Source organism: Listeria sp. ILCC792 (assembly GCF_900186135.1).
GTDB classification, from domain to species: Bacteria; Bacillota; Bacilli; order Lactobacillales; family Listeriaceae; genus Listeria; species Listeria goaensis.
In genome coordinates, this window is sequence record NZ_FYBO01000016.1 from 1 (window position 1) to 46269 (window position 46269).

General features: G+C 42.0%; 35 protein-coding genes and 5 pseudogenes. 30 read left to right on the top strand and 10 right to left on the bottom strand.

Going from position 1 to position 46269, the window contains the following annotated elements; genetic code table 11:
• The 4 genes and pseudogenes from CFS60_RS13110 to CFS60_RS13125 form a co-directional block, all read left to right on the top strand.
• Nucleotides 1-559 (top strand): annotated as a pseudogene (locus CFS60_RS13110) (HNH endonuclease); the annotation flags it as partial.
• Nucleotide 560: 1 nt separating this feature from the next.
• Nucleotides 561-1118 carry an SMI1/KNR4 family protein gene (locus CFS60_RS13115; protein ID WP_088810496.1) on the top strand — a complete coding sequence of 186 codons (558 nt, stop codon included), beginning with the start codon at nt 561-563 and terminating at the stop codon, nt 1116-1118.
• 565 nt (nt 1119-1683) lie between these two features.
• Nucleotides 1684-2085 (top strand): annotated as a pseudogene (locus tag CFS60_RS13880) (replication initiation factor domain-containing protein); the annotation flags it as partial.
• A gap of 63 nt (nt 2086-2148) precedes the next feature.
• Nucleotides 2149-2574, top strand: a complete 426-nt coding sequence (locus CFS60_RS13125) for a hypothetical protein (protein WP_088810495.1) — start codon at nt 2149-2151, stop codon at nt 2572-2574.
• Nucleotides 2575-2726: 152 nt separating this feature from the next.
• Here CFS60_RS13125 and CFS60_RS13130 read toward each other — a convergent pair whose 3' ends face one another.
• Nucleotides 2727-4973 carry a GH92 family glycosyl hydrolase gene (locus CFS60_RS13130; RefSeq protein WP_088839356.1) on the bottom strand — a complete coding sequence of 749 codons (2247 nt, stop codon included), beginning with the start codon at nt 4971-4973 and terminating at the stop codon, nt 2727-2729.
• Between the two features lie 14 nt (nt 4974-4987).
• Nucleotides 4988-6034 carry a substrate-binding domain-containing protein gene (locus CFS60_RS13135; RefSeq protein ID WP_088810493.1) on the bottom strand — a complete coding sequence of 349 codons (1047 nt, stop codon included), beginning with the start codon at nt 6032-6034 and terminating at the stop codon, nt 4988-4990.
• Between the two features lie 157 nt (nt 6035-6191).
• Here CFS60_RS13135 and CFS60_RS13140 point away from each other — a divergent pair, with 157 nt between their 5' ends.
• On the top strand, nt 6192-7481 hold the full coding sequence (locus tag CFS60_RS13140; protein WP_088839357.1) for a glycoside hydrolase family 125 protein: 1290 nt from the start codon (nt 6192-6194) through the stop codon (nt 7479-7481).
• 11 nt (nt 7482-7492) lie between these two features.
• Entirely contained in the window at nt 7493-10156 is a 2664-nt protein-coding gene (locus tag CFS60_RS13145) for an alpha-mannosidase (protein ID WP_088839358.1), read from the top strand.
• A 97-nt stretch (nt 10157-10253) separates the two neighbouring features.
• Here CFS60_RS13145 and CFS60_RS13150 read toward each other — a convergent pair whose 3' ends face one another.
• Nucleotides 10254-10529, bottom strand: a complete 276-nt coding sequence (locus CFS60_RS13150; protein ID WP_088839359.1) for a bacteriocin immunity protein — start codon at nt 10527-10529, stop codon at nt 10254-10256.
• A gap of 116 nt (nt 10530-10645) precedes the next feature.
• Between CFS60_RS13150 and CFS60_RS13155 the strand changes: the two genes are divergently transcribed.
• The 4 genes from CFS60_RS13155 to CFS60_RS13170 all read left to right on the top strand — a co-directional run bounded on the left by CFS60_RS13155 (nt 10646) and on the right by CFS60_RS13170 (nt 20760).
• Nucleotides 10646-11047 (top strand): Lrp/AsnC family transcriptional regulator, encoded by a 402-nt coding sequence (locus tag CFS60_RS13155; RefSeq protein WP_088810489.1) that lies wholly within the window; start codon nt 10646-10648, stop codon nt 11045-11047.
• Nucleotides 11048-11562: 515 nt separating this feature from the next.
• A complete protein-coding gene (gene rpoB, locus CFS60_RS13160) occupies nt 11563-15114 on the top strand; it encodes a DNA-directed RNA polymerase subunit beta (RefSeq protein WP_088810488.1) in 3552 nt (1183 codons plus the stop codon).
• Nucleotides 15115-15294: 180 nt separating this feature from the next.
• Complete coding sequence (rpoC, locus tag CFS60_RS13165) at nt 15295-18900, top strand: DNA-directed RNA polymerase subunit beta' (RefSeq protein WP_088810487.1); 3606 nt, start codon at nt 15295-15297, stop codon at nt 18898-18900.
• Nucleotides 18901-19182: 282 nt separating this feature from the next.
• The gene (locus tag CFS60_RS13170) at nt 19183-20760 is read left to right on the top strand and encodes a LapB repeat-containing protein (protein WP_088839360.1); all 1578 of its coding nucleotides are present in this window, start codon (nt 19183-19185) and stop codon (nt 20758-20760) included.
• 39 nt (nt 20761-20799) lie between these two features.
• Here the strand turns inward: CFS60_RS13170 and CFS60_RS13175 are convergent, their stop codons facing one another.
• Nucleotides 20800-22260: a glycoside hydrolase family 1 protein gene (locus CFS60_RS13175; protein WP_088810485.1), complete on the bottom strand. Its 1461-nt coding sequence runs from the start codon at nt 22258-22260 to the stop codon at nt 20800-20802.
• A 183-nt stretch (nt 22261-22443) separates the two neighbouring features.
• Between CFS60_RS13175 and CFS60_RS13180 the strand changes: the two genes are divergently transcribed.
• From CFS60_RS13180 to CFS60_RS13190, 3 genes are read left to right on the top strand one after another with little or no spacing between them, the layout of a single operon-like run.
• Nucleotides 22444-22971: a TetR/AcrR family transcriptional regulator gene (locus CFS60_RS13180; protein ID WP_088810484.1), complete on the top strand. Its 528-nt coding sequence runs from the start codon at nt 22444-22446 to the stop codon at nt 22969-22971.
• A 56-nt stretch (nt 22972-23027) separates the two neighbouring features.
• Nucleotides 23028-23441, top strand: coding sequence for a MarR family winged helix-turn-helix transcriptional regulator (locus CFS60_RS13185; RefSeq protein WP_088825813.1), 414 nt, complete (start codon nt 23028-23030; stop codon nt 23439-23441).
• A gap of 12 nt (nt 23442-23453) precedes the next feature.
• A complete protein-coding gene (locus CFS60_RS13190) occupies nt 23454-24413 on the top strand; it encodes a ring-cleaving dioxygenase (protein ID WP_088816087.1) in 960 nt (319 codons plus the stop codon).
• Between the two features lie 33 nt (nt 24414-24446).
• Here the strand turns inward: CFS60_RS13190 and CFS60_RS13195 are convergent, their stop codons facing one another.
• Nucleotides 24447-25301: a MurR/RpiR family transcriptional regulator gene (locus CFS60_RS13195; protein WP_088816086.1), complete on the bottom strand. Its 855-nt coding sequence runs from the start codon at nt 25299-25301 to the stop codon at nt 24447-24449.
• 160 nt (nt 25302-25461) lie between these two features.
• On the opposite strand from CFS60_RS13195, the gene CFS60_RS13200 reads away from it, so the two are divergent.
• A complete protein-coding gene (locus CFS60_RS13200) occupies nt 25462-26478 on the top strand; it encodes an oxidoreductase (RefSeq protein WP_088810480.1) in 1017 nt (338 codons plus the stop codon).
• Between the two features lies 1 nt (nt 26479).
• Nucleotides 26480-27469, top strand: a complete 990-nt coding sequence (locus tag CFS60_RS13205; protein WP_088810479.1) for a Gfo/Idh/MocA family protein — start codon at nt 26480-26482, stop codon at nt 27467-27469.
• Between the two features lie 38 nt (nt 27470-27507).
• Here CFS60_RS13205 and CFS60_RS13210 read toward each other — a convergent pair whose 3' ends face one another.
• Complete coding sequence (locus tag CFS60_RS13210; protein ID WP_088839361.1) at nt 27508-28644, bottom strand: ROK family transcriptional regulator; 1137 nt, start codon at nt 28642-28644, stop codon at nt 27508-27510.
• Nucleotides 28645-28784: 140 nt separating this feature from the next.
• Here CFS60_RS13210 and yicI point away from each other — a divergent pair, with 140 nt between their 5' ends.
• From yicI to CFS60_RS13240, 6 genes are all read left to right on the top strand, one after another.
• Nucleotides 28785-31046 carry an alpha-xylosidase gene (gene yicI / locus CFS60_RS13215; RefSeq protein WP_088839362.1) on the top strand — a complete coding sequence of 754 codons (2262 nt, stop codon included), beginning with the start codon at nt 28785-28787 and terminating at the stop codon, nt 31044-31046.
• A 27-nt stretch (nt 31047-31073) separates the two neighbouring features.
• Nucleotides 31074-32462 (top strand): glycoside-pentoside-hexuronide (GPH):cation symporter, encoded by a 1389-nt coding sequence (locus CFS60_RS13220; protein ID WP_088810476.1) that lies wholly within the window; start codon nt 31074-31076, stop codon nt 32460-32462.
• A gap of 11 nt (nt 32463-32473) precedes the next feature.
• Entirely contained in the window at nt 32474-33781 is a 1308-nt protein-coding gene (gene xylA / locus CFS60_RS13225; protein ID WP_088810475.1) for a xylose isomerase, read from the top strand.
• Nucleotides 33782-33792: 11 nt separating this feature from the next.
• On the top strand, nt 33793-35283 hold the full coding sequence (gene xylB, locus CFS60_RS13230) for a xylulokinase (protein ID WP_088839363.1): 1491 nt from the start codon (nt 33793-33795) through the stop codon (nt 35281-35283).
• A 93-nt stretch (nt 35284-35376) separates the two neighbouring features.
• Nucleotides 35377-36018, top strand: coding sequence for a histidine phosphatase family protein (locus CFS60_RS13235; RefSeq protein ID WP_088816081.1), 642 nt, complete (start codon nt 35377-35379; stop codon nt 36016-36018).
• Nucleotides 36019-36376: 358 nt separating this feature from the next.
• Nucleotides 36377-37897, top strand: a complete 1521-nt coding sequence (locus CFS60_RS13240; RefSeq protein WP_088839365.1) for a flavocytochrome c — start codon at nt 36377-36379, stop codon at nt 37895-37897.
• 77 nt (nt 37898-37974) lie between these two features.
• Here CFS60_RS13240 and CFS60_RS13245 read toward each other — a convergent pair whose 3' ends face one another.
• The 3 genes from CFS60_RS13245 to CFS60_RS13255 all read right to left on the bottom strand — a co-directional run bounded on the left by CFS60_RS13245 (nt 37975) and on the right by CFS60_RS13255 (nt 40741).
• Nucleotides 37975-39411, bottom strand: coding sequence for a glycoside hydrolase family 1 protein (locus CFS60_RS13245; protein ID WP_088810472.1), 1437 nt, complete (start codon nt 39409-39411; stop codon nt 37975-37977).
• A 148-nt stretch (nt 39412-39559) separates the two neighbouring features.
• Nucleotides 39560-40240 carry a hypothetical protein gene (locus CFS60_RS13250; RefSeq protein ID WP_088810471.1) on the bottom strand — a complete coding sequence of 227 codons (681 nt, stop codon included), beginning with the start codon at nt 40238-40240 and terminating at the stop codon, nt 39560-39562.
• A 90-nt stretch (nt 40241-40330) separates the two neighbouring features.
• Nucleotides 40331-40741 (bottom strand): helix-turn-helix domain-containing protein, encoded by a 411-nt coding sequence (locus CFS60_RS13255; protein WP_088810470.1) that lies wholly within the window; start codon nt 40739-40741, stop codon nt 40331-40333.
• Between the two features lie 178 nt (nt 40742-40919).
• On the opposite strand from CFS60_RS13255, the gene CFS60_RS13260 reads away from it, so the two are divergent.
• From CFS60_RS13260 to CFS60_RS13275, 6 genes and pseudogenes are all read left to right on the top strand, one after another.
• Nucleotides 40920-41240 carry a hypothetical protein gene (locus tag CFS60_RS13260; RefSeq protein ID WP_088810469.1) on the top strand — a complete coding sequence of 107 codons (321 nt, stop codon included), beginning with the start codon at nt 40920-40922 and terminating at the stop codon, nt 41238-41240.
• Nucleotides 41241-41254: 14 nt separating this feature from the next.
• On the top strand, nt 41255-41539 hold the full coding sequence (locus CFS60_RS13265) for a holin (RefSeq protein WP_088816079.1): 285 nt from the start codon (nt 41255-41257) through the stop codon (nt 41537-41539).
• Nucleotides 41536-42090: pseudogene (locus CFS60_RS14115) on the top strand (M15 family metallopeptidase); the annotation flags it as partial. The gene CFS60_RS13265 and the pseudogene CFS60_RS14115, both read left to right, overlap by 4 nt.
• A gap of 48 nt (nt 42091-42138) precedes the next feature.
• A pseudogene (locus CFS60_RS14170) lies at nt 42139-42306 on the top strand (hypothetical protein); the annotation flags it as partial.
• Between the two features lie 6 nt (nt 42307-42312).
• Nucleotides 42313-42534 (top strand): hypothetical protein, encoded by a 222-nt coding sequence (locus CFS60_RS14175; protein WP_369823205.1) that lies wholly within the window; start codon nt 42313-42315, stop codon nt 42532-42534.
• Between the two features lie 116 nt (nt 42535-42650).
• Nucleotides 42651-43085, top strand: coding sequence for a DUF805 domain-containing protein (locus CFS60_RS13275; RefSeq protein ID WP_088810466.1), 435 nt, complete (start codon nt 42651-42653; stop codon nt 43083-43085).
• Between the two features lie 53 nt (nt 43086-43138).
• On the opposite strand, the gene yidA is transcribed toward CFS60_RS13275, so the two are convergent.
• Nucleotides 43139-43951 carry a sugar-phosphatase gene (gene yidA, locus CFS60_RS13280; RefSeq protein ID WP_088816077.1) on the bottom strand — a complete coding sequence of 271 codons (813 nt, stop codon included), beginning with the start codon at nt 43949-43951 and terminating at the stop codon, nt 43139-43141.
• Nucleotides 43952-44065: 114 nt separating this feature from the next.
• On the opposite strand from yidA, the gene CFS60_RS13285 reads away from it, so the two are divergent.
• The 3 genes and pseudogenes from CFS60_RS13285 to CFS60_RS13295 form a co-directional block, all read left to right on the top strand.
• Nucleotides 44066-44566 carry an N-acetyltransferase gene (locus CFS60_RS13285; RefSeq protein ID WP_088810464.1) on the top strand — a complete coding sequence of 167 codons (501 nt, stop codon included), beginning with the start codon at nt 44066-44068 and terminating at the stop codon, nt 44564-44566.
• 13 nt (nt 44567-44579) lie between these two features.
• Nucleotides 44580-45341: a nucleotidyltransferase domain-containing protein gene (locus CFS60_RS13290; protein WP_205408904.1), complete on the top strand. Its 762-nt coding sequence runs from the start codon at nt 44580-44582 to the stop codon at nt 45339-45341.
• 215 nt (nt 45342-45556) lie between these two features.
• Nucleotides 45557-46269 (top strand): annotated as a pseudogene (locus tag CFS60_RS13295) (hypothetical protein); the annotation flags it as partial.

The following is a 46269-nucleotide window of genomic DNA, read 5'->3' on the forward strand; positions in this document are numbered from 1 at the left end:
CGCGGCAGGGAGCATCTTACAAGCTTCTGCGTATGTGGAGGACTGGGAAGGCCAACTAGCCGAATCCGGCATTATGTCGGCATTATCAGGCGTAGGCCTAGGCGCTGCGATAGCTCGTGGGAGTAAGGCGTATAAGGGTGGTAGTGGGGCTAAGACTAATACATCGCCTAAAACAAGGCTACCGAGAACTAATGGGAAATGGTCAGGCGAACCAGGAAATGGAAAATGGTTTTCAAATAAACCAGAGGTTGATAAGATTACTGGTGGAAAAGGTGTAGAATTTAAAAATGGTAGACCTGATTTTTCGCCTTGGTCAAAAGGTGATTTAAACTTTAAACCTGGTCAATTAAATGGTACGCCTGATGATTTTTCTCTTGTGTATGAAAAGATTCAACAGCAATATAAATTGCCCTCAAAGAATGCAGCTAAAAAAATGTTAAAAGACATTGGTGTTACACCTCACCATAAATCGCCAACTAAAATAGAATTGATTCCATCAGATTTACATGGTAATATACCACATATAGGTTCAGCAGCAGATATGAGAGGAGGATTTTAAAATGGATAATTTAAAAAATAAATTAGATGAAATTATTGATACTGAGATGAAGCAAAATCCTAAAGTATGGGGGATGGATTGTATTGAAGAAATTGAAAAAAAATATTCATTAGTTTTTCCCACTGACTATGCATTTTATTTGCAATATTATGGAAATGACTATATAAAAGATAACTATTTATTTACGCTCAGTGATTCTTTGGAAAAAATACTTAATCAGAATAGCTTTGAATTAGATTCTATTTTTGGTATTGATGATGATTTGAACAATTTGGAAAAAAAGATTTTATTTTATCAAGATATTATCCCGTCAAACCTATTTCCAATAGCAGATTTGCCAGGAGGAAATTTGGTTTGTATGGATAAAGAAAACCAGCAGATTTATTTCTGGATTCATGACGAGGTCGAGGATACGTATTTAGTAGCACGGAATTTCAGTGAATTTATTATGCAGTTTCAATTCGAACAAAAAGAACAAGTCAACTTGGATGATATAGAACTTAATTTAAGCAATGATTTGGACGATTTACTAAAGAAAGCCGCTGAGAAATATAGATGAAGGATTTAAGGTTTCTTGAAAAGTGTTAAAGTCAAATATGGCAAAAGAGCATTTCTTATTAAGAATTATAATTCTTGTAAGTTATGCTTTTTTATTTTGTAAGAAAGTTCAAGACTACACCAAGCCACTCCCAGCGTAAGTGTAAGCATGGGAAGTGGCTTGGATTGGAGCGTAAGCGACAATCCTTATAGGGCGCATGAGTAACACCGCCCTACACATACACAACAAGAAACAGGCTATTTTAAAGGCTTACCGCCTGTTTTTTTACTGCACAGTTTTATCAAAAAAATAGGCATAAATACATATATTTCATAAAGTTTCGCTTATTTTACGGAATTGAGGTCTTTGAAACTGTAGTAATGGTGTAAAAAGATTTGAAAACATTGCCAATTAGTTGTTTGTCATTCGTACTAATGGTAGAAAAAATAAAAATCTTTCTGAGATATGCAACAAATCGACCATTTCAAGTTAGATATGGTGTGAAAGACAAGGAGGACGCAAAAATGTTAAAAAAAGAATTAACTATCAAGATTGATTATTTAAGTATCATCTTCGATACGCTGAAGCTGACGAGCTGATACGTAAAGTATTAGGACTTCCCCTAGAATACTTCATGATACAAAAAGCAAAGGTCAAGCATAAAGATTATACAAACTTGTATCAGTTTGGCACAATCAAAGTGTATGGGGATAGACGGTTGAAAGACGGTACAGATGAAGCAGGTTGTTATCTTGTTTTGAGTGGACAATGGTGTGATGATTATTATAGCTTCTTACAGACCACAAAGCACACATACAGCGATTTCTTTCGTACGTGCTTACAATTAGCCGGAAAAGGTAATTTTCATCTTACAAGGCTTGATATAGCCATTGATGATAAAAATGATATCCCCTACTTTACCGTTGAACAGATAAAGCATAAATGCTTACGGGATGAATTTGTATCAAAAAGCAAAAGTATTTGTTAATCCGACAACAAAAGAAGTTGTGAGAATATGGCCCCAAAAATTTAAACAGTAAGGAGATTGAATGTGAAGGTAAAAAGAGTGTTACAACAAGAGTTAATGTGCGAAGTCACAGTTATTGATGAAATCAAGAATTTTGATATTATTACAGAAAAAATGGATGATGATTTTTATACTTTTCCATTAGGGACTAATATGATGATGTGGTTGAATCAGGATGGATTACTTGGAGAACTGGAGTGTATTTTCCCTGAACAAATAGATGAAGAAATAGTTTTAAACAATCAGAATGCCGTTGTAAAAGTTGGATTTCCTTTGGTAGAAATAGAGGAGGCTGTAACAGTTTCAAAAGCAAAAGTTTTTAGAAGTGAAGCATATTTCACTTTATACTTCTCTGAAATAAAAACGTATGATAAATGTATTATATCTAAAAATCTTTCATTCTATGTGAATAATGATGAGTTGATAGCCATAAAAGCTGTCATCTCATAATTAAATGGCAGCGTTTTGATTAACGGATAGTGTATCATGTCAGAAGAGATTGAGATAATCAGCTTGTAACAGATTAAACAATATTTTTAAACGCAAAAAAGAGAAACAAATCCTAGCGCAGGAAATGTTTCTCAGTTTTTATGCTTACATCGCTAACAAGTTTCCGAATGTGTAGTCGCAAGCTCTTGGGATTTTAAAATACTTTTTTGTGCCGACGAAATCGAAAACGGCAATTCTTCCTCTGAAATCTCACGTTCTTCTGGTACAAGGCCTAATGTGGTGGTTAGATTGCCGCCGCGGATTAGGTCGCTGTGGGTGATGAATTGCGATTTTAAGGGTTTATTGTCGCGCGTTCTGGCGGTGACGAATTGATGCGCAGGCGAATTGTTCGCCGTATCTAACGTTAGGGTTTTGCCGTTTGGCAGGTCAATGCGCACGTTTTCGAAAGCGGGAATTCCGAAGACGTATTCCCCTGAACCGGGTGTCACCGGATAGAAACCGAGCGTACTGAAAATGTACCAGCCGGACATGCTACCGTTGTCCTCGTCGCCAGGATAGCCGTTTATGCCCGCGTCATAAAATTGATTCACCGCTTGCTTGATTAGAACCTGCGTATAAGCAGGTTTTTTCGCGTAGGTGAACAAATAGGGTAAATGGAAACTAGGCTGGTTGGACAGCGCAATTTGACCGAAGTCAATCATCGCCATCTCGCTCATTTCGTGGATCTCGTAGCCGTAGCCATCTACATCGAATTTTGGTGGTGTGTTCGCGAGCTCGGTCAGCTTACGCAAAAATCCACCTTCGCCGTACGCTTCATTTAGGCCAGCAAAATCGTGGAAAACCGCGAAACTAGTCTGCCATGCGCTACCCTCGGCGTAGTCTTTCCCCCAAGAAAAAGGGTTGAAAGGGGTTTGGAAATTTCCGTTTTCGTCTTTGGCGCGCATAAAACCCGTCTTTGGGTCGAAAATATGCAGGTAGTTTTTCGAGCGTTCCTCGTATTCGGCTTCGAGCGCTGTGTTTCCTAGTGTCTTCGCGACGGCGGAAATGCAAAAATCGCTGTAGGCGTAGTCGAGTGTGTGGTTGACGCTTTCATGGTAGTTCAAGGGGACGTAGCCAAGACGGTTGTAGTCCAGTGCGCCGCGGCGACCGTAGTTTTCTTTGTCGGACTGCGTCGTGGCTGCTTTTAGCATCGCGTCTTGAAACTCGGGCATTAAATTTGTGCCGATGCCTTTTACAGCAGCGTCCGCGATGACCGCGTCAATGAGTGTGCCGGGCATGAGGCCGCGTTCGTCAGGCGACAGCCATTTTGGCAGATAGCCCGTTTCGCGGTAGCTATTTAAAAAGCCGCCAAGCATTTTTTCGTATTCATCTGGAATTAAAAGCGAATAAAGTGGGAACACCGTTTTGTAAGTATCCCAAAATCCATTATTCGTATATAATCTACCATTTGCAACGCGCCGTGCAGTCGTGTCATAATGAATCGCATTTTGATTTGCATCATATTCATAAAAGCGCTGCGGGAAAAGCGCCGTCCGGTAAAGGCAATGATAAAATGTGGCGACTTTCGCTTTATCTGAATCACTCACTTGAATCTTGCTCAAATAGGCGTTCCACTTCGCGGCCGCCCTCGTTTTGGTCGCCTCAAAATCATAATCCGCTTGCCGTTTTAAATTGAGACTCGCTTGTTCAGGGCTGATGAAGCTTGTCGCCAAACTGATTTCCACCGTTTTAGGTGCCGTATCGTCAAACCCAATTTGGAAAAATTGATTTTCTGCTTTTTGTGCCGCTTTTGAAATGATTTTTCCGTCTATAGGGAAGCCCGTGTTCGAAAAATCAAATGGGCGGTCAGCCGTCAAGACGAAGTGCATTTTGAATTCTGGATCCGCGCAGCCAGCAAAATTCTGCACGTAACCAAAAACGCGGTTTTGCCGTTCGTCCACCTCAATATAACTGATATTTTCAGCAGAAAAAAGCAAGCCGTGTTGTTCGTCTTTCGTATAAGAAAGGCGTATTTTCGCGCCGTAAGTGCTCGGTGTGAGTTCGCTCGTAATTTGATAGCGGAGTTGTTTGATTTTTAAATAATGCGGGCTGAAAACAGCTTCATTCGGCCGATAAGAGCTTTGGGCGAAATATAAGTCATAATTTGCCAACTTCCCAGAAATCGGGGTGAGCAAAAAGTGAGAAAAGTCGCCCATCCACGGGCTTGGTTGGTGTGTTAACCGAAAGCCTTGGAATGTGTGGTCGTTTGGATGGAAAAACCAACTTCCGTTATTGTTTGTCGTCTGCGGCACAAAATAATTCATTCCTCGTGGCACAGAAGTATAGGGAAGCGTATTTCCATTTGAATAACTGTGCTGATTATTTGTGCCATGCCTCGTGTCGATTTGTGTAACGTCCATAATTTCCTCCGATTCTAACGTGCCCCGCTTGACTCCCTTTCAATTAAAGAAACGGGAATGATTGCGTTTTCCACGTCTTTTTTTTGAATTTGTTTTTGCAAACTGATTGCGGCCGCGCGCCCCATCTCTTCAAAATTTTGTGAAATCGTCGTGAGCGAGGGCTCAACAAATTCCGCGGCTTGAATATTATCAAAGCCAATAACCGCCAAATCTTGAGGGATACGAATCCCCATTTTCTTCGCTTGCTTCATAAATTGAATAGCCATCAAGTCATTTTCCGCCACAATCGCCGTCACGCCGTCCGCGACAAACTTTTCCGCAATCCCAGCATACGCCTCTTCCGAGTGCACATTCGTTTCAAGCGCATGAAACGAAATCCCCGCCTCGAACAAAGCCCGCAAATAGCCCATGTAACGCTCGCGAACAGTGGAAGTTTCTTGGATCGTTCTACTGTTTAAAAAGGCGATTTTCGTGTGGCCTTTTGATAGGAGTAAATGAGCCGCCATATACCCGCCACTGAAATTGTCCGCCGTTACATACGGAAACGGGATACCCTCCATTTTTTTGTCGAGTAAAACAACCGGGAAACCTTGAAAGTGCAACTGATAAAGAATATCCAAGTTTGAGTTTCCTGTTTCCGGATAGTAAATCATCCCGTCGTATTGTTCAATCAACTGGAAAAAATGCGTTTGAGTTAGGAAACTTTCATCTTGAATGTGCACATGGTACCCTTTTTCCGCTAAATACGGCAGCATTAGAGCTGTAAAATTGCCAAGATCGTGTTGGCCAGGAAAAGGCAAAATAAAAAGGACTTGTTTCATGGAAGTAACCGCTTTTGAAATGGAACGCGCTTTGACAAAGGTACCCTTGCCGCGAATTCGCTCCACCAAACCTTTATTTTCCAGTTCAGATAAAGCACGCTTTGATGTAATGCGGCTCGTCTGATGTGAGGCGGCTAGGGCATGTTCTGTCGGCAATTGTGCGCCAACTTGCAACTCACCCGACATAATTTGACGTTCAAGCTGTTCGCTAATTTGCTGGTAAAGTGGTTTTTTAACCATTCAAATTGTCTCCTTTGATATATCATTTAATATACCTACTATACCAAATTTGCGATTTGAAAGAAAATAAAATGAAAAAACACTAGACAATTCATGGTAACATCATTATACTGTATTTAGTGTTAAAAAGATATATCAAATTTTAGGAGTGTTTTAAATGACATATCAAGAGGTTCCTGTTTCAGTAGAAAAGTTTATGAAAATAATTACGGAGAAATGCGGCGAAACACACGCTAACTGGGCGAAAAATTTCAATGCGTGCTTTGCCAATACATTACTCACAACCGTCAAGCGTTTGCCAGATGATACAACATTTTTACTTACTGGTGACATTCCAGCGATGTGGTTGCGTGATTCAACCGCACAAGTCAGACCGTATCTTGTACTTGCGAAAGAAGATCCAGAAATAAAAGCGATGATTTGTGGCTTAGTAGAGCGTCAAATGCAGTTCATCTGTTTAGATCCTTATGCAAACGCATTCAATGAGGAAGCAAATGGCGCAGGGCATCAAACGGATAATACAGAAATGAACCCGTGGATTTGGGAACGAAAATATGAAATTGATTCGCTTTGTTACCCCGTTCAACTTAGTTATTTACTTTATAAAGCAACGGGCGAAACGGAGCAATTTAATGAAACGTTCCATCAGGCGGTGAAGAACATTTTAACCGTGTGGGAAGTTGAACAAAAACATGAAGATTCTCCTTATACGTTTACGCGTGATACTTGGCGTATAGAGGATACGCTGCCAGAAGACGGGAAAGGGACAAAGGTTGGCTACACAGGGATGACTTGGTCAGGTTTTAGACCGAGCGATGATGCTTGTAAATTTGGCTATTTAGTGCCTTCGAATATGTTTGCGGTCGTCGTGCTTGGTTATTTGGAGGGAATTTACAGTGAGATTGCGGATGATGCATCGTTAGTGAAGCGAATTCAGGCGCTTCGCGGAGCAATTCAAGACGGAATTGAAACGTACGGGAAAACAAAATCACAAGCTGGCGAAACGATTTTTGCGTACGAGGTGGACGGTCGCGGCGGTGTGAGTGTGATGGACGATTCAAACGTGCCAAGCCTACTTTCGGCGCCGTACTTAGGTTATGTGTCGCCAAACGATGAAACATATCTCGCAACGAGAAAAGTGTTACTAAGTGAGGAAAACCCTTATTTTTATAAAGGAGAGTTTGCGAGAGGGATTGGCAGTTCGCATACGCCGCCCTATTACATTTGGCCAATTGCACTTGCGATGGAGGGCATGACGACCGATGACAAGTCGGAGAAGGAACGTATTTTGAACTTGCTTGTCGATTGCGACGGCGGGACGAATTTAATGCACGAAGGTTTTGATGTGAACAATCCGTTTGCCTATACGCGCGAATGGTTTTCTTGGGCCAATATGATGTTTTGTGAGCTTGTGATGGATTATTTTGATATTCGAGTCGAAAAATAGGAGGAGAAAACGTGAAAAAAGTTTATATTGTTTCGCATAGTCACTGGGATAGAGAATGGTATATTCCGTATGAAGCGCACCACATGCGGCTAATTGAATTGATGGACGACTTGCTCGAATTGTTTGAAACCGACCCGGAATTTGAAAGTTTCCATCTAGACGGGCAAACGATTATTTTAGACGACTATTTACAAGTGCGCCCAGAAAAAGAAGCGGCCGTTCGGAAAGCCATTGAAGCTGGCAAACTAAAAATTGGCCCGTTTTACATTTTGCAAGATGCCTTTTTAACGAGCAGCGAATCAAATGTGCGCAACATGCTAATTGGTATGCAAGAAAGTAAAAAATGGGGCACGCCCGTTAAGCTCGGCTACTTCCCCGACACGTTTGGAAACATGGGGCAAACGCCGCAATTGATGAAAGAAGCAAATTTGGACGTTGCCGCTTTTGGCCGAGGAGTCAAGCCGACTGGTTTTAATAATGTTGTAATTAATGACGAAAAATATTCCTCGCAGTTTTCGGAAATGTGGTGGGACGGGCCTGACGGTAGTCGCATTTTAGGCGTGCTGTTCGCCAACTGGTACAGCAACGGGAATGAAATCCCAACAGACAAAACGGCAGCGAAAGCGTTTTGGGAGCAAAAATTGCGCGATGCCGAACAATATGCCGCAACGGATCATTTGCTCATGATGAATGGCTGCGACCACCAACCAGTTCAAAAGGACATTACAGAAGCGATTCGCGTGGCCAATGAATTGTATCCGGATATTGAATTTATTCACGCTGGCTTTGATACGTATTTAAATGCACTAAAAGCAGACTTGCCTGCTGATATGAGCGTCATTGAAGGTGAACTTACAAGCCAAGAATCAGATGGTTGGTACACGCTCGCAAATACGGCATCATCGCGCGTCTACTTGAAACAGCAAAATACGGAAGTGAGCTGCCAGCTAGAAAATATCGCCGAACCGCTTGCAACAATGGCGTTCGCGGAAGGTTTCGCATATCCAACGGACAAACTCAACTATGCGTGGAAAACGCTCATGCAAAACCACCCGCATGATAGCATTTGCGGCTGTAGCGTAGATTCGGTTCACCGCGGAATGGTCACACGTTTTGAAACGGCAAATGAAGTCGGCAAATACGTGGCTAGTGAGGCAGCAGCGTTTCTCGCTAAAAAAATTGACACGAGTGCTTTTGACGCTGACGCGAAACCGTTCGTTGTTTGGAATACGACATCTTTCCAAAAGACGGGCTCCGTTACGATTGAACTCGAGTGGGAAAGAATGCTTTTTGCAGGCAATAAACACGATACGCTCTACGATAAACTTTCCAGTAAGCCTGTTCCTGAAGTTTCTGTTGTGGACATTCGCGGCAATCAAATTCCGTTTGAGCTTCTATCGCAAGAAGTACGATTTGGCTTCGATTTACCTAAAGATGCTTTTAGAGTCCCTTATATCGCGCGCTACATCACGGTCGAGCTATTCTTGGTCGACATGCCGGCGTATAGCCACGAGGTTTTCGGTCTTGTACAAAAAGCGCCGACTGCCGGTTCTGAAAATCTGGTGAAGGGCACGCATACGCTCGAAAATGCTACTGTCCGTGTTGATGTGAACGAAAACGGGCAGCTTACAATCACGCACAAGCCGACTGGTCGCATTCACGAAAACCTTCTTTCTTTTGAGGAAACGGGAGATATTGGGAACGAATATATTTTCTTTGAGCCGACCGGGGTTTCGCGCTACTACCCGCATGAAAGCCCAGCTGAAGTTCGGGTTATTCGAAATACGCCGAATGTAGGGGAAATTGAGATCCGCCATGAAATGCTTGTCCCTGAATCCGCGGACGAACTCCTTGACAAGGAACAAAAAATGGTGCTCGAATTTAAACTGCGCAAAGCTAAACGCTCCAAGAAAATGAAAAAAATGGTCATCACGACTCGTGTTGTTTTAGAGAAAAACAATTCGCTCGTGCAATTTGAAACGACCGTGAATAACGACATCAAAGATCACAGGTTGCGCGTTTTATTCCCAACAAGCTTTGAAACTAACGTCCATCAAGCAGACAGCATTTACGAAGTGGTGACGCGGCAAAACAAAATGCCAGAAACGTGGGAAAATCCGACGAATCCGAATCACCAACATGCCTTTGTGCACATGGAAGACGAAGCTGGCGGAATGACGATTGCGAACATGGGCTTAAATGAATACGAAGTGCTCGCAAATAACACCATCGCGCTCACGCTGTTCCGTTCTGTCGGCGAAATGGGTGACTGGGGCTACTTCCCAACGCCAGAAGCGCAGTGCCTCGGTGAACATGTTTTCCGCTATGGTCTCATGTTGCACGGCGACGGGGAGCGCGAAAAAACATTCCATCAAGCGAAACAATTCCAAGTGCCGTTTACCGCCGAACAAACCAATGTGCATCGTGGCGAAATCCCCGCTACAAAAGCATTCCTCAAAGCGAACAACGACGCTTTCCTAATGACCGCACTCAAAAAAGCCCAAACGGAAGACGCCATAATCCTCCGCGGCTACAACTTAAAAACATCTAAAGAGCCACTTGAAATTAAAGCAGGTGCGCGTAGCAGCTACCGTACGAACCTCCTTGAAGAAGGACAAAATCCGCTAACGAATGAACTAAAACCTGCAGAAATCGTGACTATAAAATTAATTTAAAACGCACATTAGAGGCTGGGAAATACTTCCCAGCCTTCAGTCTGATTGTGCGTGGTATGTTTTGCTTAAGTTTAGCGTTTATTAACGGCCTGTCAATTTACTTCGCTAATAAGCAAGCGTTAAGTTCTTTTAAAAGCGCTGAATTTTCTTTTGATAAGGAGATGCGGTGTACAATTAAGCAATTCGAAATGTCTAAAATTAACCTATTTAAAAAAAGTGAATCATTGTAGCATAAATCAATTTCGGAAATCCATTTTGTAAGAATATTTTTCAATTCAATGGTATTCTTTTCCACTAAATTTTGTGATAAAGCACGCACGATTGGTATGGCTGCACTCAATTGTTCTTTTGTAGTATAATATTGGTAATTCATCTGAAATCCTCCTATGTAGTTTTGCTATATTTAAGTATATAGAATATCCCCTAATAATTATATAGCCTCATGAAAAAATAAACGATGCAATGTTTTCATCGTGAAAGGACTTTAAAATGGATGAACTCGACCAAGAAATCATAAAGCTATTAAAAAAAGACGCGCAGTTAACAAATAAGGAAATTGGAAATGAAGTGCATCTAACAGGTCAAGCAGTTGGCAAACGAATATTGAATTTGAAAGATGCAGGCATCATAGGCAGTTACACCATAAAAGTTTATTACAGTAACAAACAGTTTATTCGCGTATTTATGGAAGATAATCGTTTTAAAGAGGTCGAACAAAAAATTATGGAATATGAGGAAATTGAAGAATTTTATAAAGTAAGCGGACATGCTTGCTTTATGGTAGTTGCGCATTTTGAACCAGAAAAGTTAAAAGTTTTTATTGAATCACTTTCGAAGTGGGCGCGTTGTAGTGTAGATTCAGTTGTCGGCGATCGACTTGAAAATAAGTAAAAAGCGATTAAATGTGAATCGCTTTTTTTGCTACGTCATACATCATCTGCGACTCTTGACAATGTACGCCAGATGTTGTATTATAGTTAAATGCCAAAAGAATCTATACTGTTTTTTGGTGCGCTCATTTTTATGTGAAAAGCTAGTGAAATGAAGCGTTTCCATTGTTTTGGTAGCATAATGGACATGGTCGTGGTTTTCAAGCAAATAGGTCAAATTTGATTTATTATGAAACTTTTTTTAAAAAAGTCTCTTTGCCGAATGAAATCCGCTTTCTTTTTGTCTAAAACAGCATAGAATTTTCTTTTAAAGTTCCATTCAAAGTTGTCCTTTTGCTGGTATTTAAGCCGGCTGAAAAGTGGCAGGAAGCTTTTGATGAACGGTATTTAAGCGAGTGATTTTTACACGTGTAAAAAAAGCTCTTAGCGTCTTAAATTCCGGGTGCGGGGGGTTCCACCATTTGTGCGAATGACAACCATTTTGAATGTGCTTATAAATTTTAAATAATTTGAGGGGTGAAGAGTTTGTCAGGACATGATGTACAATACGGCAGACACCGTAAACGTAGAAGTTTCGCTCGGATTAGTGAGGTATTAGAATTACCAAACTTAATCGAAATTCAAACAGCGTCTTACCAGTGGTTCTTAGATGAAGGACTCCGTGAGATGTTCCGCGATATTTCTCCAATTGAGGATTTCGCAGGCAACCTATCGCTAGAATTTATCGATTACGATTTAGGAGAGCCGAAATATTCGGTAGAAGAATCCAAAAATCGTGATGCAAACTACGCAGCACCCTTACGCGTTAAACTACGCCTAATCAACAAAGAAACAGGCGAAGTAAAAGACCAAGAAGTTTTCATGGGTGATTTCCCGCTGATGACAGAAATGGGAACATTTATCATCAACGGAGCAGAGCGTGTTATCGTTTCACAACTCGTTCGTTCCCCAGGTGTATACTTCAATGACAAACTAGACAAAAACGGTAAAAAAGGTTTCGGTTCAACCGTTATCCCAAACCGTGGCGCTTGGTTAGAATATGAAACAGACGCAAAAGACGTTGTGCACGTGCGTATCGACCGCACACGTAAATTGCCTGTTACCGTTTTACTCCGTGCACTCGGATTTGGTTCCGACCAAGAAATTTTAGATTTAATCGGAGATAACGACTATCTTCGCAACACCCTAGAAAAAGACAACACGGACAACGCAGATAAAGCGTTACTCGAAATTTACGAACGTTTACGTCCAGGAGAACCTCCTACTGTAGAAAACGCAAGAAGCTTACTAGTGTCTCGCTTTTTCGATCCTAAGCGTTACGATTTAGCTAGCGTTGGACGTTATAAAATCAACAAAAAACTACACCTTAAAAACCGGTTATTCAACCAAGTTTTAGCTGAAACGTTAGTGGACCCTGAAACAGGTGAGATTATCGCTTCAAAAGGCGACATTTTAGATCGCCGCAAACTAGATACGATTATTCCTAATCTTGAAAACGGCGTTGGCTTCCGTACACTGCGTCCAACTGATGGCGTATTAGAAGACAATGTAGTTGTTCAATCTATTAAAATTTATGCACCTGACGATGAAGAAAAAGAAATCAACATCATTGGAAATGCGTATATCGATGAAAATGTAAAACACATTACGCCATCTGATATCGTGTCTTCCATCAGTTATTTCTTCAACCTTCTGCACGGCGTTGGCGATACAGATGACATTGACCATTTAGGTAACCGCCGCCTACGTTCAGTCGGTGAACTGCTTCAAAACCAATTCCGTATCGGTTTATCCCGTATGGAACGTGTGGTTCGTGAACGTATGTCTATCCAAGATATGACAACCATCACACCACAACAATTAATTAACATTCGCCCAGTTGTCGCTTCTATTAAAGAATTCTTTGGTAGTTCACAATTGTCTCAATTCATGGATCAAACAAATCCACTTGGCGAACTTACGCATAAGCGCCGTCTATCTGCCTTAGGTCCCGGTGGTTTGACGCGTGAACGTGCCGGCTATGAAGTGCGTGACGTTCACTATTCTCATTACGGTCGTATGTGTCCAATTGAAACGCCAGAGGGACCAAACATCGGTTTGATTAACTCCCTTTCTTCTTATGCGAAAGTCAATCGCTTCGGGTTCATCGAAACACCATATCGTCGTGTTGACCCTGAAACGAACCAAGTAACCGACACAATCGATTATTTAACAGCAGATGAAGAGGATAACTACGTGGTTGCGCAAGCGAACTCCAAGTTAGACGAAAAAGGTGCATTTACGGAAGAAGAAGTTATGGCTCGATTCCGTTCTGAAAACCTTGCTGTGGATAAAGAACGCGTCGATTATATGGACGTATCGCCAAAACAAGTTGTGTCCGTCGCAACAGCTTGTATCCCGTTCCTAGAAAATGATGATAGTAACCGTGCCCTAATGGGTGCGAACATGCAGCGTCAAGCCGTTCCATTAATGCATCCGGAAGCACCGTTTGTTGGAACAGGTATGGAACACGTATCGGCAAAAGATTCCGGTGCAGCTGTAACCGCGAAACATGACGGTATCGTAGAACACGTTGAAGCACGCGAAATTTGGGTGCGCCGCGTATCTATGGTTGATGGCAAAGAAGTAACAGGTGGAATCGATAAATATACACTACGTAAATTTGTTCGTTCCAACCAAGGAACATGTTATAACCAACGTCCAAACGTTGCAGAAGGGGACCGCGTCGTTAAAGGCGAAATCCTCGGTAACGGTCCATCCATGGATTCAGGAGAGCTAGCACTAGGACGTAACGTTTTAGTAGCCTTCATGACATGGGACGGCTATAACTATGAGGATGCGATTATTATGAGCGAACGTCTTGTAAAAGACGACGTTTATACGTCCATTCACATCGAAGAATTCGAGTCCGAAGCACGTGATACGAAGCTTGGACCTGAAGAAATGACACGCGATATTCCAAACGTTGGTGAAGACGCACTTCGCGATCTTGACGAACGCGGTATTATTCGTGTCGGTGCTGAAGTAAAAGATAACGACCTTCTTGTAGGGAAAGTAACGCCAAAAGGTGTAACCGAACTTACGGCTGAAGAACGTTTATTACATGCTATTTTTGGTGAAAAAGCGCGTGAAGTTCGCGATACATCACTACGTGTACCTCACGGTGGTGGCGGTATCGTTCTCGATGTTAAAATCTTTACTCGTGAAGCCGGTGACGAATTACCACCAGGCGTAAACCAATTAGTGCGTGTATATATCGTACAAAAACGTAAAATTCACGAAGGCGATAAAATGGCCGGTCGTCATGGTAACAAAGGGGTTATCTCCCGTATCTTACCAGAAGAAGATATGCCATTTATGCCTGATGGAACACCCGTTGATATCATGCTTAACCCATTAGGGGTGCCATCTCGTATGAATATCGGGCAAGTGCTCGAACTTCATTTAGGTATGGCGGCTCGTAAACTCGGCATTCATGTTGCAACACCAGTATTTGATGGAGCAAATGAAGAAGACGTTTGGAGCACAGTGGAAGAAGCGGGAATGGCTCGCGATGCGAAAACTGTTCTTTATGATGGACGTACAGGTGAACCATTTGATAACCGTATCTCTGTCGGCGTTATGTATATGATTAAACTTGCTCACATGGTTGATGACAAATTGCATGCTCGTTCGACTGGACCATACTCACTTGTTACCCAACAACCACTTGGAGGTAAAGCTCAATTTGGTGGACAACGCTTTGGTGAGATGGAAGTTTGGGCTCTTGAAGCGTACGGTGCAGCCTATACGTTACAAGAAATTCTAACAATTAAATCAGATGATGTTGTTGGACGTGTGAAAACGTATGAAGCAATCGTGAAAGGCGAAAGCGTGCCGAAACCAGGCGTGCCGGAATCTTTCCGCGTATTAATCAAAGAGTTGCAAAGTTTAGGTATGGACGTCAAAATCCTATCTGCAGACGAGGAAGAAATCGAAATGCGTGATACCGATGACGACGACTTCTCCGGTCAAAACGATGCATTTAATATTGTGAAGCCTGAAGAGGCTACCGAGCAGGTTGACTAACCCGCCCGAAACAAAACTCCAAAATAAAAATAATTTTTCGATAAACTTAAACATGATGGACTTGTTAGCCGCAAGAAGCACTGAACGTAGTCGTGCTTTCTTGCGGGCCAAGTTATATGAAACGATATAATTTAAATCTAATAAGTGAAAAGTCATGACCAAAATTAGGAGGTTGGGCACTTGATAGATGTTAATAATTTTGAGTATATGAAAATCGGTCTAGCATCTCCAGATAAAATCCGTTCTTGGTCGCACGGTGAAGTTAAGAAACCTGAAACAATCAACTACCGTACGCTAAAACCAGAACGTGACGGACTGTTTTGTGAGCGTATTTTCGGACCAATGAAAGACTGGGAATGTTCGTGCGGAAAGTACAAACGTGTCCGCTATAAAGGTGTCGTTTGTGACCGTTGCGGGGTTGAAGTAACGAAATCCAAAGTTCGTCGCGAACGCATGGGACACATTGAACTTGCAGCGCCAGTTTCACACATTTGGTATTTTAAAGGCATTCCAAGCCGTATGGGTCTTGTGATGGATATGAGCCCGCGTGCGCTTGAAGAAGTTATCTACTTTGCGTCTTATGTAGTAACAGAGCCAGGCGACACACCGCTTGAGAAGAAACAACTTCTTTCTGAAAAAGAATATCGCGTTTATCGTGAAAAATATGGTCAAACCTTCCAAGCTGGAATGGGTGCCGAAGCAATTAAGAAAATTCTCTCAGACATCAATCTTGAAAAAGAAACAGATGAGCTGAAAGAAGAATTGAAAACCGCACAAGGTCAACGCCGTACGCGTGCAATTCGTCGCCTAGAAGTAATGGAAGCCTTCCGTAACTCTGGCAATAATCCAAGTTGGATGGTTCTTGATGTACTACCAGTTATTCCACCAGAACTTCGCCCAATGGTACAACTTGAAGGTGGCCGTTTTGCAACAAGTGATTTAAATGATTTGTACCGTCGTGTTATTAACCGGAACAACCGTTTGAAACGCTTGCTTGACTTAGGCGCACCAAACATCATCGTCCAAAATGAAAAACGGATGCTTCAAGAAGCAGTTGATGCGTTAATTGATAATGGTCGTCGTGGCCGTCCAGTGACTGGACCAGGTAACCGTCCATTAAAATCTTTATCGCACATGCTTAAAGGGAAACAAGGTCGTTTCCGTCAAAACTTACTCGGTAAACGTGTCGATTATTCCGGTCGTTCCGTTATCGTCGTAGGACCTAACCTTAAAATGTACCAATGTGGTCTTCCAAAAGAAATGGCACTTGAATTATTCAAACCTTTTGTGATGAAAGAACTCGTTGGACGAGGCCTTGCGCACAACATTAAGAGCGCTAAACGTAAAATTGAACGCATGGCGCCAGAAATCTGGGATGTCCTTGAAGAAGTTATTCGCGAACATCCAGTTCTACTAAACCGTGCCCCTACGCTCCACAGACTTGGTATCCAAGCGTTTGAACCGACTTTAGTTGAAGGTCGCGCGATTCGTTTGCATCCACTTGTTTGTACGGCGTATAATGCCGATTTCGATGGTGACCAAATGGCCGTCCACGTTCCACTTTCGGCAGAAGCACAAGCGGAAGCACGCATTTTAATGCTTGCCGCACAAAACATTTTGAATCCAAAAGATGGTAAACCAGTTGTTACACCTTCCCAAGATATGGTGCTAGGTAACTACTATCTGACACTTGAACGTGAAAATGCGGTTGGTGAAGGAACAATCTTTAAGGATATTAACGAAGCGCAACTTGCTTATCAAAATGGCTATGTTCACTTGCATTCTCGTATTGCCGTTTACGCAGGATCCATTCCAAATGAACGCTTTACAGAAGAGCAACGTAAGCAACTATTAATTACGACAGTCGGTAAATTGATTTTCAACACAATCTTACCAACATCGTTCCCTTATATTAACGAACCAACGAAATATAATTTAGAAATTGAAACGCCTACAAAATATTTTGTTGAGCCAACAACGGACGTTAAAGCGCATATCGCTAAGCAACCAATTGTTGACCCATTCAAGAAGAAAATTCTTGGAAATATCATTGCAGAAGTGTTCAAACGATTCCATATTACAGAAACATCTAAAATGCTTGACCGCATGAAAGACTTAGGTTTCAAAATTTCCACAAAAGCGGGTATCACAGTTGGTATTGCAGATATCTTAACGCTTACGGAAAAACATGAAATTCTAGAAACAGCACATGATATGGTTGAAAAAATCACGAAACAATTCCGTCGCGGTTTAATTACAGATGACGAGCGTTATGAGCGCGTTATCGGCGTTTGGAATGCTGCCAAAGACGAAATTCAAGGAAAACTAATTTTAAGCTTGGAACGTTTAAATCCAATCTTTATGATGCAAGATTCCGGAGCTCGTGGTAACATCTCGAACTTCACGCAACTTGCTGGTATGCGTGGTCTGATGGCTGATCCATCTGGACGTATCGTAGAACTTCCAATCACTTCAAACTTCCGTGAAGGGTTAACAGTCCTTGAATACTTTATCTCGACCCACGGAGCGCGTAAAGGTCTTACCGATACAGCCCTTAAAACGGCCGATTCTGGTTATCTTACTCGACGCCTTGTTGATGTGGCGCAAGATGTTATCATTCGTGAAGACGACTGTGGCACGGACCGCGGCTTAACAATTAAAGCGATTCGCGAAGGTACGGAGATTATTGAACCGCTAGAAGAACGTCTAGAAGGGCGCTATGCTCGTAAAACCGTGCGTCACCCTGAAACTGGCGAAGTTTTAGTTAAAGAAAATGATTTGATTACTGAACCGATTGCAGTAGCAATTGTTGAAGCGGGTATTGAAGAAGTATCGATTCGCTCGGCGTTTACATGTAATACAAAACATGGTGTATGTAAAAAATGTTATGGTAAAAACTTGGCTACTGGTACAGAAGTTGAAGTTGGTGAAGCAGTCGGTATTATCGCGGCACAATCTATCGGGGAACCTGGTACACAGCTTACAATGCGTACGTTCCATACTGGTGGGGTAGCCGGCGACGATATCACGCAAGGTCTTCCACGTATTCAAGAAATTTTTGAAGCACGTAATCCGAAAGGACAAGCAACCATCACAGAAGTGGCTGGGGAAGTTGTTTCTATCGAAGAGGGCCGTGACCGTGGACAAGAAATTACAATTCAAGGTGCGGACGACCGTCGTAGCTACACAGTTCCTTATACAGCACGTCTTCGTGTTCAAGAAGGTTCAATGGTAGACCGCGGGGAAGCACTTACGGAAGGTTCTATTGATCCGAAAGCGCTAATCCGTGTACGTGACGTTTTATCCGTTCAAGAATACTTGCTTGCTGAAGTACAAAAAGTTTACCGGATGCAAGGGGTAGAAATTGGCGATAAACACGTTGAAGTAATGGTTCGTCAAATGTTGCGTAAAATCCGCGTAATGGACACTGGGGATACGGATATCTTACCAGGTACATTAATGGATATTCATACGTTTACAGAAGCAAACCGTGAAGCTATTTTGAGTGGTAAACAACCGGCTACTGGTCGTCCAGTATTACTCGGAATTACGAAAGCTTCTCTTGAAACGGATTCCTTCTTATCTGCTGCATCATTCCAAGAAACAACACGTGTTCTTACTGATGCTGCGATTAAAGGAAAACGTGATGAACTTCTTGGTCTTAAAGAGAATGTTATTCTTGGTAAACTTGTACCAGCAGGAACAGGTATTCACCACTATCGCAAATTAAAACCAGAAGTTGTTGGTGCTGAAAAAGAAATAACAGAGGAACCAACTACTTTCTAAAAAATAAAACGGAAATCATTTTATGAAATGATTTCCGTTTTTATTTGTATGAAAGAAGCTATAATTGTCTTTTTTTGACACGTATATGATATTTTGTGTCTAAAATGTGTCTGAGGAAAGATAAGTATACATTTAAAAATGGCTTAAATAGGCGATTTAGACCATGTCAAGAATATTTTGTTAAAAAATAATCAAATAAATCCTGAATTTCACAAAATTTTCATTGAATACGACTAAGAAGAAAGGTATTCTTATGGTACTAACCATCAGGAGGTTTAATGAATGGCAGTGAAGCAAAAAGCATTAACTTTTATGTTAGTGACAACAATAATGGCAATACCTTTTGTACCAGTTACAGTTTTAGCAGAAGAACCAATTGTTACAGAACAAGGGACAGAGATAGTCCAAATTCCAGATTTACAGTTAAAAAAATATTTAAATACTCAATTAAGGCAGGCGCAAGATGCGGATATTACACAAGCGCAATTGAATACACTCCGTAGTGTTTCACTTTCAGGGGATACCTACACAAATTTATCAGGGCTTGAACATGCGAACAATTTGACGGCGCTGTCTTTGTCGAATACGTCCAACATTGCGGATCTTTCAACAGTGACGGCGATTCCTAGCTTGACAAATTTGACGATTTCGGGTGCTTTTCTTACGGACGATAAATTACCGGACTTAAATAATGTGACGAACCTCGAATCTGTTAGTTTGAGTAATACGTCAAATACAAACGCAGTTTTTTCGAAAATAAATAAAATGCCAAACGTCGCGAATTTATATGTGCAGAATAACTATAACATCACAGATATTTCGGCTCTTAAAAGTATGCCGAAATTGAAAGTATTATTTGTGCAATTCGATGGCATTCAAGATTTACAATGTATTTCTGAGTTTCCAGCATTAGAATCGCTCGCGGCAACGGGGCAAAATACAGGGCGTCTTGATGCTCATAATAAAATTAAAAGCTCAGTACTCAGCTATGATGAAGCCAATCAAACAGTGTTTATTCCATTTTCGATGATGGTAAATCGCTTTACGCATTTTAATGGCTATCAACCACCGTTTACAAAATCGACTGCATCAAATCAAACATTTTTAGCATTTAATGATACAAGAGTGGATAATAGCCGCCTTTCTATAAATGATGAAGGCATTACGGTTAACGCGATGACAAAAGAAGACTTCGATAACCTTTCAGAAATCGAATATAATGCATTTTATGATAATGCGGCCGGAAGTTATGCAACACCAACATTTTTACAAGGCTATAATGCTTCGTCTGGCACGTATGACCAATATTTTGACATTGAACATTTTATTACTTTGACAGCAGATGAAGCTTATGAATATGACCAAAATCAACAAGTGACAGAAGCGCAATTTTTGCAAGATGTTCATGCGACAACCGATGATGGTTCACCAGTGACGAGTAATTTTGCACAAGTTGTTGATTTAACAACACCGGGAGTTTACGAAGTGACATTGAATGCTGAAAATGAAGCAGGTCTAAAAGCAACGCCTGTTAAAGTTCAAGTTACCGTACGAGAAGTTGCACCCGCACCAGTTGACCCAACAAATCCAGAACAGCCTGTGACACCAGCAACGCCCATTACACCAACAGAGCCAGAGAAACCAGAAACATCAAAAGCTGGCGAAATGGTTGTACCAAAAGAGACAAATGAGCAACAAAATACCATCATCACACCAAAAACGAACACCGAAAAACCAACAAAAAGCACACATCTTCTGCCTAAAACGGGGGATACAAATGGACTGCTTTATGTGGCGTTAGGTGGCCTTCTAGTACTAGGTGGGTTCGCTTTGTTTCGCCGCAAGAGAATATCGAAATAAAAAAATGAGGTTGGATTAATTCCAACCTCATTTTGCGTTTTAATCTAAATCCTCGCCGTTTGTTGCGATGACTTTTTTATACCAATTGAAGGAGTCTTTTTTCGAGCGTTTTAATGTGCCGTTACCTTCATCATCTTGATCAACATAAATGAATCCATAACGTTTTGACATTTCGCTTGTCGAAGCGCTAATTAAATCAATTGGGCCCCAACTTGTGTAACCGATTAAATCAACGCCGTCTTTAATGGCTTCTTTCATTTGAACGATATGTTTGCGCAAATAATCAATGCGGTAATCGTCATGAATACTGCCGTCAGCTTCAACAGTATCATAGGCGCCAAGGCCATTTTCAACGATGAAAAGCGGTAAATTGTAACGCGAGTAAAGGTCGTTAAGCGTCCAGCGCAAACCTTTAGGATCAATTTGCCAGCCCCAGTCGGAAGTCTCCAAATATTCGTTCTTTACACCGCCCATAAAGTTGCCAGCAGTCCGGTCTCCTTCGGGTTTTACGGTCGCAGAAAGGGACATGTAGTAACTAAACGAGATAAAGTCAACTGTATGTTCTTTCAAAATCTCGTCGTCTCCTACTTCCTTTTTAATCAAAATATTGTTCTCTTTAAAGAAACGATTCATGAAAGTCGGATAAGTTCCGCGAGCGTGCACGTCTGTAAAGAAAAGGTTCATTTGATTTTCGTACTGCGCTTTTAGAACGTCATCTGGATTATTAGTTGCCGGATACGTCGCCATGCGCGCAAGCATGCAGCCCACTTGTGAACCAGGAATGATTTCGTGGCAAAGTTTCGTAGCAAGTGCGCTTGCGACAAACTGATGATGCGCCGCCTGATAAGAAAGTTCGAGAGGGTTTTCGGCATCTTCCACTAAAACGCCACCGCCAGTGTAAGGGCTAAGTGAAATAACGTTGATTTCGTTAAAAGTTAGCCAATATTTAACTTTATCTTTATAACGTTTGAAAACGGTTTCGGCATAGTTCGTAAAGAAACCAATCACACGGCGGTCAGCCCAGCCGTTATATTTCAGCGTCAAATTAAGCGGCGTTTCATAATGCGAAAGAGTCACGAGTGGCTCAATATCATACTTTTTCAGTTCATCAAATACCGCATCATAAAAAGCAAGCCCTTTTTCATTTGGCACCGCATCGTCACCATTTGGGAAAATTCGCGCCCAGTTCAGCGATAAACGGAAAGTCTTAAAGCCCATTTCCGCAAATAACGCAATATCTTCTTTATAATGATGGTAAAAATCGACTCCGTCGCGTTTTGGGAAGCGGGCATGCGTTTCGCCTGCTAAAATGGCATCAATTTCCTTTTTTGTCACATCTAATGAAAAATCATTGCCACGTTCTGATTTCGGTACAAATTTGACCATATCCGCAGTAGACAAGCCTTTGCCATCTAAATTGTATGCCCCTTCAACTTGGTTTGCAGCCGTTGCGCCGCCCCACAAAAAGTTTTTCGGAAAACCATTTTTTATTTCCGTCATATTTGTCGCTCCTTCAATCATTAATTTGTTTACATTTTTATCATACTTTCTGTAATGCATTACATGTCAAGCATGAAATTTGATTCGTCATGTTTAGCAATTTCAAGCCTAAAACGGGATTACAATTGCTAAAAAAGCAATTCTTCGTTAAAATTTAGGAAAGAAGTGAACGGAGGAGCAAAATTGAGTAGCAGAGATTTAATTATTAAGTCTGCCATCGAAGTAATTTCAGAAGCAGGTATTCAAAATTACAGTTTAGCCAAAGTCGCTAAAAACGCTGGTATAACAAAGGCCGCCATCTTTTATTACTTCAAAAATAAAGAGGAACTTACAAAATCACTCATCGCACATACAATTGATGCCTACAACAAAATACTCACAGAGGAATACGAAAAGCGCAAAAACGCGTCTAAATATCCTTTTACAGAAGCTTATATTGCAGGAAATCTGCGTCAATTAGAAGACGATGATTTAATCGGTCTACACGCAGCACTCCTAGCGTCTGTCATCACTCTAGACGTCGATAATGAAGACTGGAACGCCGTTTATGATGCCGATCACGAACGCCTCATTCCTGAAATCGGCCCAGAAAACGCCAATTTTGTTCGCTACACCATTGATGGTATGTGGCACACGCATATTTTAGGCATTAAACAAGCCGACACGCAAAAAGTCGCAAAAACGCTCCTTAAATTCGTAAGCAAGTCGTAAAACTTGCTTTTTATTAAGTTTAGTACTAAACTAAAAATAAAAGGAGGCGATTTGAGATGGTAAAAACTGACGACCGACTAGGCGTTGTCCTTTGGTTTCGCTTAAGTCGTTTTTATAATCGCAATATGAAGCTCACCAATCAAAATTTTAAAGAAGCAGGCCTTTCAACGGCCATGTTCGACTGCATTGCTCAAATCGGTCCAGAAGGCAAGATAACACAACAAGAGCTTGGCAAAAAACTCGTTGTGACGAAAGGAAATATTACACAGTTACTCGTAAAACTCGAAACGCAAAATTATGTGCAACGCGAAAAAGTCGGGCGTGAAAAATTCATCATGCTAACGAAAAAAGGTGTCGCCTGCTACAATGAACTGGTGCCAAAGCAAGAAGCTTTTCAACAAAATCAGTTCAGCAAATTAACGCGCGAAGAACAAAAACAGCTACTTGATTTACTGAAAAAATTAAATTAGGGGGCAAAAAACATGGAATTATTAGGCTTACATCATATTTCCATTTTCACTGAAAACGCAAGACGAAATTTTGATTTTTATACAAAAGTATTAGGAATGCGCCTTGTAAAGAAAACCGTCAACCAAGACGATCCTTATACGTATCATTTATACTATGCGGACGAGATTGGCAACCCCGGCACAACAGTCACTTTTTTTGAAGTCCCTAACATGGCTAAAAATCGACTAGGCCGCAATCAAATTTCCGCGATGAGTTTGCGCGTCCCAAATGATGCCGCACTTGAATACTGGCATAAACGACTTGACGAGTTTCAAATTTTTCATAGCACCGGCGAGGCGCAATTTGGGCGGCGGATTATTCGGCTGAAGGACGTAGACGGCCTGACAATCCATTTAGTTTCTGATGAGGGGAATTCAGGCACACCAGCAGGTCATCCGTGGAAAGATGGGCCGGTTCCAATCGAATACGCCATTTCTGGTCTTGGTCCCGTGCGCATTTCGGTTTTAAAGAAAGAAAAAACCGACGCGGTGCTAACTAAACTCCTTGGCTTTAAACATGCAGGAGCTTATGAAGAAAATGAAAAATTGCTTACTGTCTATCAAACGGGAGCTGGCGGCACTGGAGCTGAGGTTCATCTTGAGGCTAGACCCGATTTAGAACAACACAATTTAGGTGCCGGCGGAGTACATCATCTAGCTTTTCGCGTGAAAGACGATGCCGAAATGCTCGCCTGGGTGGAACGAATTGCTGATTCCGGTTATCCAAACTCCGGCTTTATTGACCGCTTTTATTTCCACTCGCTTTACTTCCGCGAATCAAACGGCATCCTTTTTGAACTGGCAACAGACGGCCCAGGCTTCAACACGAATTTCGAAGTGGAACACGGAACTTATGTGGAACTCCCACCAAAATTCGAAAGCCGTCGCGAAGAAATTGAAGCACACTTAACACCACTTGATACTGATAAATAAAAGAAGCTGGATTCATTCAGCTTCTTTTTTAAGTTAAACATCATTCTCCTGAAAGAACGCTTGGTTTTTTGCAAGATATGTTTTGTTTTCGTCGTAATCCATTTGATAAAGCGCTGCGAAGAATACATTTAAGACGTAGTCAAAGGCGATTTGTGAAGCGAAAGTAGAAATTTTGAGCGCCGTTTTATCCTCCGATTTCGGAATCGAAATGCAAATATCCGCGAGTCTACTAAGTTCGCTCGTAGTATGTGAGGTAAGCAAAATGATGGGCACAGCGCGTTCTTTTAAAAATTTCGCCGCCGCAAGATCAAGTTTTGATTTCGCGTCATAACTTACAAAAACCGCGCAATCGCGTTCCGTCATATTTGCCGTATGAACCGCCCATTCCGCGCGCTTCGTAGCCAAAAACGTATAGCGGTTAATTTTCCACAGCTTATTTTGAAAACTCTCCGCCCGAATTTGCGAATCGCCCACCGCAAATAAAAAAATTCGCTCTGCCCCGTGTAGCCGCCGCGCTGCCTTGGCAAGTTTCGCCTCATCAAGCAAGTGAAAACTTTCCGAAACAGTCTGCTGCGTGAGCTCCATAATCTCGCGACTAATCGTGGAAAGCGAGTCCCCCTCCTTAAACGGCGTGTTCGGGTCAACATCAGCAGGCGAAAACTCGCGACCTTGAATTTCCTTCACAAGCGCAATTTTAAATTCTTTAAACCCCGAAAGACCTAATTTTCGAGTAAAACGGATGATGGTGGCATGCGATGAAAACGTCCTTTTCGCCAGCTCTTGAATCGTCAGAAGTTCCATTTTATCGGTGTTTTTAAGAATAAATGTTGCAATTGTTTTTTCAGTCGCCGTAAAATTCGCCATGTTTTTCATATTCGTTAAAATCATAAAAAAGCTCCTTTCATGAACTTTTTGTGCAAAAAATAAGTTTTCCGCAATACATTTAGAACCATTTTTCCTAAATGAACTGGCGCAAACATAATTGGTAGCCTTTTTCGCCAAATACTTATAAGATAAAAGTATCAAAGTGAAACGAGGAGGATTTAGTATGCTTACAATTGGATATATCGGGAACGGAAAAAGCACCAACCGATACCATCTACCATTCGTATTAGAACGAAATAACATTCGCGTTAAAACCATTTACCGGAGAAATCCAAGTCATGATGCTTGGAAAAAATTTGATCATATTCATTATACAACGAATTTGGAAGAATTACTGTCTGATTCGGAAATTCAAATGATTGTGGTAGCCACAACTCAGGAGTCCCACTTTGAATTTGCGAAGCAAGTTTTGGAAGCTCAGAAACATGTTTTAGTCGAAAAGCCGTTTATGATGACGTCCGAAGAGGCCGAAGAAATTTTTCAACTAGCGAAGGCGAAAGGTCTAATTGCGCAGTGTTACCAAAATCGCCGTTTTGATTCCGACTTTTTAACGGTGCAGCGCGTCATTGAAAGTGGGAAACTGGGCGACTTGTTGGAAGTGGAAATGCATTATGACTATTTTAGACCAGAAGTGCCCGAGTCGACGCACAAGTTTGAGTTTTATAACAGCTACCTATACGGCCACGGTTGCCACACCATCGACCAAGTGCTATCTTATTTTGGAAAACCGGACAAAATCCATTATGACGTCCGGCAATTGCTCGGCGAAAACCGGATGAACGACTATTTCGATTTGGATTTTTACTACAACATCTTAAAAGTCTCCGTCAAATCGAGCTATTTCCGTTTGAAAGGGCGCCCTAGCTTTGTTGTTTACGGTAAAAAAGGTTCTTTTGTGAAGGAAACGAAAGACCGTCAAGAAGAGCATTTAAAACTGTTCTACATGCCTGAAAATCCAGATTTTGGCATTGATTTACCCGAACATTACGGAACGCTGACTTATATAGACGAAAGCGGCGATTACCACGAGGAAAAAGTAATTTCGGAAGTGGGCGATTATGGTCGCGTGTATGATGGGCTTTATGAAGCCATTGTGAACGGGAAGCCGAAACAAGTGAAGGACGAGGAAACGTTACTACAAATGCAAATTTTAGAAAAAGGAATAGAGGAGTGTAAATAACATGAAATTAGGCATTGTTGGATCAGGAATGATTGTTCATGACTTGCTACCTGTTTTTGCAGAACTTCCTAAGATTACGCTTGCGGCGATTTTCGGGCGGGAGAAAAGTCGTGCGAAGCTTGAAGGTTTGCAAAAAGAGTATGGCATTGACAAGGTGCATACGGATTTTGAAGCATTTCTAACGGATGATTCAATCGATACGGTTTATGTGGCGCTGCCCAATCATTTGCATTTTTCGTATGCGAAAATGGCGCTCACCCATGGCAAACACGTCATTTGTGAAAAGCCCTTCACATCGAACGCCAAAGAGCTACAAATTCTTGTTGATTTAGCCAAAGAAAAAGGTCTCTTCTTAATCGAAGCGATTACCAATCAATACATGAAGAATTTTTTGGAAATAAAAAAACGGGTGAGTAGCCTTGGCGAAATGAAAATTGTGGAAGCGAACTATTCACAGTACTCCTCGCGTTATGATGCTTTCAAAGAAGGAAACATTTTACCAGCGTTTAATCGAGAAATGTCTGGCGGAGCCTTGATGGACTTGAACATTTACAATGTCCATTTTGTTGTTGGCTTGTTCGGTGCACCAAAAGATGTCCATTATTACGCAAACATGGCGAAAGGGATTGATACGTCTGGCGTTCTAGTGATGGATTACGGTAATTTTAAGGCGGTTTGCATTGGCTCAAAAGATAGTAAGGCACCAATTTCAGCGAATGTTCAAGGCGACGCGGGAACGATTCATGTGAACGGCTCGGTAAGTGTTTGCGATTCTTTTGAATTTTTGCCAAACAGCGGCGAAGATGAGCATATTGATGTGAAGGATAGCGAACATCGCATGTACGACGAATTCGCAGCGTTCCAGCGTATCATTGATGAAAAAGATGCGGACGAAATGCTCCGCAAGCTTGTGCACAGCCAAATTGTGATGGACGTTGTGACGAAGGCGAAAGCTTCAGCGGGTCTGGTATTTACAGCAGATGAGGTGTAATAAAAAGCAGTTTCCTATTATTCAGGAAACTGCTTTTTTTATGAATCTAAGAAGCGCTTTATAACTAAATAGCCAGCACCGTATAAGATGGCTTCCTCGCCTAGGTGGGAGGCTTTTATTTTGATGTTTTTTGATGTGAATGAAGTGAGTTTGGCTTCGATTTGGTTGGTGAAATCGGGTATAAGTCGCGAAATTTCACTGTTTATAAAAACAACTTCTGGGTTGTAGAGCGCCGTCACGTTTTGGATGCCAATTGCTAAGTAGTGAATCATATTTTGTACGACGCGCACGGCCGTTGCATCTTTTTCCAAAAAAGCGCGGCATAAATCTACGACGAGTGCGTTTTCGTGTCCAGATAGTTCTTTATATGTGTCCAAAGTGTTTTTTTCGGAAGCGTAGCACTCCAAGCAGCCATTTGCGCCGCACGGGCATGAGCGGCCGTTTTCAGTCACAATAGTCATATGGCCGATTTCGCCAGCGTAGCCGTTTATGCCGGTATAAAGTTGATTGTCCAAAATAACGCCGCTTCCCACGCCAGAATGAATGCTGATGCTCACAAGGTTCGTGTAATTTTTTTCTTTTGTATGGTCAGAAACTGCTAATAGATTCGCTTCATTTTCCACATACACCGGGCAGGCAAATTGTTCGCCGAGTGTATTTTTGAAATCCAGAAAAGCCAAATCATATGCTGGTGTAAATTGAATTTGGTTGTCTAGTACAATTCCGTGAATCGCGATTAAAATTCCTACAACCCCAAATGGCGCTTTTGGCAAGCTGGAAAGAAATACATCAAGTTTTTCAGAAAGTTCCTGAATAATCGTGTCCCGCTTGATGGTCTTAAAAGGAAACAACTCCCGCTTATAGGCAGTGCCGTCTAAACGCTGCACCATCACGTCAATGTAGTTGTAGCCGATGTCAACGCTGACGGAAAAACCCGCTTTGGCATTAAGCTCAAGCATGATGGGCTTTCGGCCGCCTTGATTTGTACTTTCGCCAATGCCAACTTCATTAATAAGTTTTTGTGTCATCAATTTTTTTACGATATCAGAAATGGTTGCTTTATTTAAACCGATAGTCTCCGCAAGTTCGGCACGCGAAAGCGGCCCTTTTTGCGCAATTTTATTTAAGACGATTCGTTCGTTTGATTCTCTAATTCCTGCACGACTAGTAAACATTCGTTTCCCCCGCTTTCTCTTTTTATTTTAGCAAAAAGGCTTGACAAAAGAAACCGTATTCCTTTATATTATTGTTAGTTAGTTTATCATGCTAACAAACTTAAACTTTTGCAAACGTTTGATGAATGGGAGGAAAAGTCATGAAATTTACAGATGGGATTTGGCTCGTCAAAGAAGGTTACACAATTCACACGCCAAAAGAAATTTTTGATTACAAAATGAAAGCGGATTCAGTTGAGGTTTATGCGCCGTTTAAGAAAATTGAAACTCGTGGCGACACATTGAATTTAGGAATGATGACGGTCGGTTTAGAAACACCAAAAGAAGATATTCTCAAAATCACTTTAAAACATCATGATGGGGGACTAAAAAAAGGTCCGGAATTTCCAGTCAAGAAAAGCAAACGAGAGCTAGAAACAACGGATACGCAAGAAAAAATTGTCGTTCAATCTGGCGCCTTAAAAGCCGAGCTCGATAAAACGAGCTATAAAATTGCGTTTTTCGGAAATGATACGCTCCTTACAACATCTGATATAAACGGACAAGGTTACATTGAAACGGCGGACGGCAATTTTATGCGCGAAAGGTTGAACCTAGCAGTCGGCGAAAACATCTACGGTTTAGGCGAGCGGTTTACGAACTTTGTCAAAAATGGGCAGACGGTTGATATTTGGAATAAAGACGGCGGAACAAGCAGCGACCAGTCCTATAAAAACGTCCCTTTTTTCATAAGTAATAAAGGGTATGGCGTTTTTGTGAATCACCCGGAACACGTATCGTTTGAAATTGGGACAGAGCACGTGTCGAAAAATCAGTTTAGTGTGGCAGGCGAGACGCTTGAGTATTATGTGATTTACGGGCCGACAATGGCCGATATAGTCCAGAAATATACAGATTTGATGGGCAAACCAGCACTGCCGCCAGCATGGTCGTTCGGTTTGTGGCTCAGCACATCGTTTTGCACGGATTACGACGAGGAAACGGTCAATCGCTTCATAGATGGCATGAAAGAACGCGATATTCCACTTGAAGTGTTTCACTTTGATTGCTTCTGGATGAAAGACTTTGAATGGTGCAATTTCGAATGGGATAAGCGAGTGTTTCCGAATCCAGAAGCGATGTTAAAACGTTTGAAGGAAAAAGGGTTGAAAATTTGCGTCTGGATAAATCCTTATATTGCGCAAAAATCGGCTTTATTTGCGGAAGGGAAAGCGAACGACTATTTCATTAAACGTAAAGATGGTTCTGTTTGGCAGTGGGATTTATGGCAGGGCGGCCAGGCGGTGGTCGATTTTACGAACCCGGAAGCGAAAGCGTGGTACTTGTCGAAACTAGAAGCGCTCATGGATATGGGTGTGGACGCGTTTAAAACGGATTTTGGTGAGCGAATTCCAACTGACGTTACATACTTTGATGGATCTGATCCTGAAAAAATGCACAATTATTATGCGTATCAATATAACGAGGCGGTGTATGAGCTCTTAGAACGCAAGAAACCAGGCGAGGCTGTTGTGTTTGCAAGGTCAGCTACAGCGGGTAGTCAGAAATTTCCCGTTCATTGGGGCGGTGACTGCTTATCGACGTATGAATCCATGGCGGAATCGCTTCGAGGCGGCTTGTCCTTCATGCTATCTGGTTTTAGCTTCTGGAGTCATGATATCGGCGGCTTTGAAGAAGGCGCGACGCCAGATATTTACAAACGCTGGACGCAATTTGGACTTTTATCTTCTCATAGTCGCTATCACGGCAATGTCGAATACCGCGTTCCGTGGGTGTTTGATGATGAGGCGACGGAAGTAACGCGCAAATTTACGAAGCTAAAACTGCGTTTAATGCCGTACTTGTTCCGTCATGCGGTGTTGGCACATCAAACGGGCATTCCAATGATGCGCCCGATGGTGATGAGTTTTCCGAAGGATTTGACGGCGCAAACGTTGGATCGGCAATATATGCTCGGTGACGCGCTCTTAGTGGCCCCGATTTTCAATTCTGCGGGTAGAGGTGAATTTTACTTGCCGCAAGGGAAATGGACGAACATTTTAACCGAAAAAACATATGAAGGCGAAAAGTGGTACAGCGAAACGCACGATTATATGTCGTTTCCACTGCTTGCGAGAGAAAACAGTGTGATTGTGATGGGCAGAGAAGGTGAGCGCGCCGAGTACGATTACGTGGCGAACCCAGAAATCCACGTATACGGTTTTGACGGGGCGGACGTTTCTGTCACAGAGCCGATTTTTTCTAAAGCGGGTGAAGAAGTGGCGCGTGTCACGGTGAATAAACAAGCAGATGTTGTTTCTGTTGATGTAGAAAACATCGCACATTATTCTGTTGTTTGGCATAAGCCCGGTTCGGGTGATGTACTGCATTTTGAGGGAGCAAAAAATCTTCGTCTGAAGTAAAAAAATTAAAAAAGTGAGGGTAACGAAATGGAAGCAACTGAACGTATAAAAGAGGCAGCACCTCTGAAAGCAATGGTTCCATGGAAAGAAAGAATTAGTTATGGCTTAAGCGACACAGCATGTAATTTAGCATTTCAAGTTATCGGAACGTATTTAATGTTTTTCTATACGGATGTTTATGGCATTAGTGCGGCGGCAGTGGGAACGCTGTTTTTAGTCGCACGTGTCATTGACGCGTTTGACGGACCAATCATTGGGATTTTTATTGACCGAACACATACAAAATGGGGGAAAAGCAGGCCGTTTTTTTTATGGTTCTCCATTCCGTTTGGCTTGATGTGTGTGCTCACATTTACAACGCCAGACTTATCGGACGGCGGAAAAATTGTTTGGGCATATGTGACGTACATTTTAGTCGGCATTTTTTATTCATGTGTGAATTTGCCAATTACATCGATTTTGCCAAGTTTGACGAACAACCCGAAAGAGCGGACAGTGCTCGGAACTATTCGCCAATTTGGTGGCACGCTCGGGCAAATTATCGTAACCGTTTTCACCTTGCCAATTGTGGCGCTACTCGGTTCTGGCGACCAGCAAAAAGGCTTTTTCCTAACGATTTTGCTCTTTTCAATCGTCGCTGTTGTTTTACTTTTAAATACTTTCGTCAACACAAAAGAGCGCGTCACTAACGTTCAAAAAGTGGTGCGCGTCAAGGATAGCGTCAAAGCAATGAAGCGTAACTGGCCGTGGATGATTATGATTCTAATGAACTTCATTTACTGGATGGCGATGACGATGAAAAATCAAACGACGGTGTATTTCTTTAAATACAATCTCGGTCGTGAAGATTTAGTGCCCATCATTATGGCGCTCGCATTTGGATCGCTTCTGACATTATTATTTACACCTGCTGTCGCTGGACGAATTGGTAAGCGAAACACGATGGTGATGGGGCTAGCGCTTGCAATTGTTGGCCAAGTCATCATGGGTGTCGGGGCACACAATTTGAGTATCGCGATTATTATTGTTGGGGTTATCATTAATGCTTTTGGAACTGGTTTTATTTCCGGATTGTTATCCGTTATGCTTGCCGACACAGTTGATTACGGCGAATGGAAGAACGGTGTACGCGCCCAAGGGCTATTGACATCGGCTTCTAGCTTTGGGGCAAAATTTGGTATGGGTATCGGCGGTGCCTTGACGGCTGGAATTTTGGCGATGGGCGGTTATCAGGCGAACCAAGTTCAAACCGACGCATCCCTTCGTGCCATCGAATTTAATTTCGTTTGGATTCCAATTGTTGGCTTTGCCATTGCAGCTATCGCACTATTTTTCTACCGAGCTGACAAACAGGAAAAACAATATTTAGTAGAGTTAGAAGAACGAAATCGCGCGTTTAGAGAAAACGAAAAATAAAGGAGAAAATGATGACTTATTTTAAACAAATCGAAAAAATTAATTATGAAGGTGTAACTTCCGAAAATCCATTTGCATTTAGACATTACAATCCAGAAGAGGTTGTTTTAGGAAAAACGATGAAGGAGCATTTGCGCTTTGCAGTCGCTTACTGGCACACCATGACGCAAGACGGATCTGACCCGTTTGGTGCGGCAACGAATGTTCGCGATGTACACGGGGCAACGGAAATGGAGCTCGCGAGAAATCGGGTAGACATGTTTTTTGAGATTTTGGAGAAGCTAGGCGTGGAGTATTTTTGTTTCCATGATGTGGACATTGCGCCAGAAGGCAACTCCCTTCAAGAATTCATGCGCAATTTAGATGAAATCACGGATTTAATTCAGCAGAAAATGGCGCAGACGGGCATCAAATTGCTATGGAATACGGCAAATTTATTTACGCACCCGCGCTTTTTAAACGGAGCTGCTTCGACGAATAATGCGGACGTATACGCCGTCTCAGCCGCCCAAATTAAAAAAGGCCTCGATATTAGTAAAAAACTAGGCGGCAAAAATTACGTCTTTTGGGGCGGCCGTGAAGGCTATGAATCGCTTTTAAATACGGATATGGGATTTGAACAGGCGAACATGGCGCGGATGTATAAAATGGCGATTCGTTATGCGAAAGAAATCGGTCACGACGTACAATTTTTAATCGAGCCAAAACCAAAAGAACCAACGAAACACCAATACGATTTCGATGCGGCCACAACAATGGCTTTCTTACAAAAATACGGTCTCGAAAATGATTTTAAATTGAATTTAGAGGCGAACCATGCAACGCTTGCTGGCCACACGTTTGAACACGAATTAAATGTGGCGCGCACCTACAACGCGCTCGGATCGATTGATGCGAACCAAGGCGATCTGCTGCTCGGCTGGGATACCGACGAGTTCCCGACAAATGTGTATGACACAACGCTCACGATGTATGAAATCTTGCAAAACGGCGGAATCGCGCCAGGCGGCATTAATTTTGATGCCAAAGTTCGCCGCAGTTCATTTGCGATGGAAGACCTTCTGCTCGCACACATCGCTGGCATGGACACGTACGCACGGGGATTAAAAGCAGCAGCAAAACTTACAGAAGAGCGCTTTTTTGAAAAAATTAAGGAAGAACGATACGCAAGCTTCCGCGAAGGAATTGGCGCACGCATTTTGAAAGGCGAGGAAGACCTAGAAACGCTAACTGAATATGCGCTAGCAAATGAGGAAGTCAAAAACGCGTCAAGCCACATTGAATATGTGAAGTCACGCTTGAACGATTATTTAATTTAAAGGAGAAAAAAATGGGTTATGTGTTAGGTTTAGATTTAGGAACGAGCGCGTTAAAAGCGGTTTTGATGAGTGAAGCGGGCGAGCTCATTGCAGACGCCGCAAGCGATTACCCGCTAATTAGTGAGCGAAGGGGCTACAGCGAGCAAAATCCGGCTGAATGGGTGCGTGCCTTAAAGGTGGTATTTCAAGCGCTTCACGAGGCGGTGCCTGATTTAAAGGCGGAGCTTCTAGGCATTAGTTTTTCGGGGCAAATGCACAGTCTTGTTGTGATGGACAGCGAGATGGAAGTGGTGCGCCCGGCCATTTTGTGGAATGACGTCCGTACAACGGAGGCGTGTAAGTATATTCGGGAGAAGATGCCTGACATTAAATCGATTACGCGAAATGATGTGCTGGAAGGCTTCACGCTCCCTAAATTGGTCTGGCTTGCTCAAAATGAACCGAAAACATGGGATCAGGCGGCGCATTTTTGTTTGCCAAAAGACTATTTGGCCTACATTTTAACGGGCGAACTTTGCACCGATTACTCCGACGCAGCCGGCACACTGCTCCTTGACGTCCAAAAGAAAACCTATTCAGAGGAAATCTTAACCGCGTTTCAAATCCCAAGGCAAACGCTACCAAAACTCGTTTCATCAACGACTTGCATCGGAACGGTCACACCGGAACTCGCGCGGCAACTCGGGATTCAAACGAGCGCGAAAGTGTTCATGGGCGGAGCGGACAACGCAGTAGCTGCAATTGGTGCCGGCATCACAAAACCAGGTCTCGCACTGTCGAGCATTGGAACGAGTGGCGTCTTCCTAAGTTTCGAATCGGACATTTTGGAGGCCGACGCGTCACCGTTACATTTTTTTAACCATGTAGAAGAAGGGTCTTTTTATTCAATGGGCGTGACGCTTTCTGCGGGCAATAGTTTGAACTGGTTTAAGCGGGAATTCGCGCCAGACGAAGATTTTGACGCATTTTTTGAAGGGGCTAAGAAAATCCCAGTTGGTGCGGAAGGCTTGCTGTTTACGCCGTATATAAGCGGTGAGCGCACCCCGTACACGGATAGCGAGATTCGCGGTGCTTTTATTGGCATTGACGGCCAGCATACGCGCAGTCACTTCATGCGCGCGGTTATTGAGGGCATTACTTTTTCACTGCGTGATGCTTTTGAGCTGTTAAAACTGGCAGGACGTGATGCGGCGGAAATCGTTGCAGTTGGCGGAGGTGCCAAAAACCCGCTATGGCTTCAAATGCAAGCGGACATTTACAACCGAAATGTGCGAACGCTAACGAGTGAGCAAGGTCCGGGCCTTGGGGCCGCTATGATTGCCGCTACAGGGCTCGGGATTTATCCGGATTTAAATGCATGCGCGGAAACTTTTGTCACGTATCAAGGTCAATTATATACGCCAAATGCGCAAAATGTAGCAAAATATGAAAAAATCTATCTGATTTATCGCGAAATTTACAAGGCGACTAAATCGCTTTCAACAAGTCTAGCCAAGCTTTAAAGCCGAAAATGAGCGAAATTCGTCCTCTTTTAAAAAAATAGATGGAGTGGTACAATAATATCTATTAGTGTTTGAATTATAGGAGGAAATGAATTGGAACAAGGCAAATTGACAATTTATTTTGTAAGACACGGCAAAACAGAATGGAATTTAACTGGACAAATGCAAGGCTGGGGAGACTCCCCGCTTGTATCTGAAGGGAAAAATGGTGCGATTTTAGTCGGCGAGGCACTTCAAGATATTCCTTTTAAAGCAGCTTATGTGAGTCCAAGTAAACGTACACAAGATACAGCCAAATACATTTTAAGTGGAAAAAAAGTCCCGATTCACCTTACCGAAGAGTTTCGTGAGATGAGCTTTGGCTCATGGGAAGGCGTGCGTGTCAGCGAACTAGATGTTCAGTTTAAAGAAGCGCGTGAAGCGATGCTACATAGCCCAGCGACATTTGACGCAAGCGAAAATGGCGGCGAAACTTATTATGAGCTAGAAGAACGCGTTCAAAAAGGCATGCAAAAGCTTATTTCTGAACAAAAAAGCGGTCATATTCTCGTCGTTTCTCACGGCATGACGTTAACGCTCCTGATGTATCTTTTAGGAGGCGGAAAAATGTCAGACCACCGCGCAGAAGGCGAACGAATTTTAAATACAAGTATTAGTAAAGTCGAATATGAGAATGGCCAATTTAATATCGTACAACTTAATGACACCGCGCATTTAGACAAGGCGCGCGTATAATTTAATAAGAAAAGTTAATTTTCATGAAATCCCAGATGGGGAGAAATATCGTAAACTGTGCAAAGAGCAGATGAAATTAAAGCGAATTCTAAAATTGTTTTGTATAAGAAGCTTAATTTCGAGCCAAATGTATTTACGAAATAAAAGCCGCTATCCTAAAACAAGGATAGCGGCTTTTATTTTCGATGTGTTTAAACTTGGAATAAGTATATTCATACTAAAGATAGTTTCATTTTTGTTTTTTTGAGCACTTTTTTTGTGAATTCGCACACAAGGAGTTTATTTTATGTTATGCTTGTTCATGTGTTCACAAGGTAAGGGTATAAACGTGAAAAAGGGAAAAAACGGAGGTTTAACAATGAAAAAGAAATTATTAGCTACACTTATTTTTATCCTTTCTATCACACTCGTCCTAGCAGGGTGCGGGTCCAGTGATAAGTCAAACGAGAAAAGTAAGGCTAGTGAAAAAGAGGAAGCTACGGAAGCAAATTCAGGAGCATCTCAAGCGAGCTATACATCACTAGATAAACTGGAAGACCATTACGACATCATTATCATCGGTGCAGGTGGTGCAGGAATGTCCGCAGCACTTGAAGCAAAAGAAAAAGGCTTAAACCCAGTTATTTTCGAAAAAATGCCAGTTGCCGGAGGAAATACGTCCAAAGCATCGTCTGGTATGAATGCTTCAGAAACTAAATTTCAAAAAGAACAAGGGATTGAAGACAGTAACGACCTCTTTTATGAGGAAACTTTAGCAGGCGGACACGGAACGAATGATAAAGAAATGCTACGCTTCTTTGTAGATAACTCCGCCGACGCAATTGATTGGCTCGATTCAAAAGGAATTACGCTAAATAATATTACCATTACAGGCGGAATGAATGAAAAACGGACGCATCGTCCAGAAGACGGTTCCGCAGTAGGACAATATTTAGTAGATGGCCTGTTAGAAAATGTGAAAAAAGAAGAAATTCCAACGTTTGTCAATGCAAATGTAACGGAAATTACTGAAAAAGATGGCAAAGTAAACGGCGTGAAAGTCGTGTTCAATGATAAGACGAAGAAAAATATCACAGCAGACGCAGTTGTTGTTACTACCGGTGGATACGGTGCTAATGCTGAATTGATTGAAAAAGTTCGTCCAGATTTAAAAGGTTATGTTACAACGAACCAAGAAGGTAGTACTGGCGATGGTATCAAGATGATTGAGAAACTTGGCGGTACAATGGTTGATATGGATCAAATTCAAGTTCACCCAACGGTTCAACAAGAAAAATCGTATTTAATTGGGGAAGCAGTTCGTGGTGAAGGTGCCATCTTAGTTAATAGCGACGGCAAGCGTTTCACAAATGAACTAGACACACGAGATAAAGTGACTGCTGCTATTAATAAATTGCCAGAAAGAACGGCTTATTTAGTTTTTGATGCAGGCGTAACAGAACGTGTGAAGGCAATTAAGCAATATGAAGAAATGGGCTTTGTGAAAAAGGCGGATACGATTGAGGCTTTAGCTAAAGAAATTGATGTTCCAGCTACTGACTTGGAAGCAACATTAAATACATGGAACCAAAGTGTAGCTAGTAAAAAAGATGCTGAATTTGGTCGTACGACAGGTATGGATAATGATTTATCCAAAGCGCCATATTATGCGATTAAAATCGGTCCAGGCGTCCACTACACAATGGGCGGTGTGAAAATTAATACGAATACGGAAGTGCTAAATAAAGAGGGGCAACCAATTACCGGGTTATTCGCGGCTGGAGAAGTAGCTGGCGGCTTACACGGAGAAAATCGAATCGGCGGAAACTCGGTGGCGGAAATTATTATTTTCGGTCGCCAAGCCGGAATTAAATCAGCAGAATTTGTGAACGCACAATAAATTGAAATGCCCTTATCAAAAAAGTAGGATGGCCGAAGTGCCATCCTACTTTTTTTGATTGTCGTCATCAACTTTTATTATAATTCTTCACCATTTGTTTCAATCACTTTTTTATACCAGTAGAAGCTATCTTTCGGGATACGCGTCATCGGTGCATCGTCAGACACATCGCGGTCCACATAAACGAAACCATAGCGCTTTTGATAGCCGTTCAACCAGCTAAGCAAGTCCGTAAAGCTCCACGTGCAGTAGCCAAGCATATCCACGCCGTCGCTAATCGCATCACGAATCGCCGTCACATGACTCGCCAAATACTCGATGCGATATTCATCGTGAATTTGCCCGTCCTCCAGCTTATCAAATTCACCTAAACCATTTTCTGTGATTAAAATAGGAAGTTGATAGCGGCTGTTAATGCGGCGCAAGGCAATTTGTAAACCTTTCGGGTCAATAGTCCAGTCCCAATTTGTCGTTTTCACAAATGGATTAACCAGTTTTTTATAAACGCCTGGTACCCCTGTTTCCTTCGAAGTCCCTTTTTTACCCGTCGTATTCATTTCATTGCTCATGCCAACACCGTCAAGCGGGTTGTAAGCAACTGTTGCAGACTGATAATAATTGACGCCCATAAAATCAGGTTTGCCAGCGCGAAGCAATTCCATATCGCCATCTTCAATTGTAGGCGCAATGTCTTGTTCCACTAAATATTTCCATACTGCACTTGGATAGCGACCATATGCGTAAACGTCCATCCAAAAATAACTATTCAATTCTTCCGCATCATCGGCTGCTTGAACGTTTTTTGGATCCGTATCAATCGGATAGTGAGGCGTGTAGGCAAAACTTGGTCCGATTTTACCATCAGGAATAATTTCATGGAAAGCTTGAATCACACTAGCATTCGCCAAGTTTGCAATATGGTTAACAGCATACATCCGTTTTGAATCTGAAACTTTTGGCGGGTGAAGCGCCTGTCCGTAGCCCATTCCAACAAAAATATTTTGCTCGTTTAAAGAAACCCAATATTTAACACGGTCGCCGTAGCGCTTAAATAGCGTAATCGCATAATTAGTAAAATCACGAATGACTTCGCGTGATTCCCAACCGCCGTATTCATCAAATAGCGCTTGCGGAATATCCCAATGATAAATCGTAACAAGCGGTTCAATATCGTATTTTAATAACTCATCAATTAAGTCATCGTAAAATTTCAAGCCAGCTTCGTTTAATTCCCCTTTACCTTGTGGGAAAATACGCGACCAAGCAATCGAAAAGCGGTATGCTCTTAGTCCAGCGTCCGCCATGAGTTTCACGTCCTCTTTATAGCGATGGTAATGGTCAACCGCTACATCACCATTTGTTCCTTCATAAGTCGTGCCGGGAATTCGTACGTAGTTGTCCCAAACAGAAGGTCCTTTACCATCTGTATCCCATGCACCTTCAATTTGATAAGCAGCAGAAGCTGAACCCCATAAAAAATCTTTCGGAAAACTTGTCCGTTTTTTGTGTTCCATTTAAAATCCTCCTCAAATCATTAATCATAAAACACATTACTTCTTTATTTTAAAGTATAATCTTTTCAATTGGAAGTGAAAGAGTATGCTAGGAAAATAGCAAACACCCCTATAACCTTCAGGCTAAGGGGTGATCAGTAAGGCAAATTTAATTTGGATATATCTCTAATGTTGTTACATCTAGGCTCTTATCAGTAGAGAATTTATAAGTTGCATGATCTACTGTCACTTTCGTAGTACTGTGTTTCTTATGACTAGCGTCGAAAGTATCTAAAACTTTATCTAGCTTATCTTCTGAGCCAACCGCACGCATGACCGCTTCAATGGCGTTTTGGAAATTGTCATAATCGTAAATACCCATGTCAAGCTCGGTACTGGGCGCATAAACGAGAGAAATAGCCATTACGTTGTTCCCGTCACAGGCAATATTAAATCCAGTCGTCACTTTTGTATCCGCTTGCGGGGCACCAGGTAGCGGAAGTGTAAACTGGTCTTTCAGCACCTCATAATCAACCAATGTTTTTTGTTTCGGAATTGTAAATGAATTTGTTGCTTCTTCGCCCTCTTTTTTTGCAATGATTTCATACGACGCTTTAGAGGTTGTCCGTGGAACATGGATAGCAAACCTGCCGTCTTCTGCAATTGCCTTTTCTTCATTACGAGCCGCATCTGTAAACGTTATCTCAGCGCCTACATCAGTTGTTCCATAATAGGTTAAATCATAGCCATTTTCGGGTGTTTGATTAATTTCGAGAGGAAGCTCCCCACATCCTCCCAAAAGACTTGTTGCTAGCAAAGCTGTAAATAAAATTTTTCTACGATGTTTCATCTAACGACCCCTTCTACTGTTGTATTTATATAATCGCATGCTACGTTTATACCCATTTTTCTTTTTATTTTTTTACAAAAGTTAGCTGTCCTAGTTCTTTTTGATATTCTCAATAAAGCCCAGAATTTCTTGCATTTCAAGCTCTGTGACATCGTCCTCCAAATGAGCCGCGATGGTCGAGGAATCTAGAACTTTCATTTGTCTTTGTGCTGCCAGTTGTTCCGCCGCAAAATTGTAAACCAGCCTTTGTCTATCCGGCTCTAGCTCTTCAAAAATTGCGATGAAATCTTCGCTTGTTTCAGTTTCCCACCCCATCAATTTACTCGGAGTCGTTTCTAACATATCAGCAATCGCCTTGAGCATGCCAACAGGCAGTTTTTCAATCTCACCGTTTTCATATCTAAAAATAGTCGACCTGGAAACCGCTAACTTTTTAGCAATTTCATCTGCGCTAATCTTTAATTGTTTGCGTCTTGTTTTTATTCGCTCACCAACATGCATTGAAAGCCCCTCTTTCCAGAGATTTATAGAAAGTATATCTTATCTCACCAAGTTTTACAATGGATAGTCGCATTTTTGCGATACTTTTTTTGTGAGAAAATCAACAATCGCGTATAATGAAGGAAGTTGCAAAAATGCGACTTTTTAAAAGGCTGCTATCAAAACGGAGGTGTTGAAAGTGGAAGTGATGAAAGAGAAGGTCGTGCAATTAGAAAATGAATTGGCATACTTGAAAAAGCGTGTCAAACATATCGAGGAGCAAAGCCATGCGAGAGAACTAAATGAACAACATGCACTAAATGAAATCAGAAACTCGCTAAAAGCACTAGAAAACGAGCTGAAAAATGCACTTACACAATCTGCTAGCCGCGAAAAACACGCACTTGATAGAGAAGTTTCAGCCAACATACGTGAAGAAAAAGCTTTGCGCTCGTTTTACTGGGCAATTGGTCTTGTTGCTGCACTTTTAATTGCAAGCATTGTCGAAAGCTTTTCATAAAGGAGATGGAAAAAATGAATTTTGGAGAAGAATTACTCGCTTATATGACGTTTTTAACAATTTCAACAACTGCAATTGTTCAAGTTGTCAAAAGCACAAATAAAATTCCGCGGCATTATTTGCCGCTAGTAAGTTTAATGATAGGTATTACGGTTGGAGGCCTGGCAACGTTTATTCCTGGTGCCGGCTCAATTTCCGTTATGTTATGGTCTGGCGGCTTAGCAGGACTAGGCGGTACGGGTTTGTTTGAACAGTTTACGAAACGTGATGGGAATTTGAAGGGGGATGACAGCAAGTGACGTATTACAGCGAGAGAAATTGGGCGAATATCGCAAAATTAGCCAACCAGACGAAAAAAGCGGCGACTTCGCTTTTAAAATGGGCAGAAGGGGAACAAATCGAAGTTTTAATTTACGAAACGATCCGAACTACTGCGCAGCAAAAGAGTCACGTGGCGAGTGGCGCATCACAGACGATGAAGTCTTACCATATTGTTGGGCAGGCATTCGATTTTGTCCCAGCGAAAGGGCAAACGATTCAGTGGGACGGGTACAACCGTGCAGATATGAAGAAGTTTATCGCAAAGGCGAAGACGCTCGGTTTTGAATGGGGTGGAGATTGGCGGGGGCTTGTCGATAAGCCGCATATGCAGTTCAATTACAAAGATTATGGTTCGGATTCGTTTGAAGCGAGCGCGCCGAAAACAGACGATCTAGGGCTCGTCGCGTATATGAATCTGATTGGGCTTGACTCAAGCTATGGTCATCGTATGGAGCTAGCCGCGAAGTACGGCATTACGGGCTACAGAGGAACGGCTTCGCAAAATATCACTTTATTGTCTAAAATAAAAGTAGCTCACAATACGAAAAATGATGTGAAGAAACATTCCATTTCTGCTACCGTCCAAGATGTTGCCCCACTACTTCCAAAACCGCAATTCAAATCACAAACGCCACTTCGGCTTTGGAAAACGGGTACAAAAGTCCAAATTCGGAAGCATTCGCGCTATTGGCACAAGACTTCCGTTCAAGATAAAAACGGGAAATGGGTTACTGGCTACATTTACCACTCGATGGTCACCAATTTGAAGCCTGTTAAAGGGACTGATAAATTTGAAGGGAAAATAAAAGCATTCGCGATTTGGTGGGACGACATGAACCTACACGGCGGCGCAATTTTAACCTACAAGCCTGGCACGAAGCTTAGTCATTATCCAGTGGAGAATGGGCTTAAGAGTGCCTACTTCGCGAAACAAAAAAAGGTTTTTTTTACACCGAATTACTTTTTGAAATAGTGTAAAAGTGTGGCTAAAAAAGAATAAATGGTTAATAAATTCGAAATTTAGACATATCATTCACTTTGAAAGTATAGTATAATAATTTGGATAGTTTAAAAAAGGGAGTTGAAAAAATGGGATTTTTAGAAGCTTATAAAGCCTATTGGAAGAATTATGTGAACTTTAGTGGGCGTTCAACACGTTCGGAATACTGGTATACTATCCTATGGAATGCGATTATCATGGCAATCTTTTGGATTTTAATGCTAATCGTTGGTCTTTCTTCTGCAACAGCAGCAGCGGGTACAGCTTATCCGGGGGAAGTTTTTGGAGCAATGTATGCAGGACCAATGCTTTTTGTAGTCGTACTTGTATGGCTCTTTGGAATCGCGAATATTATTCCGGGAATTAGCCTTATGATTCGCAGATTTCATGACATCGGAAAAAGTGGCTGGTTCGTGCTACTTGGTCTTATTCCGTTTGTTGGAAGCATTATTATTCTTGTTTTCATGTGTTTACCTAGCGTTGAAGGTGCTAGCAACACGAAAAATGATGAGTACGGGTTTTAAAAAATAGTTTAAAAAAAGCGCTGTAGTTATTGAAAACTACAACGCTTTTTAATTTAAGCATTCAAAATGAATTTTTCAATGGCCCGCGCGACACCGCTGTTATTGTTGGTTTCTGTAATGAAATCAGCCATATCTTTTAGGCGCGGGATAGCATTGCCCATCGCAACGGCAGTGCCTGCAAATTCAAGCATCGTTGTATCATTTTCATGGTCGCCTATGCACATCACTTCATCTTGTTTGATGCCAAGAAGTTCAGAAAGCTGCTTCACCGCATTTCCTTTACTTGCATTCGGGTTTAAAACTTCTAAATAAAACGGGGCACTGCGAACAAGGTGGTAATGCTCTTCAAGGTCGCTTGGTAGCTTCTTTATTCCCGCTTCGAGAATTTCTGGTTCGTCAATCATCATTGCTTTTGACATTTGGAAATCAGCCGGAATTTTCTCGATTTCAGTGAAAACGAGCTGACTCCCGGTTAAATAAGCTTCTACAATAGTGTATTTTCCAATGTTCCGATTCGCTGTGTAGAGCGTTTTATCATCGAAGAAGTGCATATGTAGTCCAGCATCATCACTTATTTTTGAAAGTGAAACGAGGTCGTCTTTCGTTAACGTTAAGTGCGATACGACTTCTTTCGTAAAGGTATCTTGAACCATGGCGCCGTTAAAGCTAATGACATAATCGCCTTCCTCGCGCAGTTCAAGTTCGCTTAAATATTGTTGCACGCCGACAAGTGGACGGCCTGTACATAAAACAATTTTTGTGCCAGCTACTTTTGCTTTTCGAATCGCTTCTTTCACTTCGGTTGTTACTTCGTGGTGGTCGTTTAAAAGTGTGCCATCAATATCAATTGCTACTAATTTAATCATAAGTTCAGTTCCTCCAATCATACCAATTAAGTATAGCATATTCCTGCTAGCGATTGAAGTTTACTAGGAAATATGGCAAGATGGAAGAAGAAATGTGGAAAAGAGTGTGACAGTATGAAACGTAATTATCATGTGAAATTTTTAAATGAAAAGGATATCGCTTTGGCTGAACATGTATGCGCCAAGTGCGAGGATTACTTTCAAATTGAGCAAGGGCGGAAAGCGAATTCAAGTGATGCGCACGCCATTTTAACGGACTTGCCTGATGGGAAAACGAAATTCGACAAGTTTGTCATGGCGATTTTAGATGATCAGGAAGAACCTATCGGCCTGATTGATGTTGTGGCGGATTTTCCAAAGAAGGGCGAATGGATTATCGGGCTGTTACTGCTTGTGCCAGACGCGAGGGAAGCAGGACTTGGACGCGTTTTACATCAAGTCATTCGCGACTGGGCGACAGACGGCGGCGCGAAGTCGCTCCGCATCGGCGTTTTGAATGAGAATGAGGCGGCAAAAGGTTTCTGGGAACATCTCGGCTACCAAAAACAGGAAGAAAAAACAACACAGTTTGGAGAAAAAACGCACGTAGTTAGCGTCTACACACTCCAAATTTAAGAAGGTGAGAAGCGTGTGGGAATGGGTTGAAAAGGAAATAAAACGAATTGAGCACGAACAAAACGTAACCATTTGGTATGCAGTGGAGTCTGGCAGTCGGGCCTGGGGCTTTCCTTCCAAAGATAGCGATTTTGATGTACGGTTTTTATATACACATTCTGAGGATTGGTATGTTTCAGTAGAGGAGCGGCGCGACGTGATTGAGTACCCGATTGATGACTCGCTTGACGTGAGCGGTTGGGATTTGAAGAAGGGCTTGCAACTGCTTCGGAAGTGCAATCCATCTTTACTTGAATGGCTGAATTCGCCAATTGTATATCGTGATAAAGGGAATCTTGCAGCTGAACTTCGCAAACTTTGTCGTGAAAATATGGCACTAAAACCGCTAATTTATCATTATTTACATATGGCGGAAGGAAATTTTCGCGAATATTTGCAAGGTGAGCAGGTGAAAATTAAAAAATATTTTTATGTGCTCCGTCCGCTTTTTGCATGTAGCTACATTGAAAAATATGAAGCGGAACCGCCTGTCCTCTTTGATGAAATCATGGCTAAAATTGAAATTCCCGAACCAATTCGCGAAATAACGTCTGAACTTTTAGTACGCAAAAAAGCAGGCGATGAACTCGATTTAGAACCGCGCCTTGATGAACTAAACGCCTATATTAACGAACAAATCGGCCATTTTAAACAATTTGTGCAATCCATTGATTCGCCCGAACCAATCGCCTATGCCAAATTGAATGCCGTTTTTAGGAAGTTTGTGCGGGAATAATGATGAAGAGTGTCCTATAAAGAGGAAAAATAAACAAGCATACAGCCAGTACGAATCTCATTTTCAAAAATGAATTTTACTAGCTGTCCGCTTGTTTTTTTATTTGTGCCCCGAAATCTGATATATATTACTGAAAAATTCACACAATGTCCACAGCTTGCATTTCTTGCGTATGCTAAACTAAAAGAAAAAGTAGTAAGTAGGTGAATGCTTTAGTGAAAGATATTCATTATCAGGAAGATGACTTTGAAAAAGCAGGAAAAAGCATTGGCAGCCTTATCGGGAAAGGCGCATGGGGAAAGGGTACAATCGACCATTTAAAGAAAGTTTCCAAGAATTTAGAAGAAGCCGAAGACGACATTGCCCGCTACGACACAGACGGCGTGATTTCCTTTCAACATACAAGCCGAACATCCAAGTATCAGGAGATTTTCGAGGATTTTGACGTCCTTTACCGTTTTTCCGACCAAATCGGGGACATAGTAAGCAACACGATCGACCACCCGTTTTATGAAAAGCTAGATGACTTTGTGGCAGGCATGCGCGACTTAGATGCGACCACGTTCACAACGGAAAACCGAATTGGAGCCACCACGACAACCACACAGTTTGAAAACAGCTATACGCAAAAACAAGTAGAGGTCCCAAAAAGTAAAGTGAGCCTCGAGGATTTATTCAGCGGGGACACCTTTTATGCCGACCAAATGAAGCTGCAGTATGATGCATGGAAACAGACGAACAAAGGAGAAGACGTCAGCCATCAAGATTTTCAAGCCGCGATGTTAAATTCCCGAGCCTTCGCCTACACGTCCATTAAAGATGAACAACAGAAGACAGAATTTTGGACACTCGTGGTCGCCACTATCGTCATCGTGGGTGTTTCCGCATTTTGCCCGCTCGCAGGTGTAGCTTTAAGTGCCGCTTACGG

What these genes read in the sequence shown, in the direction of transcription:
- CFS60_RS13265 (WP_088816079.1), top strand. Translation starts at nt 41,255, where the DNA reads ATGAATTTTGGAGAAGAATTACTCGCTTATATGACGTTTTTAACAATT.
- CFS60_RS13195 (WP_088816086.1), bottom strand. Translation starts at nt 25,301, where the DNA reads ATGATTTTAACGAATATGAAAAACATGGCGAATTTTACGGCGACTGAA.
- CFS60_RS13155 (WP_088810489.1), top strand. Translation starts at nt 10,646, where the DNA reads ATGGATGAACTCGACCAAGAAATCATAAAGCTATTAAAAAAAGACGCG.
- CFS60_RS13250 (WP_088810471.1), bottom strand. Translation starts at nt 40,240, where the DNA reads ATGAAACATCGTAGAAAAATTTTATTTACAGCTTTGCTAGCAACAAGT.
- CFS60_RS13240 (WP_088839365.1), top strand. Translation starts at nt 36,377, where the DNA reads ATGAAAAAGAAATTATTAGCTACACTTATTTTTATCCTTTCTATCACA.
- yidA (WP_088816077.1), bottom strand. Translation starts at nt 43,951, where the DNA reads ATGATTAAATTAGTAGCAATTGATATTGATGGCACACTTTTAAACGAC.
- CFS60_RS13255 (WP_088810470.1), bottom strand. Translation starts at nt 40,741, where the DNA reads ATGCATGTTGGTGAGCGAATAAAAACAAGACGCAAACAATTAAAGATT.
- xylB (WP_088839363.1), top strand. Translation starts at nt 33,793, where the DNA reads ATGGGTTATGTGTTAGGTTTAGATTTAGGAACGAGCGCGTTAAAAGCG.
- CFS60_RS13245 (WP_088810472.1), bottom strand. Translation starts at nt 39,411, where the DNA reads ATGGAACACAAAAAACGGACAAGTTTTCCGAAAGATTTTTTATGGGGT.
- xylA (WP_088810475.1), top strand. Translation starts at nt 32,474, where the DNA reads ATGACTTATTTTAAACAAATCGAAAAAATTAATTATGAAGGTGTAACT.
- CFS60_RS13210 (WP_088839361.1), bottom strand. Translation starts at nt 28,644, where the DNA reads ATGTTTACTAGTCGTGCAGGAATTAGAGAATCAAACGAACGAATCGTC.
- CFS60_RS13220 (WP_088810476.1), top strand. Translation starts at nt 31,074, where the DNA reads ATGGAAGCAACTGAACGTATAAAAGAGGCAGCACCTCTGAAAGCAATG.
- CFS60_RS14175 (WP_369823205.1), top strand. Translation starts at nt 42,313, where the DNA reads ATGGTCACCAATTTGAAGCCTGTTAAAGGGACTGATAAATTTGAAGGG.
- CFS60_RS13200 (WP_088810480.1), top strand. Translation starts at nt 25,462, where the DNA reads ATGCTTACAATTGGATATATCGGGAACGGAAAAAGCACCAACCGATAC.
- CFS60_RS13190 (WP_088816087.1), top strand. Translation starts at nt 23,454, where the DNA reads ATGGAATTATTAGGCTTACATCATATTTCCATTTTCACTGAAAACGCA.
- CFS60_RS13275 (WP_088810466.1), top strand. Translation starts at nt 42,651, where the DNA reads ATGGGATTTTTAGAAGCTTATAAAGCCTATTGGAAGAATTATGTGAAC.
- CFS60_RS13135 (WP_088810493.1), bottom strand. Translation starts at nt 6,034, where the DNA reads ATGGTTAAAAAACCACTTTACCAGCAAATTAGCGAACAGCTTGAACGT.
- CFS60_RS13130 (WP_088839356.1), bottom strand. Translation starts at nt 4,973, where the DNA reads ATGGACGTTACACAAATCGACACGAGGCATGGCACAAATAATCAGCAC.
- CFS60_RS13285 (WP_088810464.1), top strand. Translation starts at nt 44,066, where the DNA reads ATGAAACGTAATTATCATGTGAAATTTTTAAATGAAAAGGATATCGCT.
- CFS60_RS13175 (WP_088810485.1), bottom strand. Translation starts at nt 22,260, where the DNA reads ATGACGGAAATAAAAAATGGTTTTCCGAAAAACTTTTTGTGGGGCGGC.
- CFS60_RS13185 (WP_088825813.1), top strand. Translation starts at nt 23,028, where the DNA reads ATGGTAAAAACTGACGACCGACTAGGCGTTGTCCTTTGGTTTCGCTTA.
- CFS60_RS13170 (WP_088839360.1), top strand. Translation starts at nt 19,183, where the DNA reads ATGGCAGTGAAGCAAAAAGCATTAACTTTTATGTTAGTGACAACAATA.
- CFS60_RS13140 (WP_088839357.1), top strand. Translation starts at nt 6,192, where the DNA reads ATGACATATCAAGAGGTTCCTGTTTCAGTAGAAAAGTTTATGAAAATA.
- CFS60_RS13205 (WP_088810479.1), top strand. Translation starts at nt 26,480, where the DNA reads ATGAAATTAGGCATTGTTGGATCAGGAATGATTGTTCATGACTTGCTA.
- yicI (WP_088839362.1), top strand. Translation starts at nt 28,785, where the DNA reads ATGAAATTTACAGATGGGATTTGGCTCGTCAAAGAAGGTTACACAATT.
- CFS60_RS13115 (WP_088810496.1), top strand. Translation starts at nt 561, where the DNA reads ATGGATAATTTAAAAAATAAATTAGATGAAATTATTGATACTGAGATG.
- CFS60_RS13150 (WP_088839359.1), bottom strand. Translation starts at nt 10,529, where the DNA reads ATGAATTACCAATATTATACTACAAAAGAACAATTGAGTGCAGCCATA.